The following is a 55,531-nucleotide window of genomic DNA, read 5'->3' on the forward strand; positions in this document are numbered from 1 at the left end:
AGGGCTCCGTGTATGCCGCGACCCGCTGGGGGTACGACTCGGGGTCGGCCGGATCCCGCCCGAGCTGATCCGACACCGTCAGCAGGGCCCGGAGCGGGGATCTGATCCGCTCGGGCGCGCGGGCGGCGGCGACGCCCACGCCGGGCAGCGAAAGCGCGGGTTCGAGCCACGAGGCGATCCGGGCGCTCTTCGTCCCGCCCATCCCGAAGAGCGCGTCGGCGCCGACCGCCATGAGGTACGTCCCCGCCTCCCCGCGTCGCAGCCCCTGCTCGACCAGCACCGTCGGAAACGCGTAGGAGGGCGACCCGAGCGCCTCGATCCCCGTCTCCGCGTGCGCGAGCACGTCGCCCTCGTCGAGCAGGAGCTGCCGGTGGTGCGCGCCGAGCAGTTCGGCGGCCTCCTCGGCGTACTCGATCTCGTATGCGTACTCCGGCGAGTCGATCCCGACCGAGAGCGCGGTCGCGTCGTCGAGGTACGTGTGCGTCAGCGTCGAGTCGACGCCGCCGGAAAAGAGGTTGACGAGCCGCTCGTCGTCGCCCGGAGACGAGAGCAGCCCGGCGAGCGCCCCGTCGATCGCGTCGACCGCGCGCGAGGGGCGGATCGACTCGGCCGCCCGAATCCGATCCGAGAGGGCCGTCTCGCGTTCGTCGGTCTCGCCGTCCCATCGGAGCCACTCGCCCTGGCCGAGCAGGCGGATCCCCGACACGAAGGAGCCGGGCGCGATCGGGGCCCGAAAGAGCAGGTGGTCAGCCGCGGCCCGCGGCGAGACGATCCGGTCTTCGACCGAGAGGCGGGAGAGGGCGGTCCGGAAGTGATCCGCGAGGACGGCGGTTCCCTCGGAGTCTTCGAGGTAGTAGAGTTCGCGGGTCGCCGTCGGGCTCCGGTACCCGTACGCCCGCTCCGCGTGGTCGCCGTCGGTCGACACGTGGACGAGCACCGCGTTCTCGGCGACGTCGCCGACGCGACCCTGCACTTCGGCCACGGACTCCGCGTCGCGCACGAGCCGCTCCAGCGCGCCGGGATCGAACGCCGAGACGAACCAGCGGCCGTCGTCCGTGTCGACGACGCGCGCCCGCGGATCGGAGAGAGAGACGAGAAGCTCCTCTGTCATGTTTCCCCTCTAGTCCGCGACGAGTATTAGTATGAGCGGGATAAGCGAAACCGGCGGTCCGCGCTTCAGCCGAGCGCTCGTCGGCTCGCCCCCGGACCGCCCTCTCCCGCCGCTTCGATCGTCCCGGAAGCGTCGAACTCCGGGCCGGGCGGGCGGGACGGCGGCGGTCGCGCCGCCCCCGTGGCCGACTGTAAAAGATTATCTGTGCCCGTCGACAAACGTCCCGTAATAATGGCCGAAGACGTCAAACCGACCCGCAAAAACCTCATGGAGATCGAGGACCGCATCGAGCTCTCCGAGCGCGGTCACGACACGCTGGAACAGAAGCGTGACGGCCTCATCATGGAGTTCATGGACATCCTCGACCAGGCGCAGGACGTGCGGGCCGGCCTCAACGAGGACTACGAGCGCGCTCAGCGGACCATCAACATGGCGCGCGCGATGGAGGGGGACGTTGCGGTCCGCGGTGCCGCCGCCGCGCTCAAGGAGCACCCCGAGATCACGACCCAGTCGAAGAACATCATGGGCGTCGTCGTCCCGCAGATCGAGTCGAGCCGGGTGAAAAAGAGCCTCGACCAGCGGGGCTACGGCCTGCTCGGCACCAGCGCGCGCATCGACGAGGCCGCGGAGGCCTACGAGCAGCTGCTCGAATCGATCATCCTCGCGGCGGAGGTCGAGACGGCGATGAAGAAGATGCTGGAGGAGATCGAGACGACGAAGCGCCGGGTGAACGCGCTCGAGTTCAAGGTGCTCCCGGACCTGTACGACAACAAGGAGTACATCGAACAGAAGCTCGAAGAGCAGGAGCGCGAGGAGATCTTCCGCCTGAAGAAGATCAAGGCCAAGAAGGAAGAAGAGGAGAAGGAGCAGGAGGAGGCCGAAAAGGCGGCCGCGAAGGAGCCCGAGACGGTCGTCGCGGACGACTGATCCCGTCCGCCATCCCGTGCGCCTGCCACTCTCGCTTCCGTTTTCGCTCTCGTCCCTCCGAACGCGTCTCGGCGACACCTTCCGGCCGCGGGGGAGGGAGACCCCACCGACGACGGAGAAACCGAAGCAAACGGAGCAACCACCGACCATGAACTGTCCACACTGCGGCGTCGAAACGGTGTCCTTCGCCGTTCCGGAACGGCTCCGAGCGCACGCGCCCGAGGAGTCGGCGGCGGCCGCCCTGTGTCCCGACTGTCTCCGCGTGTACCCGGCCGAGGAGGCCGCTTCCGACCCCGACTTCGCGCGCGTCGGCGATTTCTTCCCCCGGGGCGAGGCAGGGGCGGCGATGGCGCTCCTGCTCGGCCTGCTCGACTCCCTCGCGCTCAACCGCGCCGCGATCGAGGCGCTCAGCGCGCGGACGGAGAGCGCGGGCGACGATCCGCTCCTCACGCTCGACCGGCTGGCCGAAGCCGGCGACGTCGACCCGCACTTCGACCTCGACCGCCGCAGGACGCAGCTCGAACAGCTGCTCGATTGACGACCCGACGGTCCTCGTCGAATCGCCGACGATCCTCATCGAGTCGCCGACGGTTCTCGTCGAATCGTCGGCCGCGGGCGGTTCTGCGACCGGGTCGCCCTCCGGTTCGGCTTCGGGACGACCTTCTTCGGAAACGTATTTGTATCTGTGTTCACGCCGTGCGCGGTCGCGCACGAGGTGAGGTGATAACGGTTGTATTTCCAACACGTACGTGGCAATGTCCGTCATCTCCCCCGAACGCGTCCCCCCTCGCAGATCCCGTCGTCCGTCCCGCTCTCGGCGCGCGCTCGAACGGTCGGAGGTCTACGAGGTCCTCCGGAACGAACGCCGTCGGCGCGTGATACGGCGGCTCCGGGCGACGGACTCGACGACGCTGTCGGAGCTGTCGGAGCGGATCGCTGCCGCCGAGGCCGGGGAGTCGCCGCCGCGGCGCGTCCACCACAGCGTGTACGCGACGCTCCACCAGACGCACCTCCCGAAGCTCGACTCGCTCGGCGTGGTCGCGTACGACGCGGACGAGAAGACGATCCGCCGCGGACCGGCCGCGGACCCCGTGATCGCGTTCATGGACGCGACCCCGCGCGCCGACCACCGGGGGCGGTGGGCGTGCTGGTACTTCGCGCTGGGTCTCGTCGGCCTCCTGTCCTTCGCCGCCCGCGCCGTCGGCGTCGCGCCGACGGGCGCGCTCGGCCTTGTTTACCTGCACGGCGGCCTCTTCAGCCTGCTCGCGGTCACGGCGGCGTACCGCTGCGGCAGGGTTGTCCGCCGTCGGTGAGCGCTCAGCGCCCGAGAGGGCCTGCCTAGACGCCGGTCGAGTACCGGAGAATCCCGGCGATGCCGCCGAACGCCTCGTACAGCTGTTCGCCCTTGTCGAAGTCTGTGCTGATGAACTTCGTCTCGGTGCCCCGCTGTTCGGCGATGGCCATGAGGTGCTCGATCACGTCCTCGCGCTCGCGGGGTTCGGCCGCCTCGCCGCACTCGGAGCAGGTGTGCTCCGGCGTCGAGCGGCGGCTGTCGACGACCTCGAACTCCTCGTGACCGTTCGGGCAGTCGTAGACGACCACGTCGCTCCGGAGGTCCTCGGAGAGGAGCAGCCGGTCGACCGAGCCCATGACGAGGTTCTTCCGGGTCGCCTCGAACCCGTAGGTGGCCTCCTCGCCGGTGTGGAGCTTCTCGAAGAACTCCTCCATCTGGGCCTTCTCCTGCATGACCTCCTGATCCGCCAGCACGTCCTGGGCGGCGTCGACGAGGTCGTAGAGGCCGGACTCGTCGGTGTACGCGACGTCGAACTTCCCGACCACCTTGTTCTGGATCTCGTGGTGGAGGTACCCGCCGTCGAGGAACTCGTCCTTCGTGGGGGAGGGGCCGCCGACCAGGACGCCGTCGAGCTCGTGCCGCTTCGGGACGAACAGGTCGTTCGCCATCTCGGCGACCTCCTGGTAGAAGTTGTCGATGGCTTCGAGCCGCAGGCGGGCGAACCGCTGGGCGGACTGCCCGCCCTTTCGCTGCTTGCCGGGGACGAGCGACGTCGTCGACTTCACCGGCTCGACGCGCTTGCCCTTCAGCCAGCCGACGTTCGCCTCGCGGCGGTCGAGGACGACCAGGCCGAACAGCCCCTTGTCGGCGAGCATCTCCTCCAGGGGCTCCGTGAGGAACGCCGAATCGCAGTGGTAGCGGAACGACTCGACGGGCTGGGGCGGGCTTTCGAGCGCCTTCGTGACCATGGTGGTCTGCCCGCCGCCGGAGTTGACGGCGCCGCTGAAGAGGACGATCCCGTTGTCCGGGGGGTACGTGTCGTAGTACCGGAGGCGGTCCTTGATGCTCGTGAGCGCGTCCTGGACGTTCGTCCGCGTCTGCTTGGACTTGATGTTGCTCGCCTCGCTGTGCTCCTGGATCACGTGGTCGACGACGTCGGAGATCTGCTTGTCGGGGGGAATGTAGATCGTGACGAGCTGCGTCCCGGAGCCCTCGTACTCCTGGAGCTCCTCGATGACCTTCCGGAATTCGTACTTCCGTCGGTCCTCGCCCGCGTCCTCGGCGTCCGTACTCATTGGTGGTACTAGCCCGGCCAGCGGGTAAGTAACCTTTGACTGCCCTCGACGCCCGCTCCCGGCCCCGTCCGCGCCGATCTTCGCCCCTCGACGGTGCGTTCGGGCCGCGACGAGCGGTCGTCCGAAACGGTTACCTACCTGTGAGTTACATTTATATGGTATTAACTGAAGAATGATAATATCCGGACCATGGTAGGGGTTTACGCGGTCGCGAGCGCGAAAGGCGGCGTGGGAAAGACGACGACGGCGGCGGCGCTCGGGGCGATACTCTCCGCCGCGGAGTACCGCGTCGCCCTGATCGACGCCGACGTCGGGATGGCGAACCTCGGCGGGCTGTTCGGCGTCGATCCCGACCGGGCGACGGTCCACGACGTGCTCGCGGGCAGAGCGACGGCGGCCGAGGCGACCTACGAGGTGGCCGACGGGCTCTCCCTCGTGCCGGGCGAGACGGATCTTTCGGCCTTTCCCGAGGCCGACCCCGCGGGCCTCCGGTCGCTGATCGAGGCGTTCGACGACCGCGACTACGTCCTGCTCGACACCGGCGCGGGGCTTAGCCACGACACCGTGCTCCCTCTCGGACTGGCCGACGAGGTACTCCTCGTCTCCACCCCGGACCGCACGGCGCTCCGCGACGCGGACAAGACCCGCCGAATCGCCGAACGGCTCGGCGGACGCGTCGCCGGCGCGGCGCTGACGCGCGTCGGCGCGTCGGGCTTCGACGCCGCCGCCGTCGACGAGCTCCTCGACGCGCCGGTGCTGGGGACGGTACCCGAGGATCCGTGCGTCCCGGCCGCCGCGGCCGCGGCCGAGCCGCTGCCGTCGCACGCGCCCGACAGCCGTTCGGCCGAGGCCTACCGCGCGCTCGCCGGGAAGCTCGTCGGCGAGGACGTACCCGTCCTCGTGCCGGACGACGGGACTTCGGACTCGCCCGCCGCGGGCGAGTCGGCCGACGAGCCGGTCGACGAACCGGCCGACGAATCGACCGAAGCGGCGGTCGCCGAGGCGGCGGTGTCCGAACCCGAGACGGAATCGCTGGAACCCGGGGCGGTGGGTTCGGAATCCGAATCCGAGCGGTCGGGCGACGAAGCCGAGGCGGGAACCGCCGAAGCGGACGCATCTTCGTCCGACGGCGCGACGGCGGAAGACCGGAACCCGGTAGAGTCGCTCGTCGCCGAGGCGGAGGCGTCGGAACCGGAGGCGGAGCGGGGAACGTCGCCGGTCGGCGGGGCGGAGACGACGGCCGATCCGGTCGACGGCGGGAAGGGAGATGGTGATAGCGACGGGAAGGTCGCGGACGGCGAGGTCGACGGAGACGGTGAGGTCGACGGGAACGACGAGGACGACGATGTCGAGAGAGCCGACGGGGCCGGTGCGGACGACGACGGGGCGCGGGACGGCGGACGGAAGGGCTTCTTCGGGCGCCTGCTGGGTTGAAACGGGAAGCTCTTTTACCCGCCTGTTCGGACTCCCGATATGGCAAACGACGACGCAGTCCCGCTCTGGTGGATCGTGCTGTTTCTGCTGCTGGCGCTCGGACTGGGAGCGACGACCGTGTACGCGGTCGGCGGGAACCTCATCGACCCGATGGTCGCGCTGCCCGCCCTCCTCGCGCCGCTACATTGAGGTCGGGGCTTCGACGCCGAGGACGGACAGGGCGTTCGCCACCGTCGCCCGCGACGCGTTGACGAGGGCCAATCGCGCGTCGCGGCGTCTCTCGTCCTCCGCCGCGAGCACCGGGCACTCGCGGTAGAAGGCGTTGAACGTCTCCGCGAACTCTCGGGTGTAGGTCGCCACGACGTGCGGTTCGAGGTCCTCGGCGGCCTCCTCGATCACCGCGGGGAAGCGCGCGATCGTCCGCAGGAGGTCGCGCTCCTCCGGGGCGTCGAGGACCGACGGATCGAGGTCCGCCGCGGCCTCGCCCCCGCCGAACTCGATCGCGCCGACGTCGATTCCCCGGCTCTCGGCCTCCTCCAGGATCCCGCAGCAGCGGGCGTGGACGTACTGGACGTAGGGGGCGCTCTGCGCCTCGAAGTCGAGCGCGCGTTCCCACTCGAAGGTGATCGCCTTCGTCGGCTGCTTCGAGACGATGTCGTACCGGACCGCCCCGATGCCGACCTGGCGGGCGATCCGCTCTACGTCCTCCTCGTCGAGTTCGTCGTCGCGGATGCGCGAGTCGAGGCGCTTTTCGACCTCCTCGCGGGCGCGGACGATCGCCTCGTCGAGCAGGTCGTCGAGGTCGACGCCCGTCCCCCGGCGGGTGCTCATCTTCCCGTCGGGCAGGTTCACGTACGAGTAGATGGCGTGCGAGAGCTGGTCCGTGTCGTTGCCGAGGATCTCCAGGGCGGCCTTCAGCTGGTCGGCCTGGAGCTTGTGGTCCTCGCCGAGGACGGTCACGGCCGCGTCGTAGTTGGCGAACTTCCACTCGTGGTGGGCGAGGTCGCGGGTCGTGTAGAGCGTCGTCCCGTCCGAGCGGAGGAACACGAGCATCTTCTCGATGCCGAACGCCGAGAGGTCGAGCTGCCAGGCGTCCTCCTCGTAGACGGCGTACTCGGTGTCCTTGAGCCGGTCGACCACGTCGTCGGCGCTGCCGTCGCGGATGAACTCCGTCTCCTTGACGAACGCGTCGAACTCGGCGGGCAGGCGTTCGAGCGAGTCGCGCATCCCGGAGAGCACCCGGTCGACGACGCGTTCGACGCGCTCGTACGTCTCGTCGTCCCCCGCCTCCAGCCCCCGCATGATGCTTTCGATCTCGGCTTCGGCGGCCTCGACCTCCTCGGGGTCGGCGTCTTCGAGGAACTGGTTGCCCTTCCGGTAGTACCGCACGAGGTCGTAGTCCGCGCGGTCGCGCTCCGGCTTCGGGAGGTCGGACTCGTCGAACGTCTCGTAGGCCCACGTGAACACCGCGACCTGCCGGCCGGCGTCGTTGACGTAGTAGTGCCGCTCGACGCCGTAGCCGGCGAAGTCGAGCACGCGCGCGATGGCGTCGCCGAGGATCGGGTTCCGGGCGCGCCCGACGTGGACCGGTCCCGTGGGGTTGGCGCTCGTGTGCTCGACGACGACGCTCGTGTCCCTGTCGGGGAGCCGGCCGTACTCGCCGTCCTGCGCGGCGACGAGCGTGTCCGCGAGGTACGCCTCGCCCGCGTGGAAGTTGACGTACGGTCCCTGCGAGTCGACGCGGGCGAGGTACTCGTACCCTTCCGGGTCGACCGCCTCGGCCACCTCGGCGGCGATCTCCGGCGGCGGCGCGCCGACCTCGCCTGCGAGCCGGAAGGCGACGCTGGACGCGAGCGTCGCGGGCACGTCCTCCGGCGGTTCCTCGATACCGAGGTCGTCGGTCGGCAGCCCCCTCGCCGCGAGCGCGTCGGCGAGAGCCGCCTCGACCTCCGCTCGGAACTCTCTGAACATGCCCGCGGGTTCGCCAGCGCCGCGTAAAGGGATTGCTAAGTCCGCCGCGGCGACCGCCGCGCCTCGCGCCGCCTGCCGCGATCCGGCGCGTTTTTTGCCCGCGCCGTCTAGCTCGACGCACGAGCGCCGAGAAGCCGCAAAACTGCGGATCATCGTCGCATCCGGCGTCTCCGCGCCGCGGAGATACCAGGCGCGGGTCCGCCCGACCCTCCCGGGGCCTCTCCGATCTGACTCCCTCTACCACCTCGCTCCATCTCATTTGTGATACGCATATCACTTCCGTCACGCTTATGACGGGCGCGTCCCATCGTCCGCGTATGTCAGAAACGGCAACGGCCCGCGCCGTCGGGCACGACGAACTCGCCGCGCTGAAGCTCGTGGCCCTCGACGGCGGGCTTGCCGGTCCCGTGAAAGTCTCCTGTTCGGGGCTCGCGGATCGGCTCGACGCCTCCAGTCAGACCGCCTCCCGCCGCCTCCAGCGGCTCGACGAGGCGGGGCTCGTCGAGCGCGACATCGTCAGCGACGGTCAGTGGATCGACGTCACCGACGCCGGCGAGTCTGCCCTCCGACGGGAGTACGAGGACTACCGGCGCATCTTCGAGGGGGCCGCCGCCGTGACCCTGACCGGGACCGTCACCGGCGGGATGGGCGAGGGTCGCCACTACATCTCCCTCCCGGGGTACATGGACCAGTTCAGGGAGCGCCTCGGGTACGAACCCTTCCCGGGGACGCTGAACGTGAACCTCTCGGAGGAGAGCGTCCGCGCCCGCTCCGGCATGGCCTCGCTCGACGCGATTCCGATCGACGGCTGGGAGGACGAAGAGCGGACGTTCGGCCCCGCGACGTGCTACGCGGCGACGGTCGAGCACGACGGCGACAGCTACGGGACGGCCCACATCATCGTCCCCGAGCGCACCCACCACGACGAGAGCCAGCTGGAGCTCATCTCGCCGGTCAAGCTCCGCGACGAGCTCGGGCTCGACGACGGCGACGCGATCACCGTCCGCGTCGAGGAGGTGTGATCGTGACGGGAGAGGCGGATGCCGAGTCGGCAGTGGCCGCCGAGGAGGGAGACGCCGAGTCGGTCCCGTCCGCCGACGAGGGAGACGCGGATCCGGCCGACGACACCGACACCGCCGCCGCCGACGGCCCGCCCTCGGAGGCGCTGGCGCGCGCGATCGACGCCTTCCGGGCCGGCGACCCCGTCCTGATCCACGACTTCGACGACCGGGAGGGCGAGACGGACATCGTCTACCCGGCCGGCGCGGTCGCGCCGGCGGACGTGGCCCGGCTCCGCAACGACGCGGGCGGGCTGGTCTGCGTCGCGCTCTCGGACGGGGTCGCGGAGGCGTTCGGCCTCCCGTTCCTCGACGAGACGATCGACCACCCGAGCGCCGCGAACCACGACCTCGCGTACGACAGCCGGTCGTCCTTCTCGCTCCCCGTGAACCACCGCGGGACGTTCACCGGCGTCACCGACGAGGACCGCGCGCTCACCATCGCCGAACTCGCCGCCGCCGCGGACGCGGTCGACGGCGACGGCGGCGACGGATACGACGCGTCGGACTTCGCCGCCGAGTTCCGCTCGCCCGGCCACGTCAACCTCCTGCGCGCCGCGCCGGGGCTGCTCGCGGACCGCCGCGGTCACACCGAACTCGGCCTCGCGCTCGCCGACGCCGCGGGGCTCCCGCCGGCGGTGGTCGTCTGCGAGATGCTCGACGACGAGACCGGCAAGGCGCTCCCGAAGGGAGCCGCCCGAGCGTACGCTCGACGGCACGGCCTGGTCTACCTGGAGGGCGGCCGCCTCGTCGACGAGCTGGCCTGAATCAGAGATCCCGCCAGCTCCGCGTCGGCTCCCAGCCCAGCCGCGCGCGGGCCTTCTCCGCGCTCACGAGGCTCTCGTAGCCGTCGAGCTCTCGCCTGACCGCGACGCCGGGGTACGCCTCGCGGGCCAGTTCGGCGCTCGGCGCGTCGGCGGTCGTGTCGGGCGCGGCCGCCCAGAAGACCTCGTACCCCCGGAAGTCGGCCTCGACGGCCCGGCTGACGAGCGCCGCGGCGTCCTCGACGTGGAGGTACGCGAACAGCGTGTTCCGCGCGACGCGGTAGAACCCCGCCTCCTCGATCCCGGCGAGCGAGCGGTCCGCGTCGGCGAACGTCCGCCGCGCCGCCTCGTCGTCGACGACGAGCGGGAACCGGAGGGCGGAGACCGTCCGCGGGCCGTCGTTCCGCCGCGCGATTCCCTCGGCGGTCACTTCGAGCACCCGCTTGCCGAGGGCGTACGGGTCGCGCGGTGTCAGGGGGTGGCTCTCGTCGACGGGGAGGTACTCGACGCGGACCGGATCGGGATCGAACCCCGCGCCGAGGGCGCTCAGGCTCGACGCGAGGCAGACCGACCCGACACCGAGGTGCTGGGCGGCTTCCAGCACGTGGTAGGTCGTCATCGCGTTGCTCTCGAAGGTGACGTGGCCGGGGCTCTCGTCCGGCCGCGGGAGGGTGCCGAGGTGGACGACCGCGTCCGCGCCGCTCTTCGCCAGCGAGCCGTACACCTCCCCGGCGTCGAGCAGATCCGTCCGGAGGTAGGCGTCCGCGACCTCCTCGCGCCGCGCCCCGCGGCTGAGGTTGACTGTTCTGTAGCCCCGGTCGGCGAAGTGCCGGAGGACGGCCCGCCCGATCTCGCCGTTGCCGCCGGTGACGGCGACCGCCTCGATCCTCCCGCTCGCGTCTCGATCCGCGCTCATGCGTTCGCTCTCTCCCCCGGAGGACGAAAATCCCCGCCCTCGCCCCGGTTTCTCATGATTTATGCCCTCCGCCGCGAATGCCCAGCGTATGGGCTTCGACGACATGGACGTGGACACCATCTGGATGGACGGCGAGTTCGTGGACTGGGACGACGCGCAGATCCACGTGCTCAGCCACGGTCTCCACTACGGGACGGGCGTGTTCGAGGGCGTCCGCTGTTACGACACGGAGAGGGGGCCGGCGATCTTCCGCTGGGACGAACACCTCGACCGGTTCTACGCATCCGGCAAGCCGTACGACATGGAGATCCCGTTCGACCACGAGGAGCTGACGGAGGCGACGCTCGAACTCCTCCGCCGGGAGGGCCTGGAGAGCTGTTACATCCGGCCGATCGCCTTCTACGGCTACGACAGTCTCGGCGTCAGCCCGGGCGACTGCCCGGTGCAGGTCGCCATCGCCGCCTGGCCGTGGGGCGCGTACCTCGGCGACGACGCCCTGGAGAACGGCATCAAGGTGATGGTCTCCTCGTGGCGGAAGCACGCCTCCAGCCAGATCCCGACGAACGCGAAGACGACCGGCCTCTACGTCAACAGCCTGCTCGCGGGCGAGGAGGCCCGCCGTCACGGCTACCGCGAGGCGATCGTCCTCAACAAGGAGGGCAACGTCGCCGAAGGGCCCGGGGAGAACATCTTCCTCGTCCGCGGGGGCAAGATCTACACCCCGGGGCTCTCCCAGAGCATCCTCGACGGCATCACCCGCGACACCGTGATCAAGCTCGCCCGCGAGCGCGGCTACGAGGTCGACGACACGGCCGTCATCAGCCGCGGCGAACTGCACACCGCCGACGAACTGTTCTTCACCGGCAGCGCCGCCGAGGTGACGCCGATCCGGCAGGTCGACAACGTCGAGATCGGAAGCGGCGAGCGCGGCCCGGTGACGGAGGAACTGCAGTCGGCCTTCTTCGACCTCGTGGAGCGGCGGACCGACGATCACGAGGAGTGGTTCACGTACGTTTGAGGTCCGCCGTCTAGGGCCGGTCGCCGTCCGCCCGCGGCCGGCGTCCGAGGTCCTCGACGCCCTCCTCCGTGACGTTGATGGCGACGCCCTCGTCGGTTTCGGCGAACCCGGCGCTCAGGATGCGCGTCAGCGCCTCCTCGACCTTCTCGCCGGTCTCCTCGATCCGGCTCGGTTCGACCTCGATGACGAATCCTGTCGTGATGTTCGGCGCGGTCGGCATGAACAGCACCTCCCTCCCGTCGCTGGTCCGCTTTCCGGTCTTGAAGGCGGTCATCCTGATGCCGTTCCACGTCTCGATCCGGACCGGCTTCTGGAGGTCGTCGGTGCCGGTGAGGGCGGTTTCGACGGCGAGTTTCGAGGCGTTGTACACCACGCGAATGAGCGGAACGCGGTTCATCGTGTTGTCGATCCCCTCCTCGACGAGCCGACCGAGCGTCGTTCGCATCAGGTACCCGACCGAGAAGACGAGCATCACGAACACGACGAGGGCGATGATGACCCGGGCCCACGTCGGCTCGATGCCGTTGACGAGCGGGAGGTCGGCGATCTGGTTGTAGAGCCAGTTGAGAACGAGGACGATGACGATGATGGGGACGAGGACGATGAGGCCGCTCGCGGCATCGCGCTTCCACGTGGACATCTATGGACCATAGTGCGAACGGGGGAGTAATGAGGTCTTCTACCGCCGGTCGCCGACCGTCGGCCGATCGCCGATCAGCCGGCGGTCAGTCGTCGGGCGGTCGCCGGTCGATTGCCGAGCGGTCGTTCGGCCGGTCGTCGCCGGACCCGCCGAACCCGGCCGATCGATTCGTCGGCTCAGACGCCCGCGACCGCCCGGAGCGCGAACAGCGCGTTCTCCTTGCGCTCGCGGACGCGCCGGTAGAAGTACGAGAACCACTTCCCGCCGTACGGGGCGTACTGCCACACGTCGTATCCCCGCGCCGCGAGCTCGCGCTGGGCGTCCTCGCGGACGCCCATGAGCATCTGAATCTCGAACGGCGTCCCGTGCTCCTCGTGGAGGGCGATCGCGTGGTCGATCATCGCCGGGTCGTGGCTGCCGACGGCGATTCCGCCGTCGAACCGCTCGAAGGCGAACTCCAGGTCCTCGCGGTACGCCTCGTTGACCTCCTCCTTCCTCGTGTAGGCGATGTCGGCGGGCTCGTCGTACGCGCCCTTGACGAGCCGCACCTTCCCCGGCACGTCCGCGAGCCGGTCGAGGTCCTCGCGGGTCCGCCGGAGGTTCGCCTGCACGCAGACGCCGACGCCGCCGTCGAACTCGCGGGCGAGCTCCTCGTAGGCGTTCAGCGTCGCGTCCGTCGTCGTGTGGTCCTCCATGTCGCACCAGACGAACACGCCCCGGTCGACCCCGCGCGCGACGACGTCGCGGTAGTTCCGTCTGAACACGTCCTCGCCGACGTCGAGGCCGATCTGGGAGGGTTTGACCGACACGCACGCGTCGAGGTCCGTCGCCGCGATGTCCTCGATCAGTCGGAGGTACGCCGCCGCGTCCTCGTCGGCCGGTTCCCGCGCACGGTAGTGTTCGCCGAGCAGGTTCAGGATGACCTTCACGCCGTCCTCGTTCGCCCGCCGCGCGTGATCGAGCGCCTCCGGCGGCGTCTCGCCCGCGACGAATCGGTTGGCGATCGGCGGTATCATACCCTGTGATTTGTCACCCCCGATTAAGCGTGTTGTTCTTCGGAGTCGTCGACCGCGCACCCGTCGGGGTGTCTCCTCGGCCCGTCTCGTCTGTTCCCGTCCCATCAGGGCGACTCGCCGGCCCGTCTCGTCGGCTCGCGCAGCGGGCGTCCCCGACGCCCGCGCCGTCCGCCGCCGAGCGAAACCGGCGAGAATTAAACCCGTCCGTCCGATCCCCGGCGTATGGTCGTCACCCACCTCGTCAGCGCGGTCTGGGCCATGCTGCCCGCGTACGTCCCGAACAACGTCGCGGTCCTCGCCGGGGGCGGTCGTCCCATCGACGGCGGCCGGACGTGGGGCGGCAGGCGGCTCCTCGGCGACGGAAAGACCTGGCGCGGGACCGCCGTCGGGACGCTCGCGGGCGTTCTCCTGGCGATCGCGCTGAACGCGGTCAACCGGCGGGCCTCGGACGCCATCGGGGTTTCGCTGCCGGAATTTCCGCTCCGGGCCGGCCTCGCGCTGGCGCTCGGATCGATGCTCGGCGACATCGGCGCGTCGTTCCTCAAGCGCCGAACCGGCCGCGAGCGCGGCGCGTCGTTACCCGGCCTCGACCAGCTCGATTTCGCCGCCGGCGCGCTCGCGCTCGCCCGCCTCGTCGCCCCGCGGTGGTTCGTCAGGACGTTCACGCCGCCCGTGCTCGCCGTCGTCATCGTCCTCACGCCCGTCCTGCACGTCGCGACGAACGCGATCGCCTACGCGCTCGGCCTGAAAGACGAACCCTGGTAGCCCCGTCGCTCATCGACCCGGCCGGCCCGCAACCGGCCCGCTTATACTCCCTCACGAACCCACACCCTGCAATGGCGAACCAGGACCTCATCGAGGCGCTGCGGGACGCGGACGCCGTCCGGTTCGGCGAGTTCGAACTCTCCCACGGCGGCACGAGCGACTACTACGTCGACAAGTACCTCTTCGAGACGGACCCGCGCTGCCTGCGGCTCATCGCCGACGCGTTCGCGGAGCGCGTCGGCGACGCCAAGCTCGCGGGCGTCGCGCTCGGGGGCGTCCCCCTCGTCGCGGTCACGAGCGTCGAGACCGACAGCCCCTACGTGATCGCCCGGAAGAAGGCGAAGGAGTACGGCACCGCGAAGCGCGTCGAGGGCCGCCTCGACGAGGGCGAGGAGGTCGTCGTGCTGGAGGACATCGCGACCACCGGCAGGAGCGCGCTCGACGCGGTCGAGGCGCTCCGCGAGGCCGGCGCCGAGGTGAACCGCGCGCTCGTCGTCGTCGACCGCGAGGAGGGCGCGCGCGCGCTGCTCGGGGAGCACGGCGTCGAACTGGAGGCCCTGCTCACGGCGTCGGACCTGCTGGCGGACGCGTAGGGCCGACGCGCCGCCTGGACGGAACTGCCGACGCCGGCCCGGCGTCGGGCTCACCGCCGTCCGCCGTATCGCCGAGACGCGCGGTCGACGCGAGCTGACCGCCACGATCGTGTCCAATTTTTCTCTCTCGGATATCGAAGTGCTCATGTTTGTGCGATCGCGAGTACACCGGCATGAACAGAGCGGAGAAGGCGGCCCTCCAGTTGCAGGCGGTCGCCGTGTTGCGGATGCTCAAGGACACGAGAACCTACGACGAGCTCTCCGAGCTCACGGGTCTCCCGGCGGGCGATCTGAACCGGTACGTGAACGGCCACGTCCTCCCCGGAACCGAGCGCGCCCGCGAGGTGGTCGAGGGAGTCGGCCGCGAGGCGCTCGCAGACGAACTCGAAGCGCGCGTGGCGTTCGACGAGGAGGGGTACGTCGACAACTCCGGCGTCGTCTTCGATCAGTCCTTCCTCGACCTCGTCGCGCCGGTCGCCGCCGACGCGTTCGGCTTCGAGCGACCCGACGTGGTGCTGACGGCGGCGACGGACGGGATCACCCTCGGCGCCGCGATGGCCGGCTACTTCGACGCCCACCTGGCGTACGCGAAGAAGTCCAAGGAGACCGCGGTCGAGGAGTTCATCGAGTCCCGGCAGCGGCTGGCCTCCGGCATCGAACTCACCTACTACCTCCCCGCCAGCGCGCTCTCGCCGGGCCAGCGGGTGCTCGTCGTCGACGACCTCATCCGCTCGGGCGAGACGCAGGAGCTCCTCCTCGACATCGCGCGCCAGGCGGACACGGAGGTGGTCGGCGTGTTCGCGCTCATCGCCGTCGGCGACGAGGGGATGGAGCGCGCCCGGGCCCTGACCGACGCGCCCGTCGCCGCGCTCACCGCGTTCGAGTGATCGACCGCCGTCCCGCCTGTAGCACATTCGTGCATAGCTTCAGTTCTATGGATGGGAACGCTTATGTCCGATAGCACGATTATGCTCAGTCACCACAATGGGGCTCAGCGACACGAAGACTAGTTCGGCCGGGGGGATCCGCGGCACCCTCTCGGACTACTTCGACCTCGACGAACACGGCACCACAGTCGCAACGGAGATCCTCGCCGGAGTCACGACCTTCCTGACCATGTCGTACATCGTCGTGGTCAACCCGTCGATCCTGGCGGCGAACCCGGCGCAGAACCTCCCCGGAATCGCGGTGCCGGGGTACTCCTACGGCCAGGTCGTCTCGATGATCGCCGTCGTCACGATCATCTCGGCGGCCGTGGCGACGCTCGTCATGGCGCTGTACGCGAATCGGCCGTTCGCGCAGGCGCCCGGCCTCGGGTTGAACGCGTTCTTCGCGTTCACGGTCGTCGGCGCGCTCGGCATCCCCTGGCAGACGGCGCTCGCCGCCGTCGTCGTCGAGGGGATCGTCTTCATCGCCCTCACCGCCCTCGGCGCGCGCGAGTACGTCATCGACCTGTTCCCCGAGCCCGTGAAGTTCGCCGTCGGGACGGGGATTGGGCTGTTCCTCGCCATCATCGGGCTCCAGGCGATGGGTATCGTGGTCGCCCACCCGGAGACGCTCGTGACGCTCGGCCCCGTCGCGTCCGACCCCGTCGCCGTCCTCTCGGTGTTCGGCCTGTTCCTGACGTTCGGGTTGTACGCCCGCGGCGTCCGCGGATCGATCATCCTCGGCATTCTCGCCACCACCGCGCTGGGGTATCTCGTGACGTGGGGCGGCGCGGTCTCCCCCGACGCCGGGCTGACGGGTGCCGCGGGGAGCGCGACGTACGACATCCGCCCGCTCGCCGGCGCGTTCCTCGCGGGCCTCGCCGACGTCGAGGCGTTCACGTTCGCGCTCGTCGTGTTCACGTTCTTCTTCGTCGACTTCTTCGACACCGCCGGAACAATCACCGGCGTCGGCCAGGTCGCCGGCTTCCTCGACGAGGACGGCAACCTCCCCGACGTCGACAAGCCGCTCATGGCCGACGCGATCGGCACGACCGTGGGCGGGATGCTCGGCACGTCGACGGTGACGACGTACATCGAGAGCGCCTCGGGCGTCGAGGAGGGCGGCCGGACGGGCCTCACCGCGCTGACCGTCGCCGCGCTCTTTCTCGCGTCGCTCGTGCTCGTCCCGCTGGCGACGGCGATCCCCCTGTACGCCTCGCACATCGCCCTCGTCGTCATCGGCGTCGTGATGCTGCAGAACGTGGTCGACATCGCCTGGCAGGACATCACTTACGCCGTGCCGGCCGGGCTGACGATCCTCGTCATGCCGTTCACGTTCTCCATCGCCTACGGCATCGCCGCCGGTATCGTCTCCTACCCGATCGTCAAGCTCGCCGCCGGCGAACTGGACGACGTCCGCGCCGGTCACTGGGTGCTCGCAGCCGCCTTCGTCCTCTACTTCTTCGTCCGGACGAGCGGCGTGCTCCAGGCGGCCGTCTGACAGGGAATATCGGAGAAGTTCAGAGATTCTCGGCGAAAACCCGAGAGACGCCGCCCAGGGACGGGCTTTGGAACCGCCGGCTGGCTCCGATACTCCCCGTGAGGTCCCGCTCCGCGTCGAACGACGACGATCGCGATCTTCTCGGTCCTCCCGGCTCTCGCTGCCCCCTCGCGTGGGGGGTCGTTCGAGCGTCACTCATCACAAACGTTTCAACGGTCGGAACTACTGGTTTACCCATGCAGCCGACCCTCCCGTCGAAACGCTGGCTCCTGCGCGGGTTCGCCCTCCTCTCCGTGCTCGCGCTGCTGTCGCCGGCCGGTGTCGCGGCCGTCGCGGACCGGTCGACGGAGCACGCGGACCTCAAGCGCGGCACGGTGACGAGCCCGGCGAACGGCTCGACCGTCGTCTCCGCCCAGGGTTTTCACTTCGAGGGCCGCGGCTCGACCAAAAAGCCCGCGCGCCTCGTCGGGGTCGGCGAGCGCGGCGAGACCGACTGGGTGTACAACGGCTCGAAGCGCGGGGCGACGTGGTTCTACGACGTGGATCCGCTGCCGAACGGCAACCTGCTCGTGACCTCGACGAGGCCCGGAAAGACGCTCGTCTACGAACTCGACCCCGAGACGAAAGAGCGCGTCTGGGAGGAGGAGTTCGACCTGAAAGACACCCACGACGTGGCGCGGCTGAGCGAGGACGAACTCGTCGTCGCCAACATGCGCGAGTGGGACGCGGAAAACGAAACGAGCGACGACCGGATCTTCGTCTACAACCGGACGACCGACGAGATCACCTGGGAGTGGTACTTCAAGGACCACTACCCGGCGTCGACGGACGGCGGGATGAAAGAGGACTGGAGTCACGTCAACGACGTCGACGTGATCGACGAGCACCGCCTCTTGCTCTCGCCGCGCAACTTCGACCAGGCTATCATCGTCAACCGGACGACAGGCGAGATCGAAGCGCGCCTCGGCGAGGACGGCGACCACGAGACCCTCTACGAGCAGCACAACCCCGACTACCTCGAGAGCGAAAACGGCACGCCGACGATCCTCGTCGCCGACTCCGAGAACGACCGCGTCGTCGAGTACGCGAGAGAGGACGGCGAGTGGGTGCGGACGTGGGAGGTCGGCGGTCCCGGACAGCTGAACTGGCCGCGCGACGCCGACCGCCTGCCGAACGGCAACACCCTCATCACCGACACGCTCAACCACCGGGTCATCGAGGTGACGCCGGAGGGGCGGATCGTCTGGGAGTACTACGCGACCTGGGGGCCGTACGACGCCGAGCGCGTCGAGCACGGCCCCGAATCGAACGGGCCGACGATCCGCGATCAGGGCGCGAGCGGGACCTACGAGATCAGCGGCAGCGCGGGGCTGCGCCCCGGCACGGGCGACGATCTCCCGTTCGCGGTGCGGGTCGAGGCGACGTTCTCGGAGACGTCGCTCGAAGGGCCGATGGTGGAGTTCGCCCGGACGTGGTCGCACGCGACGCCGTGGATCCGACCCACGTGGATGTCCGGCTGGGACTTCGCGTTCGCCGTTCTCGGCCTCCTCGTCGCGCTCGGCTGGGCCGGCGCGGAGATCGTCTACCAGCGGCGGCGGATCGCCGACGGGATGCGGACGGTCGTCGCGCGCGTCACGTGAGGGTCGCCCCGCTTTCGCTCTCGCGCCGGCGTGGCGCTCGACGAACGCGACGCGTGCGCCGTCGGCGGCGTTCGGTGCACACACCCTCGCGCCGACCTGGCGCTCGGGGCACACACCACCGTCGGGTTCTTAACGCCCACTCCCTTACGTGTCGGCGATGTCGAACCTCATCCTGTACGAACTGGAAGGCTGCCCCTTCTGCACGAAAGTGAAGAACAAGCTCGCGGAGCTCGGCCTCGAATACGAGGCGCGCACGGTGCCCCGCTCCCGCTCCGACCGTACCGAGGTGGAGGAGGTCAGCGGCCAGACCGGGGTGCCGGTGCTCGTCGACGAGGAACACGGCGTCGAGGGGATGCCCGAAAGCGACGACATCGTCGCCTACCTGGAGGAGACGTACGGCTCCGGCTCCGAAGCCGAGAGCGCGGCGTAGGCCGCCACCGTTTTTCGGCGGTTCGCCGATCCACCGATCCGCCCTGCCGCCCTCGAAAGCCCCGGCAGCCGCGGCGGCGGCTCGCGAACCGACGGTTCACGATCGGACGGTGAGCGCGTAGTCCGCGGAGAAATCGGTGAGCGAGGTGAGCCCTTCCACCGTTATCCTTCGACGGGCTCGGGCGTCCGCTCGCGGATGAGGTCGCGGATCACGTCGGGGTCGTCGATCTCGGCGAGCTCCTCGCAGCTGACGATCGCGGTCCCCTCGACCGACTCGCGCTTCGAGTGCTCCTCGGTGAAGTAGACGGAGCGGGTCCGCGCGACGCGGCTGATCGAGGACATGATCCGGGCGCGCTTTTCGGCGCTCCGGGTGAACGGCGAGTGACCCGTCAGCACGCTCTCCTCGCGGCGGTGGCTGTCCTCGCTGACCGCCTTGAACGGCGCGCGGGCCGTCGGGTGGACCGTGAAGCCCGCCCGCGTGAGCACGGCGACGACGTGCTCGTCGTCGGGGTCCGCCTCGGGGGCCTCCGGCGTCGGCTCCGCGTCGCGGACCTCCTCCGCCCCCTCCATCACTTCCACGGGGCTGCTGAACGGGCGGTCGAACAGCTCTTCGAGGTGGATCGCCACCTCGATGCTGGCGTTCATCCCGTCTTCGTACTTGGAGACGGTGCGCCGGGAGACGCCGAGTTCCGTCGCCAACCGGCCGAGACTCCAGCCGCGGCGCTCGCGCTCCTCGGCGAGGAGGTCGCCGTCGATGTTGACGTACAGCCCGCCGGGCGCGGCGTAGATGAGCGGCGGCACGCCCTCGACGAACAGGTCCATCGCCGTGTCCGGGTTGAACACCGGCACGCCGTGGCGGAAGTAGACCACGCCCGGCTTGAGGTCCTCGTCGCGCGTCCGAAGCCCGATCACGAGCGGCGTCGCAGAGAGGTAGGTCCCGAGGCGGCGCATCTCCGCCCCGGTCTCGGCGTCGAACGCGTCGATGTTCCCGAGGATCTTCACGAGGACGAGATCCTCCCCGCGCCGCGCCGCGAGGTCGAAGCTCTTGGGCCGGATCGCACAGCGGTCGCTCACCGCGAATCCGGCGTCCTGCAGCATCGCGGTGATGTTTCCGACCAGTGCGGACCGGGACATAGAAGGTAATAGGCGATTCCGCACATATATGTGTTTTGTCGGCTACGGACGCCGCGTCTCCCGATTAGTTCCGAGCCCTTCCAGCAGAGTTAAATAGGCGGACCGAACGCGAAAGCGCCTTTTCGCTCGCCCGAGTAGCACCGTCGATGACCGTCATCGGCCTCGACGACACCGACTCCCGCGAGGGCGGGATGTGTACGACCTACGTCGCGGTCCGGGTCGCGGAGGCCGTCCGCGAGGCCGGCGGTCGCGTCGACGACCTGCTCCTCGTCAGGCTCAACCCCGCCGTGAGGCACAAGACGCGCGGCAACGCGGCGCTCGCCGTCCACACGGACCTCGACGCCGACGTGGCGTTCGACCTCGCCCGGCGCGAGCTCGATCGGTTCGCGGTGGCGGACGATCCGCGGACCAGCCCCGGTCTCGTCGTCGCCGAGGGCGACCCCGCGGCCGTCCGCGACGAGATCGCCGACTTCGCGCGGCGAGCCGTCCGCGGGCACCACTCCATCGCCGACGCGGTCGCCCTGTCGGACGCCGTCGGCTACCGGCACCGCGGCTGGAAGGAGGGCCGGGGCCGCATCGGGGCGCTCGCGGCCGTCGGCGCGGAGGCGGCTTTCGACGACTGGACCTACGAGCACATCTCCTACCGGACGCTCGACCGCTGCGGGACGCCGCGGGAGGTCGACGCCGAGTCCGTGTTCGCGGCCGCCGACGAGGGCTACCCGGCGGTCTGGGACACGGTCGACCGCGGCGAGGGCGAAGCCGTCTGCGTGCCCCACACGCCGTGTCCCATCCTCTACGGCGTCCGCGGGGACGATCCCGACGCCGTCCGCGCGGTCGCGGACGGGATCGAGGGCGAGCCGGTCGAGCGAACGGCGCTGTTCAGGACGAACCAGGGGACGGACGCCCACCTCCGCCGGGGAACCCTCGATCCGTCCGCCGACGGACCCGATCCGGACGGGCGAGCCGCGGACGGAGACGGGGCGGACTCCGAACCGGTGCCGGTCGAGGACGGCGGGGCGTACCGGCTCACGGGGACCGTCTCGACCGCCCCGGAGACGCGTCCCGGCGGACACGTCTTCCTGGCGCTCTCGGCGGACGGGCGCGAGCTCCGGTGCGTGGCGTTCGAGCCGACCAAGCACTTCCGCGATCGGGTCCGCGCGCTCCGGCCGGGCGACCGGGTGACCGTGTGCGGCGAGGTCCGCGAGGGGACGCTCAAGCTGGAGAAGTTCGCCGTCCGCGACCTCGTCCGGACCGAGCTCGCGACGCCGGAATGCCCGGACTGCGGCCGGTCGATGAAGAGCGCGGGACGGGACCAGGGATACCGCTGCCGCCGGTGCGGGACCCGCGCCGACGGGCGTGAAGCGGTGCCGCTCGACCGGGACCTCGACCTCGGGTGGTACGAGGTGCCGCCGTGCGCCCGCCGTCACATCGCCAAGCCGCTCGTCCGCGGCGGCTTCGACGCGGCCGTTCACCCGGAACGGTAAGCCCTCGCTACCGGTGGCAAAGCCGCCGGTAGCCGCCGAATACGGTCCCGCCGTCGGGCGGTTAACCGGGTAGTAACCGCCGTCTACGGCCGCTTAGGATCTCTATACCTAAGGGAGTGGCTGACGGTGGATGAACCGTGACGTGCTGACTTCGGCGATCGGCGTCGGAGCGGACAGGAGCGAATGCATATGAGTGCCCCTGACAACACAAGCGAAGTCGAAACGACTGGCGCATACCGCGACGCACTCGACCGTTGGCCGGTGTTCGACATCGAGTTCATCGTCGAATCCGACGACAACGGCCACGACCAGTGCACGCTGTATCCGCGCGAGGCCTCCGAGGAGGAGATCCTCGCGAGCTGGATCACGGCCCAGGAGGGTTCCTACGTCAGCCTCGCCGACGTCCGATAACCGAAGCTCGGCACCGTCCGACCGCTCCCCCGGCTTCCGCACACGCTCCGAAACCGGGGCGAACCATTCCCCCTATCCTCACCCCCGATACGCAGTCGTCCCTGCGCCGCCTATCCTTTGAGCCCGCTCCCCGTGAGCGGGACGACGACGTCGGCGTCCGGATCGAGGACGCCCCGCTCCCGGTACGCCCGGAGCGCGGCGGGGGCGATCGCGCTCGTCGGCTCGACGTAGAAGCCGCGGCGGTGGAGCCGCGCCAGTTCGCGCTCGACCGCCGCCGCGCCGAGCGCGATGGCGTCGCCGTCGGTCGCGGAGACGGCGTCGAGGATCTCGCCTCTCCGGACCGGTTCGCGTATCTGGATGCCGTCGGCGACGTCGTTTTCGCCCGCCGTCGCGTCGCCTCGCTCCGCGGCGATCGGCGCGTACCCCACCGCCTGCGCGCCGAGGAGTCGCGGCATCGAGTCGATCCACCCCGCCTCCAGCAGCGCCCGGAAGCCGCGGTGCGCGCCGAGGAACAGCGTTCCGTGCCCCAGCGGCGCGACGAGGGCGTCAGGCGCGGACCAGTCGCGCTGGGCGGCGATCTCGTAGGCGATCGTCGCGGTGCCGGCGAAGAACGCCGGGTTCCACGCGTGGCTGGCGTACCACCCCTCCCCCCGCTCCACGGCTTCGACGCACGCCGCGGTCACGTCTTCGCGCGACCCCTCGATCCGGACGGGAGTCGCTCCCGCCCGCTCGATCGCGCGGAGCTTCGAGGGCTTCGCCGAGGCGGGGACGTAGACGTCCGCCTCGACGCCGGCGCGCGCGGCGTAGGTCGCGACGGCCGCCCCGGCGTTCCCCGACGAGTCCTCTATCACCCGATCGACGCCGAGTTCGACCGCCCGCGAGAGCGTCGTCGTCGCGCCGCGGTCCTTGAAGCTCCCCGTGGGGGAGACGTACTCGAGCTTGAACTCGGCACTCCACGCCGGCGCGTCGACGAGCGGCGTCATCCCCTCGCCGAGGGTGACGCGCGGCTCCACGGGGAGGAAGTCGTCGAACGACCAGAGCCCGCGTCGCGCGTCGAGTTCGCCGGGGTCGGGAGCGGGACCGTCGGGCCGCGGTTCGTCCGCGAGGTCGAGCGGCGCGCCGCACTCGCAGCGCCAGCGATCCTCGTAGGTGCGGCCGCAGGCGGGACAGGCGAGATCGGTGGGCATCGTTCGACCGACGGCGGGGAACCCACCAGTAGGTGGCGGTTTTCACGGGCCCGACGACACCTTACGACTTAGGTGGCACGCGTAAATGCCTCGCGCCGGTCCCGTACCGTGGGTGGCTTACCCACTCGTTAGGCCGACTCGGATTGACGGATGCGAGTCGCCCGGCGACTTTCGGTCGCCGCTGACCCAAGTGCCCCTCTCGCCGTCCCTCCGGATCCCGAACCGGTGAAACGGCGGGGGCTGCGCTTCGCGTGCGCGAAGCGGTCTACCGCTTCGCGGACAGGTGTCCGCTCCCCAGACGACGTTGGACGACAACGGGTTGCAAAACCAAACAAATGCTATATGCTAACCCCCGACGATGATACGCCTGGCAGGGAACACTCTGTCACGAGCGCCGGGATCCACTCGGGCTCGGCCGATCAGAGGGATGCGTAGTGCCTTCGCCCTGTTCCCTGCTCTCCGATCCGACGCCCGGCACCCTCGTTCGCTCGGCCGGTCCGCGGGCCCTTCCCCGACAGAGACGGCTCAGTACGCGTCGATGTCGGTGCCGACGGAGCAGACGTACTCGCCCGTCGCCACCTGCGGGAGGCGGCGGGTCCGCCAGAAGATTCCGTCGTTGTCGGCGGTGACGCGACCCTTCAGCCGACCGAACACGTCCGTCACTTCGAACAGCGTGTCGCCCGCCCGAACGCGGTCGCCGAGCTCCTTCTCGAAGTCGACGAGTCCGCCCGTCGGCGAGCCGTACTGGTCGAATCCCTTTGCGCGGGTCTGCCGCTTCCGATCGACGTTCCCCTCGAGGAAGCCGTAGTGTCGGAGGACGTTGAACACTCCTTTCGTCCCGAGCCGGATGCTCTCTTCGTTCCACCCGACGCTGCCGCCGAGTTCGGGATCGATCGTCGGAACTCCCTCGTCGGGTCCGACCCGGGCGAGTTGGCCCTCCGGTCCTTTCTGGTCGAGGATGTAGCCGCACCCGAACGTCTTCGCCAGTTCGAGACACTCCCGGTGGAGGCGGTGGCGTCGCCCGCAGCGGACCCGGACCTCGTTTATCATCCGGCTGGTCGAACCCTGGTGGAGGTCGAGAATCAGATCCGCCCGCCTCGCCACGTCGAACGTCGCGGCCGCGATCCGCTCGCTCGACGTGCCGTTCTCGTCGCCGGGGTACGTCCGGTTCATCTTCGTGTCGTCGACGGGGTTGCGGTGTTCGGCCACCTGAAACGCGTGGTAGTTGACGATGCCCACGACCAGTACCGTCCCCGAGAGCTCCGCCGGATCGAGCTGCGGGACGACCCGCCTGACGACGCCGACGCCGTTCAGTTCGTCGCCGTCGCTCGCCGCCTGCACGTAGAGAGTCCTGCCGTCCTGTAAACCGTTTATCACTGCCACCGGGAGCCCGATCGGGCTCCCGTCGCGGGTTTCCCCCACTTCGAGCCGGCCCGTGTCAACCTCACCGGGGGCCGCGCTCGCGGTTCCGAGCGTCGTCATTACTCGATGGTCGGACGCGCCCGCCTTTAGGGGTTCGGTCCCCGACTGCGCCGGATTGCGCCGGTCGGCGCGTCCGAGTCGCTTCGCTCGCGCGGAAAAGATTTATGTTATCTCGGTTGAATTTCGTGGGAAATGTGGACCGAGGCGACGTTCCGCGACGCGGACGACGAACCCTCGCTCGGGGCGGTTCTCACGCGGCTCAAGGGGAACGGCTGCAATCTGCTCGTGACCGGCACCGTCTCGGAGGCGGTCTCCGTCAGGGCGACCCGGCGGCTGCTCGGCGCGCCGACGGAACGCCGCGAACGGACCGTCGTCCTCACCGGTTCGTCGATTGACATGATCGAGGAACGCCTCCCCGGGGACGTGACGCTCGACGACCCGCACGTGCGGCTCATCGATCAGCGCAACGGGGAACGATCGGCGACGCGTCGGGAGGCCGAGGCCGAGACGATCGCGGAAGGCGCGTCCCTGGACCGCCTCCGGTGCCGACTGGTTCGGACCGTCGGCGACCTCGACCACGGATCGCTGTCGCCGGCCGAACTCCGCCTGTCGCTGGACTCTCTCGGAATCCTCCTCGAACGGCACGACGAGGCGGCCGTCGTACAGTTCCTTCGCGTGCTCACCGCGCTGGTCCGCGGAGTGTGCGGCATGGGCCACTTCCACCTCCCCCTCCCCGACGGCGATCCCCGGGTCGAGTCGCTGTCGCCGCTTTTTGACGCGCGCGTCGAACTCCGGCAGCGCGGATCGATGCGGCCGGAACAGCGCTGGCACGTGCCCGAGTACGGAGTCACCGAGTGGGTAGCCGTATGACGGGCGACTGCGGGCGCCTCCCTGCGGTTCGGTACGCGCCGCTCGAAGACCGTCCGGGGATCCGCGTCGTCGACGACATCGAGAACGCCCGCTTCGAGGTGTACGCGGCGGAGCCGACCGAGCCGACCGACGCGTCGCCCGACGACTTTCTCTTCCCGGTCGACCTCGCGGTCGGCCTCGAAACCTCCGCCCTCGCGTTCCCGAAGCTCACCACCGTCGTCGTCCGCGACGCCGCGGGGCGAACGCTCTCGCAGTCGTCGAACCGCGAGGATGTCGCGCTGGATCCCGGCGCGTACGACGTCGAGATCACCACCGCGCCGGTGAAGCTGTACGTCGCCGTCGAGAGCGCGATCGCCGTCAGGTACAACGAGGGACGGACCGTCCTCGAGTTCGCCGACCGGACGCCCGCGACCGTCGGCGTCCGCTCGTTCCACGAGAAGCCGGCGGGGACGGTGCGGACGCCGGCGGATCCGAAGCCGCTGATGGACGCGGTGTCCCTGCTCGGGTCGGCGCTCTCGACCACCTCCGCGGAGCGGTCGTTCCCGACGTTGCGCGGGCACCCCCCGCTGTTCGAACTCGGCGACGGCTTCGAGGCACCCGCCCACATTCACCCCCCGGACACGGGGATCGAGATCGTCCTCCCGGAGCGCCGGGAGGCCGTCTTCGCGTCGGCGTCGCTCGCGTACTACCTCGGCGCGGCGGTCGTTCCGGGCGACGAGCCGCGGCTGGTCGGCGAGGGGTGGAGCCACCCGCTGGCGGACGGGTGCGACCTCGAAACGGGGCTCGGCCGGACGCTCAGGCAGACGTTCTTCCTCGACTGTCTCACCCGGACGGAGGGGTACTACCCCGTCGATCTCCACGAGCGGTCCGTCGTCGAGCGCGCGTTCGACCTCGACTTCCCCGCGCTGTACGACCTGCCGCCGGCCGAACGACTCGGCGAGTACCTCTCGGTTCCGTTCGACGACCTCGAACCGCACCTGCCGGAGTGGGGCCTGACGACGGACGTCCGCCCCACTCCGGACAACGTCGAGATGCTGCCGTTCCTGGCGAACGACCTCTCGCTCATCCGGTGTCCGTCGCGGGCGGCGGAACCGCCCCGACCCGAACCCCAGGCGGTCACCGACTTCCTCCGGAGCGAACCGTCGGCCGCCGTCGGGGACCTCCTCTGGAGCGAGGGGGCGGCCGACGGGGACTTCCTCCGGAGCGCCGGCGACGCGGCCGCGCCCGACGCGGACAGCATCGTCCAGCCGCGGTCGGCGGAGACGATGGAGCATGCGTGGGTCGGCGACGGCTACCCGCTCGGAACGAGCAAGGCGACGCCCGAATCCTACCGCCGGCGGCTCACGCGCGACGTGACGGAGCGGACGAGCATCGAGATCACGATCGTCTGCAACGACGAGGAGATGCGCGAGGAGGGAACCGTCGCGGAGCTGTACGGGCAGCGCGACCTCCTGCGGTTCGACGTGGAGATCCACTACGACCTCTCGGCCGACGAACTGGAGGCCGTGCTGCGCGAACCGACGAACTTCCTCCACTACATCGGCCACGTCGACGACCGCGGGCTCCAGTGCTCGGACGGCTTCCTCGACGTCCGCTCGATGGAGGGCGAGGTCGCCGTCGAGTCGTTCCTCCTGAACGCCTGCCGATCCTACCGGCAGGGCCACGCCCTCATCGAACGCGGCAGCTACGGCGGCGTCGTGACGCTCGCCGAGGTGGCGAACGTCCCGGCGACCAGGCTGGGTCGGATGCTGGCCCGACTGCTGAACTGCGGGTTCAGCCTGCGCTCCGCCATGTCGATCGCGAAGGACGAGACGCTCGTCGGATACCAGTACATGGTCTTGGGAGACGGTGGAACGGTGTTGTGTCAGAGCGAGAGCGGCATGCCGGCGCTCATTCACGTCGAATCGATGCCGGAGTTAGATCAGTATCTCGTGCGGGCGACGTATTACCCGTCGGAAACCCACGGTCCTGGTTCGTTGGTTATACCTTACATTAACGAGAAACCGGTGTATTACCTCGGTTCAAAGACTATCGGTCCGTTCGAGGTTTCAACCGATCAGCTGATCGAATTTCTCGAACTCGAATTGTGCCCTGTAGTCGTCGATGGCCAATTCACTTGGTCAGATGAATTGTTACGGGATTTGTAAGATTAGGGGCCATTAATCGTCGAAGCGTTATTCGCAGCCACCGCCCCCGCCTGCGACAGCAACAGCATCGCCGTGAACAGGACGCCGATCATTCGTGGATTCTCCCGGAGGAACGCCTTCATATCTTGACTCATGCTTCGGTTGAACATTCTCCGGTTCATAAATGAAATTACCTAAATCAATCTTCCAATTTGATATTTAATGGAAAATAGGACGATCGAAACAACTAACGCTTCGAACCCGAGTCGTTTTGTCGCGTCCGGCGAACAGTCGCGCATGCAAGAACGGGACGTCGGCGCGCTTTCCACGTTCAGGCGGTTCTTCGCGCTCCGCGGGGACGTGCTCGTCCTGTCGGTCGCGATGTTCGCCTTCAGCCTCGGCTTTCAGATGACGGGGCGGTACATGCCGCGGTACATGAGCCTGCTCGGCGCGGGTCCCGTGGCGATCGGCCTGTACGGGACGGTGGGGAACCTCATCAGCGCGGTCTACCCGTACCCCGGCGGCGCGGTGTCGGACCGCATCGGCTCGCGCGTCGCGCTCACGCTGTTCGGCCTCGCCTCGACCCTCGGGTTCGTCGTCTGGTTCTTCGCCGACGTCTTCGGAGTGGTGACGCTGCCGGGGCTCTCCGTCGGTCCCCCCCGGCTCGACCCGGTCGTCCTGCCGGTCGGAATCTTCCTCGGGCTGTTCCTCTCGCAGGCGTGGAAGTCGTTCGGCCTCGGAGCCACGTTCGCCGTCGTCAAGCAGAGCGTCCCCCCCCGACCGCCTCGCAACCGGGTTCGCCAGCACCGAGACGTTCCGCAGGACCGCGTTCCTGCTCGGCCCGCTGCTCGCGGCGTTCCTGCTCGCGTCGTTCCCGTTCGAGCGGGGCTTCGGCTACGTCCTGCTCGTCGCGGCGGGGTTCGGGCTCGCGGCGACCGTCGCCCAGCACGTCCTCTACGACTCCTCCGGGGACTCCCTCGGCAAGTCGTTCGCCGGCGTCGGCGCGATCGCGGACGACATCCGCGGGATGCCGGCCCCGCTGCGCCCGCTTCTCGTCGGCGACACGCTCGTCCGGTTCGCCAACGGGATGGTGTACGCCTTCTTCGTCATCGTCGTCGTCGACTTCCTCGCGGTCGGCGTGACCCTCCCCGTCGTCGGGCGGCTCAACCCCGACGCGTACTTCGGGGTCCTGCTCGCCATCGAGATGGCCGTCGCCCTGGTCGTGATGGCCCCGATGGCGAAATTCGCCCAGCGCGTCGGCCTGAAGCCCGTCGTCGCGGTCGGGTTCGCCGTCTACGCCGCGTTCCCCCTCTTGCTCGTCAACGCGCCCGCGAACGCCGCCGTCCTCGCGGTCCTCTTCGCCTTCTCAGGGCTCCGGTTCGCCGGCCTACCGGCGCACAAGGCGCTCATCGTCGGCCCCGCGGAGCGGAACGAGGGCGGCCGCGTCGTCGGCTCGTACTACCTGCTCCGGAACGCGATCGTCATCCCGAGCGCCGCCCTCGGCGGCGTGCTCTACGACGCGTCGCCGACGCTCGCGTTCGGTGTGGCGACCGCCGTCGGCCTCCTCGGCACCGGCTACTTCCTGGCCTTCGGCGAGGAGTTCGAGGCGTACGCCTGAGCGCCGCGGCTCGGCTCGCGAGCGCGAGCATCACCTCCGATCGCCAGCCGCGCCGACGCGGAACGATGGGGATTTGTCCGCCGAGTCCGTCCCCCCGAGCGTGACTGACGATGTCCCCGAGCGCCCGCCGGCCGACGGACTCCTCCGGGCGCTGGCCGTCCGCCGGAACGCCCGGATCGGCGCGGCGACCGGCCTCGCCCTCGCCGTCGCGGCGTACGTCTTCCGGGTGCTCGAACTGTTCGGCCCGTTCGCGGGTACGCGGGAGTACCCGTTCTTCGGACCGGAGGTGTGGTTCCTGCTGCTCGCGTTCGTCCTGGCGACCACGAGCGCGATGCTCGTGACGGCGCTCCTGACCGTCGCCTCGGCCTACCGGCTGGCGCGGGAGCTGTGAGTCGATCGGAGAGCGTCTCGGCGCGAGCTCCGCCCCGCGCCGCGCGACCGCCTCCTCACTCGTCGTACTCCTGCGGATCGCCCACGAGTTCGCTGAGCCGCTCGGCCGCGGCGCGGGTTCCCTTGGCGAGGAGGACGTCGCCCGCGTGAAGCTCCGTCCGCGCCCCCGGCGAGACCACCCACTCGCCGCCGCCGTCGCCCGTTCCCTCCGGCCGGCGGACCGCGATGACGCGCATGCCCGTCTCCGTCTTCACCATCCGGTCCGCGAGCGTCGCGTCCGCCAGCGAGCTCCCCGGGGCGACGGTGAGCCGGACGATGATCTCGTCGCTCTCCTCGACCGCGGCGGCGACGACGGGGTGGGTGTCCAGCCCGCGGAGGACGCCCTCGCTGATCTCGAGCGCCGCGTCGCTTATCACCTCGGTCGCGTGCCCGAGGTGCATCAGGCCCCGGAGCGAGATCGGGTCGTCGACGCGGCTCGCCGCGCGGAGCGTCCACGCCTCGAACCGGGATTCGAGGGCGTCCATCTCGGCCTCCAGTTCGCTCACCTCCTCGGCGACGCCCTCGCTGTTGAACAGCACCGCGCCGTAGGCGAGATCGACGGCGAGTTCGCTGATGTTCTTCATCAGCACGATGGAGTCGACGGCCCGCTCGAGGTCGTCGATCGTCGGCTCGGGGCCCACCGGCGGCTTGTACGGCACGCCCGTGGCGGTCTCGTACACCGTCGCCAGCCCGTCCTCCGTCCCGCGGAGGAGGACGACGTCGCTCGCTTCGAGCGTCGTCGCGTGGTCCGGGTTGGTGATCCAGTCGCCCGCGCGCCGGATGGCGATGACGCGGACGCCAGTCTCCGTCTCCATGTTGACGTCCTCGAGCGTCCGCCCGGCGTAGGGCGAGTTCGGATCGACCGTTCCACGGACGAGCGTCTCGACCGCCTCGGGGAGCGCGGCGCGCATCGCGTCGGGGAGGCCGATGTCCTCGAGGACGATCTTGGCGATGTCCCCGGCCGCGTCGCTGATCTTCTGCGCCGCGCCGACCACGCCGAGCACCGGGGCCAGCGCCTCGGCGTCGTCCGGCGTCCGCGCGGCCAGGAGGAGGCTCATCCGGCCGCGGAGCTGCAGCACGTCCATCCGCTCTTCGAGCGCCAGCACCTCCGTCGCGATGTCGTCGCTGCCGTGCAGCACCGCGGAGTACGAGAGATCGATGAGCAGCTCGGCGGTGTCCTTCATCTCCGCGAGCACCGCCTTGACGCTGACCGGCTCGTACTCGACGTCCCCGGGGTCCATGTCACGCAGTTTCGTCCCGGATGGCAAAAGCGCTTCCAACCCGACCTTTTGCGCTGCGGGCTGCCTTCGGCAGCCCTCGGCAAAAGCTCGACCAAAAGCGCTCCTCCCTCACTTCGGGACGGCGGAGCCGTCCCTCCGTTCAGTCGTCGGCCGAAAATCGCGAAGCGATTTTCGTACAATCGAGATTCCGCCACGAGGGAGGCCTGCAAGCGCCGGGAGAGATCACGGACTTCAGCTGGCTGCTGCTGTGTACGAGCTTTTGTACCGCGAGTGAACGACCGAAGGGAGTGAACGAGCGGACCGAGGAGCGACCGGAGGGAGCGACGAGGATTTTGGTCGACCTTTTGCCGAGGGCTGCCGAAGGCAGCCCGCAGCGCAAAAGGTCGAACGATAACGCTTTTTTGAGAGGGTCGGGAACGTTCCGCGTATGGCAGACGATCTTAAGCGGGGGCTGGAAGGTGTGCTGGTCACCGAGTCCGAACTCAGCCACATCGACGGCGACGAGGGCCGGCTCATCTACCGCGGATACGCCATAGAGGACCTCGCGCGCGGGGCGAGCTACGAGGAAGTCCTCTATCTCCTCTGGCACGGGGAACTGCCGACGCGCGAGGAGCTCGACGAATTCAAAGCGTCGATGGCGCCCGAACGCGAACTCGACAACCGCGTCCTCGACACCGTCCGGGAGCTCGCCGAGGCGGACGAGAACCCGATGGCCGCGCTCCGGACCGTCGTCTCCAACTTCTCGGCGTACGACGAGGACGCCGGCTTCGACGCCGACCGGGTCGCGGATCCCGAGGCGAACGCCCGGAAGGCCCGCCGGATCACCGCCAAGATCCCGACCGCGCTGGCGGCGTTCAACCGCGTCCGCAACGGCGAGGAGCCGGTCGCGCCCCGCGAGGACCTCGATCACGCCGCGAACTTCCTCTACATGCTCAACGACGGGGAGCCGGACGAGGTGCTCGCCGAGACGTTCGACATGGCGCTCGTCCTCCACGCCGACCACGGCCTGAACGCCTCGACCTTCTCCGCCATGGTCACCGCCTCCACCCTCTCGGACCTCCACAGCGCCGTCACCAGCGCGATCGGTACCCTCGCCGGATCGCTCCACGGCGGCGCGAACCAGAACGTCATGCGGATGCTCAAGGAGATCGACGAGAGCGACAAAGAGCCCGTCGAGTGGGTGCAGGCGGCGCTCTCGGAGGGCCGCCGCGTCCCCGGGTTCGGCCACCGCGTCTACAACGTCAAGGACCCGCGCGCGAAGATCCTCGGCGAGAAGTCCGAGGAGCTCGGCGAGGCCGCGGGCGACATGAAGTGGTACGACTACTCGGTCGCCATCGAGGAGTACATCGGCGAGGAGAAGGGGCTCGCCCCGAACGTCGACTTTTACTCCGCCTCGACGTACTACCAGATGGGCATCCCGGTCGACATCTACACGCCCATCTTCGCGCTCTCTCGCGTCGGCGGCTGGATCGCCCATGTGCTCGAACAGTACGAGGACAACCGCCTCATCCGCCCCCGGGCGCGCTACGTCGGCGACGAGGACCGCGAGTTCGTCCCGATCGACGAACGGTAACGCGCCGTCCAGTCTGCCCTTTTCCCGAGGAGCGACCGAAGGGAGCGACGAGGGGTTTGGTCGAGCTTTTGTCGAGCGAGCGACACGAGCGAAGCGCAAACGGTCGAGGACGACCGCCTCATCCGCCCCCGGGCGCGCTACGTCGGCGACGAGGACCGCGAGTTCGTCCCGATCGACGAACGGTACCGTCCGACCCGACCCGACCCCGGCTTTCGCGGTTTTCGGCGATCGACGCCTCCTCACTCCCTGCGACTCGGTCGCACGTTTACGTCGATCGGTGACGGACAACCTCTCATGAGACGAATCGCCCTCCGCGCACTCGCGGTCCTCGCCGCGGCCGTGTCGCTCGTCGCGCACGCCGGCCTCGTCTACGCGACTCCCGTGCCGGTCGCGCTCGACCCGCTCGTCCTCGGCGCGGCGCTCCTCCTGCTCGCCGTCTCCGCGCTCCGACGCGCGCTCCGCGTTCTCGCCGAGGCCGGACGCGCGCTCGACGCGCCGCCGCTCCACCCGACGCTCGGGCGCGTCGTCGGACTCAACGTGGTCGCGCTGGCCGCCTACCGGTTCCTCCCGGCCGCCGTCGTCAGGGGGAGCGTCTCGCTGGTCATCGGCGCGTCGGGGACGTACCTCGCGCTCGCGGCCGTCGAGGCGGCGACGCGCCGTCGATCATCCGCCTGAGGGCGGGCCGATCGATTCACGCGGGATCCGACTCTCACGGTTCCGTGCCGGTTCTCGGCGATCGAAACGCTTCGAAGCGCCGAGCGTATCTCCGTCGGCGTCCAAGAGTACCCGTCTATGTCCCTGTCCCCGCGGTTCGCCGAAACCCAGTTCCGGGCGCTCGTCGACGGCGCGGAGGAGTACGCCGTCCTCGCGCTCGACGCCGACGGCTCCGTCGCCGCGTGGAACGCGGGCGCGGAACGGCTCGTCGGTTACCGACAGGAAGAGATTCTCGGCCGCCGCCTCTCGACGTTCGAACCGCCCGACGACGAGCCGGCGGATTTCGAGGCTGATCTGGCCCGCGCGGCGACCGAGGGCGGCTTCGCCGGCGAGGCGTGGTGGCGCCGCAAGGACGGCTCGCGGTTCCGCGCGCGGATCGCCCTGCGCACCGTTCGCGAGGACGAATCGCTGCTGGGCTACACCGCGATCGTCCGAGACGTCACCGACCGGTGGGAGCTGGAGCGGTACCGGACGCTCGTCGACACGGTGGGCGACGGGATCTACCAACTGGACGCCGACGGCCGATTCGTCGCGGTGAACGACACGATCGTCGCGGTGACGGGGTACGACCGGGAGGCGCTGCTCGGCGCGTCCGCGTCGCTGCTGCTCGGTGCGACGGACGTCGAGCGGGTCCGGGCGCGGATCAGCGACCTGCTCGAAAGCGAGGGTACGACGTCGGAGCCGATCGAGCTCGACGTCCGGACCGCGGCCGGCGAGACGATCCCCTGCGAGCTCAGGTTGTGCCTCCTCCTGTCCGACGGCGAGTTCCGCGGCACGGTCGGCGTCGTCCGGGACGTTTCCCACCGCAGAGAGCGCGAGTGCGAACTCCGCCGCGAGCGCGAGCTCACCGAGCGGCTGCTGGAGACCGTCCCCGTCCCGCTGACCGTTCACGCGGCGGACGGCGAGGTGCTTCGGGCGAACCGGCGGGTCCTGGAACTGTTCGATCTCACCGAGGAGGAGCTGATCGACCGCCCGCCGGCCGAGCACTGGCCCGTCTTCGATCCGGCCGGCGAGCGGCTCTCGCCGGCCGACCTCCCGATCGGCCGGGTCCTCGACACCGGCGAACCGGTGCTCGAACAGGAAGTCGCGTTCGAATCCCCCGACGGGACGCGGCTGTGGTTCCTCATGAACGCCGCGCCCGTCTCCGACGACGACGGCGAAATCGAGCGCATCGTCGTCGCCGGGGAGACCATCACCCGACAAAAGGAGTACCAGCGAGAACTGGAACGCGGGAGAGAGCGGCTCAAGCGCGAGCTGAACGAGGTGCTCTCGCGCGTCACCGACGCGGTGTTCGCGCTGGACGCCGACGGCAGGTTCACGTACCTCAACGAACCCGCCGAGCGGGTGTTCGGTCGCCCCGAACGGGAGCTCCTCGGCGTCACCGTCGGGGAGGCGCTGTCCGACGCGCTGACCCCGTCGCTTCGACGGCAGTGCGAGCGCCTGACGGAGTCTGGCCGACCGATCTCCTTCGAGGAGTACTTCCCGCCCCTCGACGCCTGGTTCCGCGTCCACGTCTACCCCTCCGAGACGGGCGTCTCGGTCTACTTCCGCGACGTGACGGAGCGGAAACGACGCGAGCGGGAGCTCGAACGGTACGAGACCATCGTCGACGCCGTCAAGGACGGAATCTACGCGCTGGACGACGAATCCCGGTTCGTGCTCGTCAACGAGGCGTACGCGTCGATGACGGGCCGTCCGCGGGACGCGCTGCTCGGCGCGCCGGCGTCGGCGGTGATCGGCGAGGAGATGGCCGTCGAGACCGAGGCGCTCCAGGAGCGGCTCGCGGCCGGCCGGGAGTTCGTCACCCTGGAGACGGACCTTCCGACGGCGGACGGCGGGGCGGTCCCGGTCGAGGCCCGGTTGACGCTCCTGCCCCTCGACGGCGAACGGTTCGGACGGGCCGGGGTGGTGCGCGACATCACCGAACGGCGGTGGTTCGAGCGGACTCTCGCGGCGCTGCACGGGACGAGCCGCGACCTGCTCCGGGTCGACACCGAGCGCGAGGTCTGCGAGTGCACGGTCGAGACGGCGGTGGAACTGCTCGGCCTCCCGGGAGCGGTCGTCTTCCTCCTCGACGGCGACGGTTCCCTCCGCCCCGGCGCCTGCTCGGCCGACGCGGTCGACCTCCTCGGCGGGGAGCCGGTGCTCGATCCGGCGGACCGCTCGCTCGCCTGGCTGGCGTTCCGCGAGGGCCGGACCGTCACCGCCGCCGACCTCCGCGCCGCCGACGCCGCGTACCCTCCGGACGCCGCCGCTCGAAGCGGCGTCTGGGTCCCGCTCGGCGACCGCGGCGTCTTCGCCGTCGTCTCCGGGGACGCGGGCGCGCTCGACCGCCGTCGCCTGCAGCTCGCGCGCCTCCTCGCCGCGACGACCGAGGCCGCCCTCGATCGCGTCGCCCAGGAGGACAGTCGGCGTCGACGCGAGGCGCAGCTCGAAGCGCTCGCCGAGACCTCCGGCGCGCTCCTGGACGCGCAGACGCCGCAGGACGTCTGCGACCTCGCCGTCGAGACGGCCCGAACGGCGCTCCACCTGCCGACCACGATGGTCGCGCTGCACGACGAACCGAGCGGAACGCTCCGGGCGCGGGCCGGCTCACCCGGAGCCGACGCGGTGCTCGACGCGGACCGGCTCCTCGACGCCGACGAGGAGCTCGCCTGGCGCGCCTACGCCGAAAACCGCCTGCGAGTCGTCTCCGACCGCCGCCCGCGCGACGCCGAGGGAGACGAACCCTCGGCGTCCAGCGCCGCGATTCTGCCGCTCGGCAGACACGGCGTCTTCGTCGTCGGCGCGGCCGAATCGGTCGACGCCGAGAGCGACGCGGCGTTCTCGGACGTGCTGGGGGGCCACACCGAGCCGGCCTTCGCGCGGATTCTGACGGCGAACGTCGAGTCCGCGCTGGATCGAACGCGCCGCGAACAGCAGCTCGTGGAGCGCGAGACCCTGTTGCAACGGCAGAACCGCTCGCTGGAGCGGCTGAACCGCGTCAACACCGTCATCCGAAGGATCCACGGGTCGCTCGTCGACGCCTCCTCGCGTCGGGAGATCGAGCGGGCGGTCTGCACCCAGCTGACGACCGCGGGGCCGTACGTTCTCGCGTGGGTGGGCGCGTACGACCCGGTTTCGGGTACTGTCACGCCGAGCGAGTGGTCGGGCGTCGAAAACGGCTACCTCGACCGGCTCCAGCGGTCCGCGGAGCGCGCAGCCGAACGGGACCCGATCGGCTCGGCGATCGAGACAGGACGGCCGCAGGTCGTCGACGACATCCTCGACGATCCGCCGTTCGAGCCGTGGCGGCGCGAGGCGCTCCGCCGCGGCTACCGATCGATGGTGGCGCTTCCGCTGCGCTACCGCGACGCGCTGTACGGCGTGCTGTGCGTGTACGCCGACCGACCGAACGTCTTCGACGACCTCGAACGGGCGGTGCTCCGGGAGCTGAGCGAGACGATCGCCCACTCCCTCAACGCGCTGGAGAGCAGGCGGGCGCTGCTCAGCGAGGGCGTCGTCGAGGTCGAGTTCGCCGTCCGCGACCCGTCGGTGTCGTTCCTCCGGCTGACGGCGGAGCTGGACGCCGAGTTCGACCTCGTGAGCCTCGTCTCGGCTCGCGACGACGGGGTTCACGCGTTCTTCACGGTCTCGGGAGCGTCGCCGGAGGCGGTCCGGTCGTTCCTCGATCGGGCGCTCGACGTCTCCGACGTGCGGCGCGTCTCCGAGCGCGACGGCGAGTGCCTCTTCGAGTGTCTCGTCGACGAGTCGCACCTACTCGCCGTTCTCCTCGACCGCGGCGCCGTCGCCGAGGCGTTCGTCGCGGCGTCCGGCGCGGGCCGGATCACGGTCACGCTGGCGCAGGACGCAGACGTCCGGGCGCTCGTCGGCGCACTCAAGGCGAGGTACGCCGAGGTAGACCTGGTCGCCCGGCGCGAGCGACCCTCGACGCACCGCGCCCCGCGGGAGTTCGAAGCGCAGTTCGACGAGCTCCTCACCGAGCGCCAGCGGGAGGTGCTTCGGACCGCGTACTTCAGCGGATTCTTCGAATCGCCGCGCCCCGTCACCGGCGGCGAGCTCGCGGAGCGGTTCGACATCGCTCAGCCGACGTTCAACGCCCACCTCCGCGCGGCGCTGCGGAAACTCCTCGGACTGCTCTACGACGGCGACTGAGCCGCTCTCGGGTCTCATCTCATATCGTAGCCCCCCGCAACTCGACCGGCGCTTCTATGCTAGCTGCTGTCCTCATGCCGCCGGGCGGCATACAGCGAACCGAGGTCGGATGTCTTCGAATACCGCTACGGCGGAATGGGGCGTTTCGCCCGAATCCGCGAGCTTCGCGGTGGTGGAGGCGATCGCCGAGATGGAGGGCGTCGATCCGATCGACCTCGGCCCCGTCCTCTACGACGTCGTCGACGCCGACGCGCTGGATCAGCTGTTCAGCGATCCGTTCCGGGGCTCGTCGCCGATCGACGGCCGGCTCGAACTCGTCGTCGCCGGGTACGTCGTCACCGTTCGAAGCGACGGAACCGTCACGGTCCGCTCCCCGAACGATCCGAACGACCCGTGACCTCGGCGCGTCCGCTTTGACAGCCGTGAACTCGTCGACAGTCCCGAACGCGTTACGTCCGCTCGATCCGGGCGCGGGACGTCTCTCGACGTCCGGATATCCGGACGCTCCGAGACATCTAGACCGGAGGCACCAGAGGCACCACAGATGAAAGACACACAGAAAGAACGCGCACCGGCACAGAAAATCACCTACACGGAGTACGTCAGCGGCAACGAGGTCATCGGATTCGTCGTCGACGTCGACAACGATCGCGCGTGGATCCAGTCGACCGTCACGATGGCGATCGACCCCTGACAGTCGTCGCCTTCGCACTCCGCTCGCTTCTCCCTCGATACCTGCCGTCGGCGGGACCCGGTCGCTCCCGTCGACGGTTTCGTTCCCCTCCGCCGCGAGCGCGTCCGCCGAGCCGGAGTAGGGTCTCCCCCGGGGACTCGATCCGCACGCCCGGCGCGCCCGTCAAGCCGACCGCGCCGGGAACGTAATACGGCGGGCCGACGAACCCGATCGCATGGACGTGTTCGTCTACGGAACGCTCACGGATCCGAAGCGCGTCGCCGCCGTGCTCGACTCGTACGCCTTCGTCGGCGCGGCCGTCGTCGACGGCCTCCGACCCGTCGAGGGGCGGTATCCGACGCTCGCGCCCGGCGGGGAGGTCGCGGGGAGGATCCTGCGAACCGACGACGTCGAGGCGCTCGACGCGTACGAAGGTGCGGACCGCGGCCTCTACGTGCGCGTGGCGATACCGTGGCGCCCCGGGGCCGACGTGGACGAGAGCGCGACGGACGCCGTCGCCGCCTACGTCGGGGACCCGGAGCTCCTCGGCGTCGAAGACGAGGTCGCGTGGCCCGGAACGGGCCCGCTCGACGCGCGCGTCCGGCGGTACGTCGCGGACAACGACGTGAGAATCCGACCGATAGATTGATACGGATGACGAGCGGCCGACGCGCGTCTGACGCGCCGACCACCCCGACGCAGTCGTGCACTTTCACTTCCGCTCCGCGTGCCGGACGTTTATATACTCGGGGATCTATCGATGAGTTGCACGTCACACGCGTGCGTTCCCCCCTTTCCCCTCATCCTTTCCGGAGATAAACGATTAACAATCACCGCCGGGTACCTCACACATGCTTTCGCTTTCGGACGTTCTCGCGGCTCGCGACCGCGTCGACGAAGTGGCGCGCCGGACGCCGCTCGAGTACTCTCACACCTTCTCGGACATGTCGGGCGCCGACGTCCGCCTCAAACTGGAGAACTTCCAGCGGACGGGATCGTTCAAGATCCGCGGGGCCATGAACCGGATCGCGACCCTCTCGGAGACCGAGAAGGACGCGGGCGTCGTCACCGCCAGCGCCGGCAATCACGCCCAGGGCGTTGCGCTCGCCGCCACCCGCGCGGGCGTGGACTCGAAGATCGTGATGCCGGAGTACGCCCCGATATCGAAGATCAAGGCGACCCGGCGCTACGGCGGCGAGGTGATCCTCCACGGGGTCGACTACAACGAGGCGCAGGCGAAGGCTCACGAGATCGAGCGCGAGGAGGGGCGGACGTACGTCCACGCGTTCGACGACGAGCACGTCATGGCCGGCCAGGGAACGATCGGCCTGGAGATCCTCGACGGCTGCCCCGAAGTCGAGACGGTCGTCGTCCCCATCGGCGGCGGCGGCCTCATCGCCGGCGTCGCCACGGCGCTGAAGGAGACGCGCGAGGAGATCCGCGTGATCGGCGTCCAGGCCGAGGGGGCGTCGAGCGCCGCCGAGTCGCTGAACAAGGGGTCGGTCCACGAACTCGACAGCGTCGACACCATCGCCGACGGCATCGCCACGCGGTCCGTCGGCGAGGGCACCTTCGAGGTGATACGGGAGCGCGTCGACGAGGTCGTCACCGTCTCCGACGAGGAGATCGCGGTGGCGCTCGCCTTCCTGCTCGAACGGAGCAAGACGCTCGTCGAGGGCGCGGGCGCGGTTCCGCTCGCCGCGCTCCTGTTCGAGAAGTTCCCCTACGACCCGGACGAGACGATCGTCCCGGTGTTGAGCGGCGGCAACATCGACCTGAACACCCTCACGACCGTCATCATGCGCGGGCTGGTCGAAACCGGCCGCTACCTCAAGATCAGGACCGTCCTCAAGGACCGCCCGGGCGCGCTGGAGGATCTGATCGGGATCATCGCCGACGCCCGCGCGAACATCTACGCCATCCAGCACGACCGGACCTCCCGGGACATCGCGATGAACGCCGCCGAGGTCGTCCTCGACCTGGAGACGCGCGGCGAGGACCACGTCGAGGAGCTGCTCGACGCCCTGCGGTCGAACGGGTACGCGGTCGAGGTGCTGGTCTGAGCGGCCGGCGGCTCACTCGTACGTCGGGACGTGCCCGCCGTCGAACAGCAGGTCGCCGCCGTCGAGGTGCTTCGCGTGCTTCGAGAAGCCGAAGACGAACAGGTTCGCCACTTCGACGGGTTTCATCATCTCCTTCACGCGCGACCCGCCGAGCATCACGTCCTCGATGACCTCCTCCTCGGTGATCCCGCGCTCCCGAGCGGTGTCCGGTATCTGGTTCGTCACCAGCGGCGTGCTCACGTAGCTCGTGCTGACGGTGAACGCGCGGATCTTGCCCCCGCCCTCGGCGGCGATGGACTGCGTCAACCCCCGGAGGGCGAACTTCGAGGTGATGTAGGCGACCTTGTCCTGCGTGGCGACGTGGCCGTGGATCGAGCACATGTTGCCGACGCACCCGACGCCGTCGTCCGTCGCGCGGACGTGCGGCAGCGCCAGCTTCGTCAACAGCAGCGGCGCGCGAACCATCACGTCGTGCATCGTGTCGTACGTCTCCATCGGGAACTCCTCGATCGGGTCGATGTGCTGCATGCCGGCGATGTTGGCGACGTAGCGGAGCGACCCCTCGTCGGCGGCCGCTTCGACGATCGCCTCGACCTGGGCGTCGTCCGTCAGATCCGCCCCGACGGTCTCCACCGTCCCGGCCGCGTCGATATCCGCCGCGAGGTCCGCCGTCTCTTCGAGCCCGTCCTCGTCAACGTCCGTCGCCACGACGGTCAGCCCGTTCGCCGCGAGCGCCGCCGCCGTCGCCCGGCCGATGCCCGACGCCGCGCCCGTGACGATTGCGGCGCTCTCCGGCGCGAATCGCTCGTCGTCGATCACCAGTACCTCGTCCGCGGTCAGGTCGGTTCCGTCTGCGTCGGTCGACATGTCCGGACGGTACTCGGCGAAGCGGTATAAGCGGTGTCAACGTACCGACGGCGGAACGGCGGCCGCCGATTCGGCACGGTGCGCTCCCCGGCGCTCCGCTCTCGGGCTGTGTACCTTTATTGTACCGGCCTTCGATCGCCCGGTATGAAGCGGATCATCAGCACGGACGACGCGCCCGCCGCGGTCGGCGCGTACAGCCAGGCGACGACGAACGGCTCCATCCTCTTCACCGCCGGGCAGATCCCCCTCACGCCGGACGGCGACCTCCTCGACGGCGAGGACATCGCGACGCAGACCGAACAGGCGCTCGACAACGTGATGGCGATCCTCGAATCGGAGGGCGCGTCCGCCGCGGACGTGCTGAAGGTGACGGTGTTCCTCGGGGACATCGACGACTTCGACGAGATGAACGAGACCTACGCGACGTACTTCGACGACGAGCCGCCGGCGCGAAGCGCCGTGGAGGTGGCGAACCTGCCGAAGGGCGTCGGCGTCGAGATCGAGGCCGTCGCCGCGCTGGAGTAGTGCGTCGCAGAGTCAAATCGAGCCTCCTGTGGGGCGCGGTCGGCGCGCTGACCTTCCTCGTGCTCGCGCAGGGGTACGTCCTCGTCGACGGTCGGCTCCCCGTGGGCTTTCTCGCCCGCCTCGCCGTCGCCGCGCTGATCGGGGCCGTCGTCGCCGGGGCGACGTACGCGACCGAACACCGGCTGACGACGAAGGGAAGGACTTAAACGCCGGACCATGCTACAATCGTTGCGAGCCGGGATGGCTGAGTGGTAAAGCGCACGCCTGGAAAGCGTGTTCCCTCTGGGATCCTGGGTTCAAATCCCAGTCCCGGCGCTTCTCTCGGGACGGAACGACGCACAGTCCAGCCTCGGCGCCGGTCGCGGGCGCACTCTCCGCGTCTTCGACTCCTCGTTCTCGCGGCGGACCGCCCGCCCGCGACCGGGCGCCTTCCGCGGCGCGAGGGGCCGCCCCTCCGCGCTCGTTCACGACGCCCCGATTTTCTGTTGTCGTTTCATCAAAAACGTTCATGACGGATGCGGGCCAACCATTGGCTGACAATGCCTGACACGAAGAGCGGTCGAGAGAAGAAGGGGCTGAACAAGCAAGCGCAACTCGAAGCCCGCCTCGCTCGACGTGAAATCCGGGCACTGGACGGGGAGGAAGAGCCGCCGCGGTTCGACGAGATCGACGAGGAGCTGCTCACCGAACCGCCCGAACTCGACGACTGAGCGTTCTGACCCGCCGGTTCGGCGGACGTCATTTTTGCGGGAGGTTCGCGCGATGTGATCTACGCGCTCCGGAGCGGCCCGGACTCGAGGCGTCCGACGCGCCCGCAGGACGCCCCCGAGGTCAGCGTCCGGTCGTCGCTTCGGCGTCCGGCGCCCGTGCCAAGTATATAAATGACCGTCACGATCGAAGATTTCTCCGCCGTCAGATCCCGTCGAACGTTCGCACGAACGTCCCGATTGGCCGGTTCAGTCGGCCGTTTTTCTCGAACTATTTCGCCCCGTGACTCGACCCGGGCCGAATCCATTTCCGCATATTTTATATAGAAGCACAAACAATCGACCGATGGACTATGAGTCAGCGAATGCAGGGTCAGCCGATGATTATTCTCGGAGAGGATTCCCAGCGCGTCAAGGACCGCGACGCGCAGGAGTACAACATCGCCGCGGCCAGGGCGGTGGCGGAGGCCGTTCGTTCGACGCTCGGGCCGAAAGGGATGGACAAGATGCTCGTCGACTCGATGGGCGACGTCACCATCACGAACGACGGCGTCACCATCCTGAAGGAGATGGACATCGACAACCCGACGGCCGAGATGATCATCGAGGTCGCCGAGACGCAGGAGGACGAGGCGGGCGACGGCACGACCACGGCCGTCGCGATCGCCGGCGAGCTCCTGAAGAACGCCGAGGACCTGCTGGAGCAGGACATCCACCCGACGGCGGTCATCAAGGGCTTCCACCTCGCGAGCGAGAAGGCGCGCGAGGAGATCGACAACGTCGCCGAGCGGGTCGACCCCGAGGACGAGGCGCTCCTGAAGAAGGTCGCCGAGACCTCGATGACGGGCAAGGGCGCCGAGCTCAACAAGGAACTGCTCGCCGACCTCGTCGTCGGCGCCGTCCAGCAGGTCACCGTCGAGGCCGACGACGGCTCCTACGTCGTCGACCTGGAGAACGTCAACATCGAGACCCAGACAGGCCGGTCGGCCGGCGAGTCCGAACTCCTCGTGGGCGCGGTCATCGACAAGGACCCGGTCCACGACGACATGCCCGTCGAGTTCGACGACGCCGAGGTGCTGCTCCTGAACGAATCGATCGAGGTAGAGGAGGCCAACGCCGACACGCAGGTCAACATCGAGAGCCCCGACCAGCTCCAGAAGTTCCTCGACCAGGAGGAAGAGCAGCTGAAGAAGAAGGTCCAGCAGATCAAAGACGCCGGGGCCGACGTGGTCTTCTGCCAGAAGGGCATCGACGACCTCGCCCAGCACTACCTCGCCAAGGAGGGCATCCTCGCCGTCCGCCGCGTGAAGAAGTCGGACATGAAGTTCCTGAAGAACGTCCTCGGGGGCTCCATCGTCACTGACCTCGACAGCGTCGAGGACGGCGACCTCGGCCACGGCTCGGTCCGCCGCGACGAGGAGGACGAGCTGTTCTACGTCGAGGGCGACGACGCCCACGGCGTCACGCTGCTGCTGCGCGGCTCGACCGACCACGTGGTCGACGAGCTCGAACGCGGCATCGAGGACGCGCTCGACGTGGTCGCGACGACCGTCTCCGACGGCCGCGTCCTCGCCGGCGGCGGCGCGATCGAGGTCGAACTCGCCTCCAGGCTCCGCGACTACGCCGACTCGGTCTCCGGCCGCGAGCAGCTCGCGGTCGAATCGTTCGCCGACGCGCTCGAACTCGTCCCGCGCGTGCTCGCCGAGAACGCCGGCCTCGACAGCATCGACACGCTCGTCGACCTGCGCGCGGCCCACGAGGACGGCGAGGTCCGCGCCGGCCTGAACGTCTTCAGCGGCGACGTGGAGGACACCTTCGACGCCGGCATCGTCGAGCCGGCCCACGCGAAGGAACAGGCGATCGCCTCCGCCACCGAGGCCGCCAACCTCGTGCTCAAGATCGACGACATCATCGCCGCCGGCGACCTCTCCACCGAGGGCGACGACGAGGAGATGGGCGGCGCCGGCGGCATGGGTGGCATGGGCGGTATGGGCGGCATGGGCGGCGCGATGTAAAACGACCTTTTGCTCTACGGGCCGCCTCCGGCGGCCCTCGGCAAAAGCTCGATCGAAAACGCTCGTCGCTCACTTCGCTACGCTCCGTTCGCTCCTCGGCTCGGGCCTGACGGCCCTCGCGGTGAGCGAACTGATCCCACATCCGTTTCGCCGCCGGACGACTGCGTTTCGACTCGTTTTTCCGCCCGTCACCCCCGACGAGCCGCCGTAATCGCCACTGGACGGGACCGACGGTCGCTCGTTCGACTGACGGCCGGTTCCTGTGTGCGGGAACCGCCGCACTCCCGTCGAATTCGATCGTCGACGACCATACTAGTGACAGCCGGGTGACCTGAACGCCGGAGGCCGATCAGCGCGCGCCACCGACCGCAGATCCGACTTGCGTCCACGTTGACTGATCACGTATCAGATTGCGATTAATTGATTGGTCTGTTATAATTTCAATAATTCCTTAAGAAAGTATTTTATTGTGGAGTTTCATTTCTCCTATTGTATAGCTCAATCAACATTCGTAAGAAACAGATACATACATAAATGGGACGTAAGAAGCGAGTAACGAGCGTTCTACTCACGGTGTGCGTTATCCTCAGCGTCATCGTGATGGCACAGCCCTCCGCCGCCGTTCTGACGACGGTCGACGGGCCCGATCAGGTACAGCAGTCGGAGACCGTCGAGCTGACCTCGACGGTGGAGATCAGAGAGGACGAGCGGATCCCGATAGACCGGTTCGCCCTCACGTTCGCCCCCGAGGACGGTGACGAGGGCGACCAGGTGACGGTCTACTTCGCGCCTAACGGGACGGTCCTCGACGTCGAGGGCGACAGCGACGGAATCGACGTGGAGAGCATGCAGGACTCGCTGGAGATCGACCCGGTCAGCACCGAGGGGTTCGCCACCGACTCGGGCACTGACGAGCGCACCGGGGAGACCTACGAGTTCGGCTACGGCGAGCACGTCGACGGCGCTCCGTCATTCGAGTACGCGATCTCCTTCGACGCGTCCGCGTTCGACGAAGGCGTGTACACGACGCAGCTGGGCATCGACACCGGCGACCGGACGCTCTTCACCTCCGAGGAGAAGTCGTTCGAAGTGACCGCCGCCGAGGAGCAGCCGGAGGAACCCGAAGAACCTGAAGAGCCCGAGGAGCCGGAAGAACCCGAGGAGCCGTGCCCGCCGGAGGAGCCGGAAGAGCCTGAGGAGCCGGAAGAGCCTGAGGAGCCGGAAGAGCCTGAGGAGCCGGAAGAGCCTGAGGAGCCCGAGGAACCCGAGCAGCCCGACGACCGCGAGCAGATCATCTCGATCATCGACCAGCTCATCGAGCTGCTGGAGCAGCTCCGCGAGCTCCTGGCCGGTGACGAGCTCGTCTCGCTGATCGACCAGCTCCTCGAACTGCTGGAGCAGCTCCGCGACGCCCTGGCCGGTGACGGCGAGATGCCGGAGATGCCGGACGACCCGGAGGAGCCGGAGATGCCGGAAGACCCGGAGATGCCGGAGGACCCTGAGGACCGCGACGAGCTCGCCTCCTTCATCGAGCGGCTCATCGAGCTGCTGGAGGACCTCCGCGACTTCCTCTCGAGCGACGCGTTCATCTCGCTGATCGACCAGGCCATCGAGGTGCTGGAGCAGATCCTGGACGCGCTGGAGCAGAACAGCTAAACTGACGGCCGGACCCGACGCGGCGTCGTTCGGGCGGGCGGCAAACGAGCCGCCGTCCCGTAGTTGTCGGCCGGTTTCATTTTCTCGGAGCCGAGCGCGATGGTGACCTCGACAGCGTCGACAACGTCGACGGGCCGGTCGGCTTCCGCGTCGCCCGCGGGGACGATAATCCGCGTGTGTCGACCTGAACGCCCCGAGCGGGGACTACGACCGCGCCGTTTCGTCGGGGCACTCGGCGCGTCCGGCCGTCACGGCGACCGTCGGCTCGGGGGTGCCTCGCTGTTCGACGACGACGCCGAACTGAACGCAGTCGTACTCGACGTCGGTCGTCGAGAAGCCGTGTTCCGGGTTCCGGTCCCGTCCTTCGAGCCACGCGGTCGCGAGGTACCGGCCGGGGCCTCGCGGGAGTCCGTCGAAGACGTGCTCCGAGCCGTCACGGGGGTCTCCGGGCGGCATCTCGGCGGTTCGTTCGTACACGACCTCGTCCGCATCGTCGATTCGGAGGTGGACCGTTCGCGCCTCTTCGGTGTCGTTCTTGGCGACGATGGGACCGACGATCCGGGCGGCGTTCCGCGATTCTGACGACTGTAATGACAGTGCCGAACAGCCAGCGACTGCTACTAGCGCGGGAGGGATCGACGCGACGAGGGCGCGTCTCGAAATTCGGGGCGCGACTACGTCCGACTTTCTCGTCCTTGTCATCAGATTTGCGATCGGATGACGATTACTGCACCAACTCGGACGAAACCATAGCATAATCCGTTTCGGGGCAGTCGCGTTCAGCAGTAACTAAATACGATCCCGCAAATTTTGCGCACATGAAGACGCTGCTGCTGAACAGCGCCGACGTGCACGAGAACGCTCCGATGCCGGAGCTCATCCGCGCGATCGAGGACGCCTTCGCCGCCTACGAGCGCGGCGACGCGCAGATGCCGCCCAAGTCGTACATCGACCTGCCGCAGTACAACGGCGACTTCCGGTCGATGCCGGCGTACCTGGACGCGGGCGACTGGGACGCCGCGGGGATCAAGTGGGTGAACGTCCACCCGGACAACCGCGAGGCGTACGACCTCCCGACCGTCATGGGGACGATGATCTACTCCGACCCCAAGAACGCCTTCCCGCTCGCCGTCCTCGACGGCACCGAACTGACGATGCAGCGGACGGGCGCGGCGGCCGCGGTCGCCACCGACCACCTCGCCGTCGAGGACGCCACGAGCATGGGCATCATCGGCGCGGGCGTCCAGTCGTACACGCAGCTGGAGGCGATCTCTGCGGTGCGCCCCATCGAGGAGGTCGTGGTCTCCGACCTCGACGCGGAGCGCGTCGCCGCGTTCTGCGAGCGCTTCGAGGACCGCTTCGACGTTCGCGGCGGCTCCATCGAGGAGGCCGCCTCCCGCGACGTGCTCTCGACCGTGACGCCCGTCGAGGACCCCATCGTCCCCCGCGAGGCCGTCGGCGACCGCACCCACGTCAACGCGATGGGGGCCGACGCCGAGGGCAAGCACGAACTCGCCGACGAGGTGCTCCTCGACGCGAAGCTCATCATCGACGACTACGAGCAGACGACCCACTCCGGCGAGATCAACGTCCCCTACCGCGAGGGGACGCTGACGGACGAGGACATCTACGGTGCCATCGGCGAGATCGTCGTCGGCGAGAAGGAGGGACGCACCGCCGACGACGGCGTCACGGTCTTCGACTCGACCGGGCTGGCGATCCAGGACGTCGCGGCCGCGCACGTCGTCTACGAGCACGCGAACGAGAACGACAACGGCTACCCCTTCGACCTGATCGGCCTCGACGACTGAGGACGGTCCGCTTTTCGGTCGGTTCGCGCCCGCGCTACCAGTTCGAGCGAACGTCGGGATAATTGCCCACGCACGCTATCTCCGGAGAACTGGTGTCTTCCTAACCACCCACGGATTTGGATATATTTCCTCTCGGCACCAAAGATTTACGATAATGGGCTGGGTAGGTAGTAGTGATGCCGCCTGATTCACCCGAACGATGGCCCGATGATATGGACAGCGAGGACCGTGTCCGGGCTGTCGCCGAGATGCTTACGCATCCCCGCAGTGCCTCGTGGGTTGCCGACCAAGCCAACGTCAACTACAAGACGGCACGCAAATACCTCGCTAAACTCGCTGACGATAAGCGGCTACTCACGACCGACCGTGGGCAAAAGACGCTCTACTACCCCAACCCGCGAGAACAGTTCTTCGGTGAAATCGGCGACCTCGTTGACGAACATACAAAGGACGAACTCACGGCTGAATTGAACGCGATTAGCTCTCGGATCGAAGCGTGGCAGGATGAATACGACGTCGAAGATGCCGACGAACTCCGAACGACGCTCGACGAGTCACTACGTATCGAAGAACGCCGGGAACGCGAGCGGGTAATCGACACGTGGGAGTACAATCTGGAGATGCGGACACTCATCCGCCACGCAATTCGACTGTACGATGACCTCCACCAGTTCACGGCTACCCACTCACTTGCGACATCTGAGGCCACGACGAACGGATAGCGATGCCGGGCGAAGAGCCAGAACTCGCCTTCGATGGCGGGAGTCCACGGACACGGAAGCAAATTCTCTACCAACTCAATGATCGGTTGAAAATGGAGCCGGGAGTGGTGTATACACGGTTCGATCCCAGCCGCATCACGCCCGACACGGTTATTGCGTCGATCAACCCGACGGAGTTCGTTGGGGAGGCGTATCCCGCACCGATCGGTACGCTTGAAGTGTGGTGGTCGCCACGAGCGGTCGGAACGGATCACTTCACAATTCAGTGGTACGAGGAACCGGATAGCGAGGCTGCTATTGACGCTGCGGATGTGAACGACCCGACACTCCCCGAAGCCTACACGCTCAGTTGTGGCTGGCATCAGGATGAGCATTTCAACGATCTCGGCGAGGCACACTTTCAGGAGGAATACCCGGATGGGAGCACGGAGCGCTATGGCGTGACGTTCGGTGATGCGACACCGCGGTGGATTCTGAGCGACTGTCTCCGAAACCTTCCGAACCGACTTACCGTATTTCGTGAGTCCCTCGACGCATCTCCGCAATCCAACTGATTCTCCGAAAGCGCACCTTATTTTCCGATTCAGGTGGCTGATAGAAAACGTGCGCTTCTCTCGAACTGCTACGGCGACGGCTCCCCGCCGCCGCGCCGGCCCGAGAGGGCGTCGAACAGTTTGCCGACGAGCCAGACGACGATCATGAACGGCAAAAGCGGGACGATGAGGATCACCAGGAGCAGCGCGTAGGCGATGCCGATGGTGTTCATCTCGCTGTCCGGGTGGCCGCGGTATGGGGGCGTGACCGTCCGGTAGGCTCTCGTCAGCGCGCCGGGTTCCCGCTCCTCGTTCGAACTCATACCCGCGAGTACGCTCGCGGGCCGAATAAGAGTTGACGGGATTCCTCCCTCGGCGGTTCACTCGGACTCCTCGGAGAGCGGCGGGCCGTCTCCTCACTCGATGTGGATCGCCGGACGGAACGGGACCGCGTTCTTCGCGCGGTCGGCCGGATCGTACGCCTCCTCGCCTTCGACGTACAGTTCCACGTCGGCGTCGAACTCGCGCTCCAGGAAGTCGGTCGCGCCCTCGTAGACGGCGGTCTCGTCCGTCTCCGCCATCGCCGCCAGCGTCTCGTCGTCCCGGCCGCGCGCGACGTCGACCAGGTCCTGCACCAGCCGGTTCACCTCGTCGCCGCGCTCGCGCAGGTCCGGGTCCTGCATCACGGTGCCCATGACCGCGCCCACGTCGGGGCCCTCCTCGACGACGGCGTCGAACACCTCGCGCTTCCAGTCGGCGGCGACGTACACCCGGATCACCTCGGGATCCGTGTCCGTGACGTCGACGATGTCGCGCACGTCGCCGGTCAGCCGCTCGACCTGCCGCTCTTCGACCTCGACGCGGACGTTCTCGAACTCGGCATCGGGCTCGGGCCACGGCGCGTCCTCGGCGGGGGTTCCGGTCAGCTGTTCGTGCAGTTCGTTCGTCACGAACGGGACGAACGGGGCCAGGAGGCGCAGCCGCGTCTCCAGCACCTTCCGCATCGTCCACCGCGCGCCCGGTCGGTCCAGGTCGGCCCGGCGGCGGTACCACCGGAGGTGCTCCTCGAAGCCGTAGAACGCCTCCTGGCTCGCAGAGCGCGTCTCCGAGCGCTCCATCGCCTCCGTGACCTCGCGGACGGTCGTCTGCAGCTTCGAGAGCAGCCAGCGGTCGACGTGCGCCAGCTCTCTTTCACCTTCGGGCGTCCGGATGATCTCCTGGGCCCGGTTCCAGAAGCGCTCCAGCTGGTCGCGGACGCTGCCCACCTGGTCGTCCCGCCAGTCGTAATCCTGCCACGGCTCCGCCGAGTTCAGGAGGAAGAACCGGACCGTGTCGGCGCCGTACGTCTCGATCGCCTCGCCCGGCAGGACGACGTGGCCCTTCGAGGAGGACATCTTCCGGCCCTCCAGGAGACCCATCCCCATGATGACGATCCCCTGCGGCCACTTCGGCTCGGGGAACAGTTCCGCGTGGTGGAACAGGTAGAACGTCAGGTGGTTCGAGATCAGGTCGTTCGCGGAGAACCGGTAGTCGACGGGGTACCAGTAGTCCCACTCCTCGCGCAGCTCCAGCGCGGTCTCGTCGGGCTCGTCGACCGCCTCCGGTCCGTAGAACAGCGTGTCGAAGAACTCGCGGGTCAGCTCCTCGACGGGCACGTCCCGCAGGCGGTGGGCGACCGTGTAGTACGCCATGTAGATCGTCGAGTCCGACAGCGGCTCGATGACGAAGTCCGGGTCCCACGGCAGGCGGGTCCCCAGCCCGTAGTTGCGGATGCAGGGCCACTCGTTCAGCCAGTCGATGGTGTGGTCGTACTCGCCGCGGGTGTTCTCCGGGACGGCGTCCATCCGGCTGACGACCTCGTGGGCCTTCGCCTTCCACGCCTCGTCGTCGTACCGCAGGAACCACGTCTCCTGCTCTGCGACCTCGACGTCGCCGCCGCAGCGGCAGACGACCTCCTCGCTGAACTCGTACATCGAGTCGAACGCGCCGGATTCGCTGTAGTCCGCCCGGAACCGGTCGCGAACGTCCTCGACGACCTCGCCGGCGTACTCGCCGTACACGTCCAGCAGGCGACCGGCGTGGAACTCGCGGTTGTACACCTCCTTCGTCGCCTCCTTCAGCCGCGGGTCGTCCGACGAGTCGATGCCGCGCTCCTCGACGGCGTCGCGCGCGGGGATCTCGCCGTACTCGTCGATCTCCAGGATCGGAACGGGATCGATGGCCTCGACGTCGGCCGGATCGACGCCGTACGTCTCCATCCGCTCGGCGTCCGCTTTCGCCTCCAGCAGCGCGACGTAGTCGTCCGGGCTGTGCGCCGGCACGGACATCACGACGCCGGTCGCGTTGTCGGCGTCGACGAACGTGGCGGGCAGGACCGGCACCTCGTCGCCGGTGATCGGGTTCGTCACGCGCTCGCCGACGAGCCGCTCGCCGGCGAACTCCTCGCGGATCTCGACCTCGCGGGCCTGCAGGCGCAGCTTCTCGACCGCGTCGACCGAGACGAACCACATCTCGCCGTCGACCTCCGCCACCGCGTACTCCGACTCGGGGTTGACGTACGCGTTCGTGACGCCGTAGACGGTCTCTGGGCGCAGCGTCGCCATCGGCGCGACGACCGTCTCGCCGTCGCGCTCGAAGGTGAACCGCACCAGCGTGTACTCCTGGAACTCCGCCTCTTCGCCCTCCAGCAGGTCGTGCGTCGTGACGGGCTGGCGCTCGTTCGTGCAGTACTTGACGGGGTGCAGCCCCTTCTCCAGCAGGCCGCGCTCCCGCAGCGTCTCGTACTGCCAGGTGATGAACTTCGAGTACCGCTCGTCGTTCGTCGTGAACTCCCGGCGCCAGTCGATCGACAGCCCCAGGGACTTCATCCCCCTCTTGTAGTGTTCGTCGATGAAGTACCGGGCGAAGCCCATCGGGGTTTCCAGGTCCTGCAGCGTCTCCTCGGGGACGTTGTAGGTGTCGCGCAGGACCGACAGCTGCTTCTCCTCGCCCTTCTTCAGCCGCTCGACGGCCCCGATGATCGGCGTGCCGGTGACGTGCCAGGCGATGGGGAAGAGGACGTTGTCGCCCCGCTGGCGGCGGTACCGGGCGTACACGTCCGGCACGGTGTACGTCCGGGCGTGCCCGATGTGCATCCCGCCGCTCGGGTACGGGTAGGGGACGGTGATGAACGTCGGCTCCTCGGAATCGGCGTCGCCGGGGTCGGCCTCGTACCGGCCGGTCTCGGCCCAGCGCTCCCGCCAGCGCTGCTCCAGTTCCTGCGGGTTGTAGTCCATAGGTGTCCATGTGGGGTCCCGCCTTAAAATACGTCTTTACTTGACTTGCGCCCCTGTTCGATTGGGGCAAAAATTGCGAGAGGCGCTAACTCGTGGCACGGAGCGCTCCCGCGTCCCCCACGCTCCGATAGCCGGCGGTAGCGCCCGCTCGGCGGTCGAAACGAGCGCAAAAATTCGGGGTGGGGGCGTTCGGCGCGGAGAGCGCTCGTCCGATCGACTCAGTCGACGTCGATGCGGTGCGAGGTCTCGCCCTCGTCGGCGTGGAGCTTCGGCAGGGCGACCGTCAGCACGCCGTTTTTGTAGGTTGCGCTCGCGCCGTCCTCGTCGACGTCCTCGGGGAGCCGGATAGTGCGGCTCGCGGAGGCGCTCCGGCGCTCGCGGCGGATGAACTCGCCGGTTTCGCTCTCGTCCTCCATCTCGTGGTCCGCCCGGATGGTCAGGGTCCGCTCCGAGAGGGACACGTCGATGTCCTCCTTCTCGAAGCCCGGGAGGTCGGCCGTCACGACGATCTCGTCGTCGTGGTCGGCGACGTCGACGTTGACGCCTCCAGTCTGCATCACGCCGCCCTCCCACTGTCGACCCATGTCGTCGAACTGCCGGCTCATGCGCTCGAACATCCGCTCGATCTCCTCGAAGGGGTTAGAACGTCGCATCATCTTCCTATTCACCGCATCTTATTTCGACTTCCGAGATATTAAACATTCTTGGACGCTGAATAGCTAATCGCACGCTAGAAGGTACAGATGGCGTAATATCGGCCGATCTGGCGTCGCGCGTGGCGGGTGTCGACGCCGCGTCGTCGACGTCTCGACGTCGAGTCGTCGCCCCCGAACCGTCGCCTACTCCACGTCGATGCGCCGCCCGCCGTCCGCGTCGTCGCCGAGCTTCGGCAACGTGACGGTCAGCACGCCGTTTTTGTAGGTTGCGCTCGCGCCGCTCTCGTCGACCTCCTCCGGGAGGTAGACCGTCCGCGTCAGGTTCCGTCGAGCCCGTTCGCGGCGGTGGTACCGCGCGTCGGCCGCCTCACGCGAGCGGTCCGCTTCGGCGCCGATCCGGAGCTGACGGTCGGCGACGGTCACGTCGATGTCCTCCTTTTCGAACCCCGGCAGGTCGGCGGCGACGAGGACTTCGTCGTCCGTCTCGCTGACGTCGACCGACACCTCGTGCCCGCCGAACCCGGCGTCGCTGAACCCGCGGTTCATCCGCTCGAACAGCTCGTCGATCTCCCTGAACGGGTCGTAGCGGTCCGACATCACCGTCCCGTCGGTCTGCTTGTCACTTCAAGCTTCTTGCCGGTCTCATCGCCTGCCGTCGGCAGGCGGATACCGTCGCGTCGACGGTACGCGGATACCGGTGGGTCGAGCGCGTCCCGCCGGCGGCCGGCGGTCGGGGGACCGCTCCCCTCGTCAGTAGAGCACGTGACGGGTGTCGTACGAGCCGAGCCGCCGCACCCACCCGTTCGCGGCGATCCGTTCGACCTCCTCGACGGCGTCCTTCGCCCGCTGCTCGTACAGCCCCGCCTCGAAGTCGACGTGGAAGAGGTAGTCGCCGAGGCGGTCGCCGCTGGGTCGGGATTCGATCCGCGAGAGGTTGATGTCCCGCTCGGCGAACGCTTCGAGCAGTTCGAGCAGGAGGCCCGGGTAGTTCGCGTTCGGGTAGACGACGAGGGAGGTCTTGCCGCCCGCGTCGGAGCGCTCGTCCGCGGGTGCGACCACGAGAAAGCGCGTCGCGTTCGAACTGCGGTCCTGGATGTCCTCGGCGACGACGAGCAGATCCTCGCCCGCGTTGTCCGGATGTCCGATGCCCGCAACCGACGCGTCCTGCCTGGCGCGCTCGACTCCGCGGGCCGTGCTCGCGACCGCCTCGAGGCGGACGTCGGGGTAGTGCGATTCGAGGTACGTCCGGCACTGCGCCAGCGCCTGCGAGTGGCTGGCGACGACCGAGAAGTCCTCGCCCTGCGCGAGCAGCGCGTGGCGGATCGGCGTGACGATTTCCTGGACGACCGCGACGTCGTGCTCCGCGAGCGCGTCGAGGCTCTCGGTGACGCTCCCTTCGATGCTGTTCTCGATGGGTACGACGCCCCGGTCGAACTCCCCGTCGGCGACGGCGGCGACGATCGCGGTGACCGATTCGCGGAAGTCGACCTCGTCCGCGACGGCGCGGGCGGCGCGGTGCGAGTACGTCCCCGCGGGACCGAGCGTGACGGCTTTCATCACCCTGGCGTATCACCGTCGGTGTCAAAAGGGCGTCGGGTGCGACGGGCGCTTCGCGCGTCGGCACACGGCGACGGGGGCCGCCGCGGGGGACGAAGCCGTTCGATACCTACCGGTCGGCGCAGAGCTCGACGAAGTTCCGGAGGATCCGGAGCCCCGTCTCGCCGCTCTTTTCGGGGTGGAACTGCGTCCCGAAGACGTTCCCGGCCTCGTTGGCGACGATCGACGGGAAGTCGATCCCGTAGCCCGTCGTCGCGACGACCGCCCCCTCGTCCTCGGGGATCGCGTAGTACGAGTGGACGAAGTAGGCGTACTCGCCGTCGACCCCGTCGACGAGCGGGTGGTCGCGCTCGACGCGCAGCTCGTTCCACCCCATGTGCGGCACCTTCTGTCCCTGCGAGAAGCGGACGTTCCGGCCGGGGATGAAGTCGAGCCCCTCGACGTCGCCCTCGCCGGCGCGCTCGGCCTCCTCGCTCGTCGTCAGGAGCATCTGCATCCCGAGGCAGATGCCGAAGATCGGCTGGCCGCGCTCGGCGGCCTCGCGGAGCGCCTCGCGGAACGGCCCCGCGTTCTCCATCCCCTCGCTGAACGCGCCGACGCCGGGGAGGACGACGCCGTCGGCGTCGCCGAGCGCGTCCGGATCGTCGGTGATCGTCACGGCCGCGCCGGCGCGTTCGAGCCCGCGCGTGGCGCTCCGGAGGTTCCCCAGGCCGTAGTCGACGACGACGACCTCGGCGAGCGCCTCCTCGGGCGGCGGAGTCGTGCTCATACCGTACACGCGGCGCCGGACGGTCAAGTGACTTTCCGTT

At 68.8% G+C, this 55,531-nt stretch carries 53 protein-coding genes, 1 tRNA gene and 1 pseudogene (1 of these 55 only partly in view); 36 read left to right on the forward strand and 19 right to left on the reverse strand.

Annotated elements, in window-relative coordinates; all coding sequences use genetic code 11:
- On the reverse strand, positions 1-1,111 hold the 5' portion of the coding sequence (locus CNO20_RS06320; RefSeq protein ID WP_101295292.1) for an asparagine synthase-related protein. 605 nt of this gene lie to the left of the window's left edge; the window shows 1,111 of its 1,716 coding nt (coding positions 1-1,111); the start codon lies at positions 1,109-1,111; its stop codon lies beyond the left edge, outside the window.
- A gap of 231 nt (positions 1,112-1,342) precedes the next feature.
- Between CNO20_RS06320 and CNO20_RS06325 the strand changes: the two genes are divergently transcribed.
- From CNO20_RS06325 to CNO20_RS06335, 3 genes are all read left to right on the forward strand, one after another.
- Positions 1,343-2,038, forward strand: coding sequence for a V-type ATP synthase subunit D (locus tag CNO20_RS06325; protein WP_101295293.1), 696 nt, complete (start codon positions 1,343-1,345; stop codon positions 2,036-2,038).
- A gap of 148 nt (positions 2,039-2,186) precedes the next feature.
- A complete protein-coding gene (locus CNO20_RS06330) occupies positions 2,187-2,576 on the forward strand; it encodes a DUF6276 family protein (RefSeq protein WP_101295294.1) in 390 nt (129 codons plus the stop codon).
- A gap of 217 nt (positions 2,577-2,793) precedes the next feature.
- Positions 2,794-3,351: a DUF7344 domain-containing protein gene (locus tag CNO20_RS06335; protein ID WP_101295295.1), complete on the forward strand. Its 558-nt coding sequence runs from the start codon at positions 2,794-2,796 to the stop codon at positions 3,349-3,351.
- A gap of 25 nt (positions 3,352-3,376) precedes the next feature.
- Here the strand turns inward: CNO20_RS06335 and prf1 are convergent, their stop codons facing one another.
- The gene (gene prf1 / locus CNO20_RS06340) at positions 3,377-4,627 is read right to left on the reverse strand and encodes a peptide chain release factor aRF-1 (protein ID WP_101295296.1); all 1,251 of its coding nucleotides are present in this window, start codon (positions 4,625-4,627) and stop codon (positions 3,377-3,379) included.
- A 189-nt stretch (positions 4,628-4,816) separates the two neighbouring features.
- Here prf1 and CNO20_RS06345 point away from each other — a divergent pair, with 189 nt between their 5' ends.
- Complete coding sequence (locus CNO20_RS06345; protein WP_101295297.1) at positions 4,817-6,061, forward strand: MinD/ParA family ATP-binding protein; 1,245 nt, start codon at positions 4,817-4,819, stop codon at positions 6,059-6,061.
- A gap of 39 nt (positions 6,062-6,100) precedes the next feature.
- Entirely contained in the window at positions 6,101-6,250 is a 150-nt protein-coding gene (locus CNO20_RS23230) for a hypothetical protein (protein WP_199174750.1), read from the forward strand.
- On the opposite strand, the gene argS is transcribed toward CNO20_RS23230, so the two are convergent.
- Positions 6,242-8,032: an arginine--tRNA ligase gene (argS, locus tag CNO20_RS06350; RefSeq protein ID WP_101295298.1), complete on the reverse strand. Its 1,791-nt coding sequence runs from the start codon at positions 8,030-8,032 to the stop codon at positions 6,242-6,244. The two genes, CNO20_RS23230 and argS, sit on opposite strands and share 9 nt — an antisense overlap.
- A gap of 317 nt (positions 8,033-8,349) precedes the next feature.
- On the opposite strand from argS, the gene CNO20_RS06355 reads away from it, so the two are divergent.
- Together CNO20_RS06355 and ribB are read left to right on the forward strand one after the other, a co-directional pair.
- A complete protein-coding gene (locus CNO20_RS06355) occupies positions 8,350-9,054 on the forward strand; it encodes a DUF120 domain-containing protein (RefSeq protein ID WP_101295299.1) in 705 nt (234 codons plus the stop codon).
- A gap of 143 nt (positions 9,055-9,197) precedes the next feature.
- Entirely contained in the window at positions 9,198-9,857 is a 660-nt protein-coding gene (ribB, locus tag CNO20_RS06360) for a 3,4-dihydroxy-2-butanone-4-phosphate synthase (protein WP_233204003.1), read from the forward strand.
- Position 9,858: 1 nt separating this feature from the next.
- Here the strand turns inward: ribB and CNO20_RS06365 are convergent, their stop codons facing one another.
- Positions 9,859-10,770 (reverse strand): NAD-dependent epimerase/dehydratase family protein, encoded by a 912-nt coding sequence (locus tag CNO20_RS06365; protein ID WP_101295300.1) that lies wholly within the window; start codon positions 10,768-10,770, stop codon positions 9,859-9,861.
- An 88-nt stretch (positions 10,771-10,858) separates the two neighbouring features.
- Between CNO20_RS06365 and CNO20_RS06370 the strand changes: the two genes are divergently transcribed.
- Entirely contained in the window at positions 10,859-11,788 is a 930-nt protein-coding gene (locus tag CNO20_RS06370; protein WP_101295301.1) for a branched-chain amino acid transaminase, read from the forward strand.
- A gap of 10 nt (positions 11,789-11,798) precedes the next feature.
- Here CNO20_RS06370 and CNO20_RS06375 read toward each other — a convergent pair whose 3' ends face one another.
- Both CNO20_RS06375 and CNO20_RS06380 read right to left on the reverse strand, forming a co-directional pair.
- Positions 11,799-12,428 carry a DUF502 domain-containing protein gene (locus CNO20_RS06375; protein WP_101295302.1) on the reverse strand — a complete coding sequence of 210 codons (630 nt, stop codon included), beginning with the start codon at positions 12,426-12,428 and terminating at the stop codon, positions 11,799-11,801.
- Positions 12,429-12,604: 176 nt separating this feature from the next.
- A complete protein-coding gene (locus CNO20_RS06380; RefSeq protein WP_101295303.1) occupies positions 12,605-13,444 on the reverse strand; it encodes a proline dehydrogenase family protein in 840 nt (279 codons plus the stop codon).
- 222 nt (positions 13,445-13,666) lie between these two features.
- On the opposite strand from CNO20_RS06380, the gene CNO20_RS06385 reads away from it, so the two are divergent.
- The 6 genes from CNO20_RS06385 to CNO20_RS06410 all read left to right on the forward strand — a co-directional run bounded on the left by CNO20_RS06385 (position 13,667) and on the right by CNO20_RS06410 (position 19,299).
- Positions 13,667-14,209, forward strand: coding sequence for a CDP-2,3-bis-(O-geranylgeranyl)-sn-glycerol synthase (locus tag CNO20_RS06385; protein ID WP_101295304.1), 543 nt, complete (start codon positions 13,667-13,669; stop codon positions 14,207-14,209).
- Between the two features lie 71 nt (positions 14,210-14,280).
- A complete protein-coding gene (gene pyrE, locus CNO20_RS06390) occupies positions 14,281-14,802 on the forward strand; it encodes an orotate phosphoribosyltransferase (RefSeq protein ID WP_101295305.1) in 522 nt (173 codons plus the stop codon).
- 173 nt (positions 14,803-14,975) lie between these two features.
- Positions 14,976-15,689 carry a phosphoribosyltransferase family protein gene (locus tag CNO20_RS06395; protein ID WP_101295743.1) on the forward strand — a complete coding sequence of 238 codons (714 nt, stop codon included), beginning with the start codon at positions 14,976-14,978 and terminating at the stop codon, positions 15,687-15,689.
- A gap of 97 nt (positions 15,690-15,786) precedes the next feature.
- The gene (locus CNO20_RS06400) at positions 15,787-17,229 is read left to right on the forward strand and encodes an NCS2 family permease (RefSeq protein ID WP_101295306.1); all 1,443 of its coding nucleotides are present in this window, start codon (positions 15,787-15,789) and stop codon (positions 17,227-17,229) included.
- A gap of 236 nt (positions 17,230-17,465) precedes the next feature.
- A complete protein-coding gene (locus CNO20_RS06405) occupies positions 17,466-18,869 on the forward strand; it encodes an aryl-sulfate sulfotransferase (protein WP_101295307.1) in 1,404 nt (467 codons plus the stop codon).
- A gap of 157 nt (positions 18,870-19,026) precedes the next feature.
- Positions 19,027-19,299: a glutathione S-transferase N-terminal domain-containing protein gene (locus tag CNO20_RS06410; RefSeq protein ID WP_101295308.1), complete on the forward strand. Its 273-nt coding sequence runs from the start codon at positions 19,027-19,029 to the stop codon at positions 19,297-19,299.
- Positions 19,300-19,460: 161 nt separating this feature from the next.
- Here the strand turns inward: CNO20_RS06410 and CNO20_RS06415 are convergent, their stop codons facing one another.
- Positions 19,461-20,432: a transcriptional regulator gene (locus tag CNO20_RS06415; protein ID WP_101295309.1), complete on the reverse strand. Its 972-nt coding sequence runs from the start codon at positions 20,430-20,432 to the stop codon at positions 19,461-19,463.
- A gap of 146 nt (positions 20,433-20,578) precedes the next feature.
- Here CNO20_RS06415 and CNO20_RS06420 point away from each other — a divergent pair, with 146 nt between their 5' ends.
- Both CNO20_RS06420 and CNO20_RS22920 read left to right on the forward strand, forming a co-directional pair.
- The gene (locus CNO20_RS06420) at positions 20,579-21,916 is read left to right on the forward strand and encodes a tRNA(Ile)(2)-agmatinylcytidine synthase (RefSeq protein WP_101295310.1); all 1,338 of its coding nucleotides are present in this window, start codon (positions 20,579-20,581) and stop codon (positions 21,914-21,916) included.
- A 261-nt stretch (positions 21,917-22,177) separates the two neighbouring features.
- Positions 22,178-22,327: a DUF7511 domain-containing protein gene (locus CNO20_RS22920; protein ID WP_158237369.1), complete on the forward strand. Its 150-nt coding sequence runs from the start codon at positions 22,178-22,180 to the stop codon at positions 22,325-22,327.
- Between the two features lie 110 nt (positions 22,328-22,437).
- Here the strand turns inward: CNO20_RS22920 and CNO20_RS06425 are convergent, their stop codons facing one another.
- Complete coding sequence (locus tag CNO20_RS06425; protein ID WP_101295311.1) at positions 22,438-23,514, reverse strand: pyridoxal-phosphate dependent enzyme; 1,077 nt, start codon at positions 23,512-23,514, stop codon at positions 22,438-22,440.
- 525 nt (positions 23,515-24,039) lie between these two features.
- Positions 24,040-24,996, reverse strand: coding sequence for a succinylglutamate desuccinylase/aspartoacylase family protein (locus CNO20_RS06430; protein WP_101295312.1), 957 nt, complete (start codon positions 24,994-24,996; stop codon positions 24,040-24,042).
- A 132-nt stretch (positions 24,997-25,128) separates the two neighbouring features.
- Here CNO20_RS06430 and CNO20_RS06435 point away from each other — a divergent pair, with 132 nt between their 5' ends.
- Complete coding sequence (locus CNO20_RS06435; protein ID WP_101295313.1) at positions 25,129-25,806, forward strand: DUF7504 family protein; 678 nt, start codon at positions 25,129-25,131, stop codon at positions 25,804-25,806.
- A complete protein-coding gene (locus tag CNO20_RS06440; protein ID WP_101295314.1) occupies positions 25,803-27,953 on the forward strand; it encodes a hypothetical protein in 2,151 nt (716 codons plus the stop codon). The genes CNO20_RS06435 and CNO20_RS06440 overlap by 4 nt, the downstream gene beginning before the upstream one ends.
- Positions 27,954-27,955: 2 nt before the next feature.
- Here the strand turns inward: CNO20_RS06440 and CNO20_RS24055 are convergent, their stop codons facing one another.
- Positions 27,956-28,087: a DUF7503 family protein gene (locus tag CNO20_RS24055; RefSeq protein WP_269844123.1), complete on the reverse strand. Its 132-nt coding sequence runs from the start codon at positions 28,085-28,087 to the stop codon at positions 27,956-27,958.
- 142 nt (positions 28,088-28,229) lie between these two features.
- Between CNO20_RS24055 and CNO20_RS23235 the strand changes: the two are divergent.
- Together CNO20_RS23235 and CNO20_RS06450 are read left to right on the forward strand one after the other, a co-directional pair.
- Positions 28,230-29,550: pseudogene (locus tag CNO20_RS23235) on the forward strand (MFS transporter).
- 100 nt (positions 29,551-29,650) lie between these two features.
- On the forward strand, positions 29,651-29,941 hold the full coding sequence (locus CNO20_RS06450) for a DUF7536 family protein (RefSeq protein WP_101295744.1): 291 nt from the start codon (positions 29,651-29,653) through the stop codon (positions 29,939-29,941).
- Positions 29,942-29,996: 55 nt separating this feature from the next.
- On the opposite strand, the gene CNO20_RS06455 is transcribed toward CNO20_RS06450, so the two are convergent.
- Complete coding sequence (locus CNO20_RS06455) at positions 29,997-31,220, reverse strand: potassium channel family protein (RefSeq protein ID WP_101295315.1); 1,224 nt, start codon at positions 31,218-31,220, stop codon at positions 29,997-29,999.
- A gap of 427 nt (positions 31,221-31,647) precedes the next feature.
- Here CNO20_RS06455 and citZ point away from each other — a divergent pair, with 427 nt between their 5' ends.
- The 7 genes from citZ (at position 31,648) to ilvA (ending at position 40,398) form a co-directional block, all read left to right on the forward strand.
- Complete coding sequence (citZ, locus tag CNO20_RS06460; RefSeq protein WP_101295316.1) at positions 31,648-32,793, forward strand: citrate synthase; 1,146 nt, start codon at positions 31,648-31,650, stop codon at positions 32,791-32,793.
- Positions 32,794-33,087: 294 nt separating this feature from the next.
- The gene (locus CNO20_RS06465) at positions 33,088-33,468 is read left to right on the forward strand and encodes a hypothetical protein (RefSeq protein WP_101295317.1); all 381 of its coding nucleotides are present in this window, start codon (positions 33,088-33,090) and stop codon (positions 33,466-33,468) included.
- A 117-nt stretch (positions 33,469-33,585) separates the two neighbouring features.
- Positions 33,586-37,662 carry a PAS domain S-box protein gene (locus CNO20_RS06470; protein ID WP_101295318.1) on the forward strand — a complete coding sequence of 1,359 codons (4,077 nt, stop codon included), beginning with the start codon at positions 33,586-33,588 and terminating at the stop codon, positions 37,660-37,662.
- A gap of 109 nt (positions 37,663-37,771) precedes the next feature.
- Complete coding sequence (locus CNO20_RS06475; RefSeq protein ID WP_101295319.1) at positions 37,772-38,059, forward strand: HalOD1 output domain-containing protein; 288 nt, start codon at positions 37,772-37,774, stop codon at positions 38,057-38,059.
- Positions 38,060-38,206: 147 nt separating this feature from the next.
- On the forward strand, positions 38,207-38,356 hold the full coding sequence (locus CNO20_RS23240; RefSeq protein WP_199174751.1) for a hypothetical protein: 150 nt from the start codon (positions 38,207-38,209) through the stop codon (positions 38,354-38,356).
- A 214-nt stretch (positions 38,357-38,570) separates the two neighbouring features.
- Positions 38,571-38,984: a gamma-glutamylcyclotransferase family protein gene (locus CNO20_RS06480; protein ID WP_101295320.1), complete on the forward strand. Its 414-nt coding sequence runs from the start codon at positions 38,571-38,573 to the stop codon at positions 38,982-38,984.
- 202 nt (positions 38,985-39,186) lie between these two features.
- A complete protein-coding gene (gene ilvA / locus CNO20_RS06485) occupies positions 39,187-40,398 on the forward strand; it encodes a threonine ammonia-lyase (protein ID WP_101295321.1) in 1,212 nt (403 codons plus the stop codon).
- Between the two features lie 12 nt (positions 40,399-40,410).
- On the opposite strand, the gene CNO20_RS06490 is transcribed toward ilvA, so the two are convergent.
- Entirely contained in the window at positions 40,411-41,265 is an 855-nt protein-coding gene (locus CNO20_RS06490) for an SDR family oxidoreductase (RefSeq protein ID WP_101295322.1), read from the reverse strand.
- 144 nt (positions 41,266-41,409) lie between these two features.
- On the opposite strand from CNO20_RS06490, the gene CNO20_RS06495 reads away from it, so the two are divergent.
- The 6 genes from CNO20_RS06495 (at position 41,410) to CNO20_RS23660 (ending at position 46,168) form a co-directional block, all read left to right on the forward strand.
- A complete protein-coding gene (locus tag CNO20_RS06495; RefSeq protein ID WP_101295323.1) occupies positions 41,410-41,790 on the forward strand; it encodes a Rid family detoxifying hydrolase in 381 nt (126 codons plus the stop codon).
- Positions 41,790-41,996 (forward strand): DUF7981 family protein, encoded by a 207-nt coding sequence (locus CNO20_RS06500; protein ID WP_101295324.1) that lies wholly within the window; start codon positions 41,790-41,792, stop codon positions 41,994-41,996. The genes CNO20_RS06495 and CNO20_RS06500 overlap by 1 nt, the downstream gene beginning before the upstream one ends.
- 28 nt (positions 41,997-42,024) lie before the next feature.
- Positions 42,025-42,105 (forward strand) — tRNA-Ser (locus CNO20_RS06505).
- 224 nt (positions 42,106-42,329) lie between these two features.
- Positions 42,330-42,500, forward strand: coding sequence for a hypothetical protein (locus tag CNO20_RS06510; RefSeq protein ID WP_199174752.1), 171 nt, complete (start codon positions 42,330-42,332; stop codon positions 42,498-42,500).
- Positions 42,501-42,877: 377 nt separating this feature from the next.
- Positions 42,878-44,512: a thermosome subunit beta gene (gene thsB, locus CNO20_RS06515; RefSeq protein ID WP_101295326.1), complete on the forward strand. Its 1,635-nt coding sequence runs from the start codon at positions 42,878-42,880 to the stop codon at positions 44,510-44,512.
- 600 nt (positions 44,513-45,112) lie between these two features.
- A complete protein-coding gene (locus CNO20_RS23660) occupies positions 45,113-46,168 on the forward strand; it encodes a hypothetical protein (RefSeq protein ID WP_233203948.1) in 1,056 nt (351 codons plus the stop codon).
- Between the two features lie 204 nt (positions 46,169-46,372).
- Here the strand turns inward: CNO20_RS23660 and CNO20_RS06525 are convergent, their stop codons facing one another.
- Positions 46,373-46,870 (reverse strand): hypothetical protein, encoded by a 498-nt coding sequence (locus tag CNO20_RS06525; protein ID WP_101295327.1) that lies wholly within the window; start codon positions 46,868-46,870, stop codon positions 46,373-46,375.
- A 116-nt stretch (positions 46,871-46,986) separates the two neighbouring features.
- On the opposite strand from CNO20_RS06525, the gene CNO20_RS06530 reads away from it, so the two are divergent.
- From CNO20_RS06530 to CNO20_RS06540, 3 genes are all read left to right on the forward strand, one after another.
- A complete protein-coding gene (locus tag CNO20_RS06530) occupies positions 46,987-47,979 on the forward strand; it encodes an ornithine cyclodeaminase family protein (protein WP_101295328.1) in 993 nt (330 codons plus the stop codon).
- Between the two features lie 176 nt (positions 47,980-48,155).
- Entirely contained in the window at positions 48,156-48,701 is a 546-nt protein-coding gene (locus CNO20_RS06535; RefSeq protein WP_143423156.1) for a winged helix-turn-helix domain-containing protein, read from the forward strand.
- A 2-nt stretch (positions 48,702-48,703) separates the two neighbouring features.
- Positions 48,704-49,255, forward strand: a complete 552-nt coding sequence (locus tag CNO20_RS06540; protein WP_101295330.1) for a hypothetical protein — start codon at positions 48,704-48,706, stop codon at positions 49,253-49,255.
- Positions 49,256-49,323: 68 nt separating this feature from the next.
- Here CNO20_RS06540 and CNO20_RS06545 read toward each other — a convergent pair whose 3' ends face one another.
- The 6 genes from CNO20_RS06545 to hisH all read right to left on the reverse strand — a co-directional run bounded on the left by CNO20_RS06545 (position 49,324) and on the right by hisH (position 55,491).
- The gene (locus CNO20_RS06545; protein WP_101295331.1) at positions 49,324-49,557 is read right to left on the reverse strand and encodes a DUF7535 family protein; all 234 of its coding nucleotides are present in this window, start codon (positions 49,555-49,557) and stop codon (positions 49,324-49,326) included.
- Positions 49,558-49,650: 93 nt separating this feature from the next.
- On the reverse strand, positions 49,651-52,509 hold the full coding sequence (gene leuS, locus CNO20_RS06550; RefSeq protein ID WP_101295332.1) for a leucine--tRNA ligase: 2,859 nt from the start codon (positions 52,507-52,509) through the stop codon (positions 49,651-49,653).
- Between the two features lie 218 nt (positions 52,510-52,727).
- Positions 52,728-53,165 carry an archaeal heat shock protein Hsp14 gene (gene hsp14 / locus CNO20_RS06555; RefSeq protein ID WP_101295333.1) on the reverse strand — a complete coding sequence of 146 codons (438 nt, stop codon included), beginning with the start codon at positions 53,163-53,165 and terminating at the stop codon, positions 52,728-52,730.
- A gap of 183 nt (positions 53,166-53,348) precedes the next feature.
- A complete protein-coding gene (locus tag CNO20_RS06560; RefSeq protein WP_101295334.1) occupies positions 53,349-53,762 on the reverse strand; it encodes an Hsp20/alpha crystallin family protein in 414 nt (137 codons plus the stop codon).
- A 153-nt stretch (positions 53,763-53,915) separates the two neighbouring features.
- Entirely contained in the window at positions 53,916-54,722 is an 807-nt protein-coding gene (gene pheA / locus CNO20_RS06565; protein ID WP_101295335.1) for a prephenate dehydratase, read from the reverse strand.
- 109 nt (positions 54,723-54,831) lie between these two features.
- Positions 54,832-55,491 carry an imidazole glycerol phosphate synthase subunit HisH gene (hisH, locus tag CNO20_RS06570; protein WP_101295336.1) on the reverse strand — a complete coding sequence of 220 codons (660 nt, stop codon included), beginning with the start codon at positions 55,489-55,491 and terminating at the stop codon, positions 54,832-54,834.
- Positions 55,492-55,531: the final 40 nt, after the last annotated feature.

Origin of the sequence: Halegenticoccus soli (assembly GCF_002844195.1) — an archaeon.
GTDB classification, from domain to species: domain Archaea; phylum Halobacteriota; class Halobacteria; order Halobacteriales; family Haloferacaceae; genus Halegenticoccus; species Halegenticoccus soli.

Coding starts and splice junctions, on each gene's coding strand:
- hsp14 (WP_101295333.1), bottom strand. CDS start 53,165: ATGATGCGACGTTCTAACCCCTTCGAGGAGATCGAGCGGATGTTCGAG.
- CNO20_RS06495 (WP_101295323.1), top strand. CDS start 41,410: ATGAAGCGGATCATCAGCACGGACGACGCGCCCGCCGCGGTCGGCGCG.
- CNO20_RS06380 (WP_101295303.1), bottom strand. CDS start 13,444: ATGATACCGCCGATCGCCAACCGATTCGTCGCGGGCGAGACGCCGCCG.
- CNO20_RS24055 (WP_269844123.1), bottom strand. CDS start 28,087: ATGAGTCAAGATATGAAGGCGTTCCTCCGGGAGAATCCACGAATGATC.
- CNO20_RS06475 (WP_101295319.1), top strand. CDS start 37,772: ATGTCTTCGAATACCGCTACGGCGGAATGGGGCGTTTCGCCCGAATCC.
- ilvA (WP_101295321.1), top strand. CDS start 39,187: ATGCTTTCGCTTTCGGACGTTCTCGCGGCTCGCGACCGCGTCGACGAA.
- CNO20_RS06415 (WP_101295309.1), bottom strand. CDS start 20,432: ATGTCCCGGTCCGCACTGGTCGGAAACATCACCGCGATGCTGCAGGAC.
- CNO20_RS06510 (WP_199174752.1), top strand. CDS start 42,330: ATGCCTGACACGAAGAGCGGTCGAGAGAAGAAGGGGCTGAACAAGCAA.
- CNO20_RS06330 (WP_101295294.1), top strand. CDS start 2,187: ATGAACTGTCCACACTGCGGCGTCGAAACGGTGTCCTTCGCCGTTCCG.
- prf1 (WP_101295296.1), bottom strand. CDS start 4,627: ATGAGTACGGACGCCGAGGACGCGGGCGAGGACCGACGGAAGTACGAA.
- CNO20_RS06400 (WP_101295306.1), top strand. CDS start 15,787: ATGGGGCTCAGCGACACGAAGACTAGTTCGGCCGGGGGGATCCGCGGC.
- CNO20_RS06430 (WP_101295312.1), bottom strand. CDS start 24,996: ATGACGACGCTCGGAACCGCGAGCGCGGCCCCCGGTGAGGTTGACACG.
- CNO20_RS06345 (WP_101295297.1), top strand. CDS start 4,817: ATGGTAGGGGTTTACGCGGTCGCGAGCGCGAAAGGCGGCGTGGGAAAG.
- CNO20_RS06530 (WP_101295328.1), top strand. CDS start 46,987: ATGAAGACGCTGCTGCTGAACAGCGCCGACGTGCACGAGAACGCTCCG.
- CNO20_RS06490 (WP_101295322.1), bottom strand. CDS start 41,265: ATGTCGACCGACGCAGACGGAACCGACCTGACCGCGGACGAGGTACTG.
- CNO20_RS23230 (WP_199174750.1), top strand. CDS start 6,101: ATGGCAAACGACGACGCAGTCCCGCTCTGGTGGATCGTGCTGTTTCTG.
- CNO20_RS06465 (WP_101295317.1), top strand. CDS start 33,088: ATGAGACGAATCGCCCTCCGCGCACTCGCGGTCCTCGCCGCGGCCGTG.
- CNO20_RS06435 (WP_101295313.1), top strand. CDS start 25,129: ATGTGGACCGAGGCGACGTTCCGCGACGCGGACGACGAACCCTCGCTC.
- CNO20_RS23660 (WP_233203948.1), top strand. CDS start 45,113: ATGGCACAGCCCTCCGCCGCCGTTCTGACGACGGTCGACGGGCCCGAT.
- CNO20_RS06480 (WP_101295320.1), top strand. CDS start 38,571: ATGGACGTGTTCGTCTACGGAACGCTCACGGATCCGAAGCGCGTCGCC.
- CNO20_RS06545 (WP_101295331.1), bottom strand. CDS start 49,557: ATGAGTTCGAACGAGGAGCGGGAACCCGGCGCGCTGACGAGAGCCTAC.
- CNO20_RS06440 (WP_101295314.1), top strand. CDS start 25,803: ATGACGGGCGACTGCGGGCGCCTCCCTGCGGTTCGGTACGCGCCGCTC.
- CNO20_RS06395 (WP_101295743.1), top strand. CDS start 14,976: ATGAACAGAGCGGAGAAGGCGGCCCTCCAGTTGCAGGCGGTCGCCGTG.
- pyrE (WP_101295305.1), top strand. CDS start 14,281: ATGGCGAACCAGGACCTCATCGAGGCGCTGCGGGACGCGGACGCCGTC.
- CNO20_RS06375 (WP_101295302.1), bottom strand. CDS start 12,428: ATGTCCACGTGGAAGCGCGATGCCGCGAGCGGCCTCATCGTCCTCGTC.
- CNO20_RS06335 (WP_101295295.1), top strand. CDS start 2,794: ATGTCCGTCATCTCCCCCGAACGCGTCCCCCCTCGCAGATCCCGTCGT.
- CNO20_RS06365 (WP_101295300.1), bottom strand. CDS start 10,770: ATGAGCGCGGATCGAGACGCGAGCGGGAGGATCGAGGCGGTCGCCGTC.
- CNO20_RS06370 (WP_101295301.1), top strand. CDS start 10,859: ATGGGCTTCGACGACATGGACGTGGACACCATCTGGATGGACGGCGAG.
- CNO20_RS06560 (WP_101295334.1), bottom strand. CDS start 53,762: ATGTCGGACCGCTACGACCCGTTCAGGGAGATCGACGAGCTGTTCGAG.
- pheA (WP_101295335.1), bottom strand. CDS start 54,722: ATGAAAGCCGTCACGCTCGGTCCCGCGGGGACGTACTCGCACCGCGCC.
- thsB (WP_101295326.1), top strand. CDS start 42,878: ATGATTATTCTCGGAGAGGATTCCCAGCGCGTCAAGGACCGCGACGCG.
- CNO20_RS06525 (WP_101295327.1), bottom strand. CDS start 46,870: ATGACAAGGACGAGAAAGTCGGACGTAGTCGCGCCCCGAATTTCGAGA.
- citZ (WP_101295316.1), top strand. CDS start 31,648: ATGGCAGACGATCTTAAGCGGGGGCTGGAAGGTGTGCTGGTCACCGAG.
- hisH (WP_101295336.1), bottom strand. CDS start 55,491: ATGAGCACGACTCCGCCGCCCGAGGAGGCGCTCGCCGAGGTCGTCGTC.
- CNO20_RS06325 (WP_101295293.1), top strand. CDS start 1,343: ATGGCCGAAGACGTCAAACCGACCCGCAAAAACCTCATGGAGATCGAG.
- CNO20_RS06410 (WP_101295308.1), top strand. CDS start 19,027: ATGTCGAACCTCATCCTGTACGAACTGGAAGGCTGCCCCTTCTGCACG.
- CNO20_RS06385 (WP_101295304.1), top strand. CDS start 13,667: ATGGTCGTCACCCACCTCGTCAGCGCGGTCTGGGCCATGCTGCCCGCG.
- CNO20_RS06355 (WP_101295299.1), top strand. CDS start 8,350: ATGTCAGAAACGGCAACGGCCCGCGCCGTCGGGCACGACGAACTCGCC.
- leuS (WP_101295332.1), bottom strand. CDS start 52,509: ATGGACTACAACCCGCAGGAACTGGAGCAGCGCTGGCGGGAGCGCTGG.
- CNO20_RS23240 (WP_199174751.1), top strand. CDS start 38,207: ATGAAAGACACACAGAAAGAACGCGCACCGGCACAGAAAATCACCTAC.
- CNO20_RS06455 (WP_101295315.1), bottom strand. CDS start 31,220: ATGGACCCCGGGGACGTCGAGTACGAGCCGGTCAGCGTCAAGGCGGTG.
- argS (WP_101295298.1), bottom strand. CDS start 8,032: ATGTTCAGAGAGTTCCGAGCGGAGGTCGAGGCGGCTCTCGCCGACGCG.
- CNO20_RS06405 (WP_101295307.1), top strand. CDS start 17,466: ATGCAGCCGACCCTCCCGTCGAAACGCTGGCTCCTGCGCGGGTTCGCC.
- CNO20_RS06470 (WP_101295318.1), top strand. CDS start 33,586: ATGTCCCTGTCCCCGCGGTTCGCCGAAACCCAGTTCCGGGCGCTCGTC.
- CNO20_RS06420 (WP_101295310.1), top strand. CDS start 20,579: ATGACCGTCATCGGCCTCGACGACACCGACTCCCGCGAGGGCGGGATG.
- CNO20_RS06540 (WP_101295330.1), top strand. CDS start 48,704: ATGCCGGGCGAAGAGCCAGAACTCGCCTTCGATGGCGGGAGTCCACGG.
- CNO20_RS06535 (WP_143423156.1), top strand. CDS start 48,156: ATGCCGCCTGATTCACCCGAACGATGGCCCGATGATATGGACAGCGAG.
- CNO20_RS06425 (WP_101295311.1), bottom strand. CDS start 23,514: ATGCCCACCGATCTCGCCTGTCCCGCCTGCGGCCGCACCTACGAGGAT.